Source organism: Streptomyces tendae (assembly GCF_008632955.1).
Taxonomy (GTDB): Bacteria; Actinomycetota; Actinomycetes; order Streptomycetales; family Streptomycetaceae; genus Streptomyces.
Genome location: NZ_CP043960.1, coordinates 1 through 57671 on the forward strand (window position 1 = coordinate 1; position 57671 = coordinate 57671).

The window sequence follows — 57671 nt, forward strand, 5'->3', positions numbered from 1 at the left end:
CCGCCAGATCGTACGGTTCCCGGTTGTAGTCGCCAGCGGCGATCCAGGGCTGTGACTGATCGTGATTGGGCCCGTGTGTTCCATTGCGTATCTGATTTTGTTCAGCAATTCGGGTGCGTCTTGGCCCTGATTGTCGCACGCGCGTGTATGGTGAAGTAACCGACGCCGCCGACGGTGATACCAAGTGCAGGCCGGGAATAACTTATACCGAGCACCGGATCATAGTCCGCCGGCTCGATGACGTGAAGGTCCTGCGGAGCGACCCGAGTTCTGCTGGCGATGGCGAGATTGACTCGACCGTCATTGGTTGTTCCGCTGTTCGTATGCAGCCAGTAAAATATATCCTGTCGTCCGAGATCCACTGCTCCTACTGGTGCTGGTGCTGGCACCAGTTCCGGTGCCCAGGAGTCGGTACTCACGGATCGGGGGTACGTGCCGTCCGGGTGTCGGAAGACGTTCTGAGGGTGGTCCTCTATGAATTCGAGGCGGGAACCTGTCGGTGGAGTGCCGGCTTCTTGAATGAGTACGATGCGGGCGCCTACAGGTGGCGTATCCTCATAGTAACGCAAATCATCATACTTATTGTGTTGCCCTCCGTTCGACAATGCGCCCTGCATTCAGTTGACGATCGCGTGCGCCCTTCCGGCGCGGGGGTCGAGTTCGCGCCGGTGTTGCTCAGGAACAAGACGGCGCTTGCCCAGGGCGAGGGGCACCACGCCGTGTCCCTGGTAATCCAGGGTCTCCCGGCCGGTCCAGTCCGGAATCGACTGCCCGTCATGGCTCAGTGGCTCAAATTTGTCCGGGCACCGGTTGTGGAGCCGAATTGGAAGGCGTACCGGACTGCGCGCCGTACGGCGTGTACGGCTCGAAAGGCCCACCGGGGTGGTCTGCTTGATGAGGGTGTTGTTGTAGAAGACGTTCTGCGGGCCGGAGGAACCGGACCACTTGACCGCCTTGGACCGGCCCCACCACAGGGGGTACCAAGTACCCTCGTCGATCTCGCCGCCTTCACCGCCGCAGTTCGTCTGGCAGTTGGCCGAGCGGTGTTCGTAAGGGACCTTGACCGTGTTCTGTTCGAACAGGTTGTTGTGTTCCCAGCCTCCGTGCAGGTTCAGGTCGGAGTCGAGGTTGTTGCGGAAGGCGACGTTGCCGCTGGCCGACACTGGAAGGTGAAGTGGCGCAGGTTGCGGCTGAGGTTGTGAGCCCACAGAGAGTTCCACACACGGCTGCCGCGCAGGTAGCCGTTGCCCCCCTTGCCCTTGTTCCAGGCCCCGTCGAAGCTGTTGCGTTCGATCTGGAGGTGGAGGGCGTTCTCCGTGACGATGGGGTGCGAGCCGGTCATGGTGGCCTTGAGCCCGCGCGCCCAGCTGTTGGCGGCCCACTTGTAGACGATGCCGTGCATCGCGTACTCGGGGGCCATGTTGCCGTAGTTGTGCACGGCCTGTTCGGGGGTCAGCTGATATGTGCCGCCGCCCAGCTTGGGCAGGCCGTTCATGTCCTGGGTGAAGGCGAAGTTCTCGAACCCGACGCCTTCGACGATCTGCAAGGGGGTTACTTTGCTGGCATAGGGCTTTTCACCCAGCGACTCCGAGCCGTCCGAGGTGGAGTCGACCGGCAGGTCCCATTCCAGCGGGCGGTCCAGTGTGATGGTCTTCGCGTCGGCGTTGACGCCGGTGACGCGGAACATCTGCTGGCGCATGTGGAGGTCGTCCATCACGCCTTTGTCGGCGACGCCCTGCTGCTCGTAGAACTTGACGCTGTTGGCCGCACCCACCCAGATGTAGCCGCCCGAGGTGAACTTCGACATGGTGGCCGTCGATACCAGCTGCACCACGGTGTCGCCCCGGCGGGCCGCGTATCCCGCGTCGTAAGGCTTGGCGGCCACCTTGATGCCGGAGGCCCAGTGCTGGTTGACGGAGCCTTCGAAGATGTCCTTGCGGTTGGGCGCGGCGGCCGCCCAGTCGTCCTTGTACCGGTCGGCGACGTCCCGGGTCTGTACCCGGAACATGCCGCGCCCCGGCCACATCCAGCCACCGGTGCCGACGTCGCTGCCGCTGCCGGCCGTCATGCTGTCCTGGTCCCAGCGCCCGTTGACCACCGTGTCGTAGCGGGTGTTGAGATCCGGCCGGAACACCAGTTTCGTGCCACCGTCGGCGGAGCCCTGCCCGCGCACGATCAGGAAACTGGCGTCGGCGTAGATCTGCCGGGACAGGTCGATGCGCCCGGAGGGCAAGGAGATGAGCGAGAGCCGGTCGAAACTGGCCGACGGCGAGCACTGGCTCTTGATGTCGTTGATCGCGTTCTGCAGTCCGGTGGTGTCGTCGGTCCCGTCATCCGCGGTCACCCCGTACTTGGAGGAGAGTCCTTCCGGAGTGATGCGACAGGAGGCGTCGTCGGTCACCTCACCGCCGCCGGGCAGCGGCGCGCCGCCCCGGTATCCCACGCGCGACCAGTCCGGGAGGCCGGGGGCCGAGGCAGTACGATTTGCGCTACTGAGATCCGGTCCCTCAGCGCCTGGCCCCTCCGTCGGCTCGTCCTCAGCCGCCGCGACGGGCGCCGCCAAGAGAGACGTCGGCGCCGCTGCTGCGGCCTCCGGCAATGACAGTGCGAGCAGCATGCCAGACAGAAGAATGGCTGCTGGTCGAAACCGTTTCACGTGACTTCTTTCTTGTCGTCGTGTCGCTCGGCTCCTGAGAGCGACACGAAAATGAGGACTGCCCCGGCTCCTTGGCGGATACCGGGGCATGTGCCGGCCCGGGGGCGGTTGCGCGGCCTCTTCAGGCGCGTGAGGCCGCACTCGCGAGTGCCTTCGCCCAGGAGCCCGGATTCAGAGGATCAGGTGGATCCCAGCAACGTCCTAGCAGTTGTAGAACCTGAGGGAAGAGACCCTGTCATTCAGGTATGCCTGAGGGGTTCCGTAGGAGTAGTCGTGCTTGAGGCCCCAGTTCCAGGACGGAGCGGAGTCGATGAGCGAGGGGTGCAGGTCCCCATTGGGATCGTCGTAGAACTCGATCCCGCACTGGGAGTTGTTCAACCAGGACGACGTCTGGTTATCGGCCGCTTGACCGTTCAGGAAGTGCTTGCCTATCAGGTAGACCATCTGCGAAGGGCTGCCAGTCGGAGGAGGGGTGAGGATGACCTTCGAGCCCGCTCCACCTCCATCCTGATAGAGACAAAGCGCCCATCCCGGGCAGTCAGCGTAAGGGGCGTTCGCCGCCGTAGCGGACGGCGCCGAGAGGAGCAGCGACGTCCCAGCGACCGCGGTGGCGGCCGCGGCAGTCAGAAGCCTAAGTGCTTTGTGATTCATGGGACTCTGCTTTCTGAGTGACTTCAGCATCGAGCAGGCAGGTCGACGACACACGATTTCGGCCGTTCAACTCAGCTCGCGCACAACACGTTCGCCCCTCGGCCCACCTGATTGGAGCCGAGGCTGCGACTGCTCACATTGACGGCTGGGTAACGGAGTTCATCACCCCGTCTCGAGTCCTCTTTGACTTCGAGCGCGAGTGACCAGCTGAACGCCAGGCAACGGTATGTCAGTTGTGGCCAGCTGAACTGAGTCAACCAGAATGTCCTTGATCAGTCAAATGATCGAGCCCGACGACCGGGAAGCACGTGCCACGGCCAATGGTGCGGCATCTGACTGCACTTGGGCGCCGTTCTCGCGGACAGCCGCTGCCGCACCCCGTACCAGGGCAGCTGCTTCGACCGGGACGTCTACCGCCATCGCGACGTCGTCGGACGCCGCTCCAACCGCCTCAAGCAGTGGCGCGGTCCGGCCACTCGCTACGGCAAGACCTGCGAGTACTCCCCTTGAGGACACCGCACGCCGCGGCGGCCGTTGCGACGACCGTAGTCCCGCAGCCAACTGTGTGAAGTCACCTGACACACCAACACTTTCGGTTATACACTTGCACAGTCAATTAAGTACTCGGCGTGCCGACGACCGCTCTGTCACGCCGTGTTTTCAGCAGGGAGAAACCGGGATGAAGCTGAAGAGGATCGCCAAGTCGGCCGTCATCGCCATGGCGATGGCAACCGTGGTCCTGGGCCTCAACGCGGGCACCGCTTCGGCAGCCACGTACGTATCTGTTTGGGGCGCGGAGGGCCGGTACGACAACAACCCCGGCAACGGAGCCGCCAGCTGGATCTGGGTCTACACCGGGGACAACTCCGAAGCACGCTTGACCTACATCCTCAACGACGGCAGCAGGCACGAGCTCACAGCCACCGGCACCTACAGTTCCGCCACTGCCAGCCTGAACCAGGACGTGCGAACCATCCAGGTTTGCACCAACTTCCCCACCCCGGTCTGCTCCGCCTGGAGCTAGTACTGGTCCGGGAGCCTTCGCCGGAAAACGTGCACTGCCTGACAGGTAGCGTGGGGCGCCGGTGTCCGCCGCGCGCTACCTGGCGGTAGCGGCGATCGATCTGATCGAGCGACCGGACCCGCTGGACGCCGCCCCCTCACAGCCCCAGCCACGTGCTGATCCGCCCGGCAGATGGTGGAGTCCACCGAGACCGTCCACTCCGCGTCGTCATACGCGTCGGAGGTGGCCAGGAGCTGCCAGGTGCGTGCCCAGGTGCCGTCGACGGCCCACTTGATGTGGCCATTGTGGGCCGTCTGGAAGGACCCGAGCTCATCCGGCAGGTCACGCCAGGGCGAACAGGTTCGGTACTTCACGCAATGGCCTCAGGGGTGCGGCGGTGGTCGGCCCGCCGCCGGCCGCGGACCGGATCGGCTGGCACCAGCGGCTCGATCCGGGGCCGCATCGCCTCGGTGGTCACTCGCCGAATCGGCACGTCCGATCAACTGACCAGCCCGCAAGAGAGACGCTTCAAGACCCGTGCACCTCAGCCCGCAGGCGGCGCCGCCCCCTCCGGCCGGCTGTCGGCAAGCCGGTTGAGCCACTCGATCAGCAAGGGTTGCTCCGCCGCGCTGAGTGCGGAGGCGCCGTCGCGATGGAGTGCGGCGCGCAACGCCATCGCCGCGGCGGCGGTGTCGTGCCGCCCGTCGCCGTCCCCGGCGTGTGGGGCGGCGGGCGTGGTGATGGCCGCGATCACGACGTCGCGTGCGGCATCCGCGGTCTCCAGGTCCCTGGTCTCCGGTGGAGCGCTGATCATCGTCAGAATCGTGCCCATACCGGCGGCGTGCATGACAGCCGTCGCGCGCTCGACACTCATGCGCAACCGCCCCGCAGCGGCGACTCTGGTCATCATCTTCTGCAGTTCGGCCACGGCTCGCCGGCCCGCCCGGGGCAGACGGCCAGGGCGGGCCTGACCGTAGACCAGCGTGTAGTACGCAGGTTGCACGAGCCCGAAGCGAATGTGCAGATCCCACGCCACCCGCAAGTCCTGCACGGGATCCCCGGTCGCGGAGAGCTGCCCCTTGAACTTCAGATACGTCTCGAAGCCGTACTCGCCGACGGCCTCGAGCAGACCGTCCTTGTCGCCGAAGAGCCGGAAGATCGTGGGAGGGGGCACATCAGCGCGGGCAGCGACGGCGCGTGTGGACAACGCGTCCAGACCCTCGCTTTCCAGCAGTCCGGCAGCGGCCAGCACGATCCGGGCCCGCAGCGGCTCGGAGGTCGGCCCGGTTCCGTCGTCAGCAACCATGACTCAACGGTATCAACTTTTAGATATCACTGATTCGAACCAGTGATATGCTCGATTGCGGACCAATGATCCAAGCAAGGAGACGACAAGGACATGGCCTCTCACGCAACGGGTTACGACGTGATCGTGGTCGGTGGCGGTACGGCCGGTTCCGTGCTCGCGGCACGACTGTCGGAGGACGAGGGTGTCCGGGTCCTGCTCCTGGAGGCGGGTGCCGCCGCGTCCGGCCTGCCGGACGCAGTAGCCACTCCCCCCGCTTGGCCCTCACTCGTCGCGTCGACCGCGAACTGGGGGGACAGGACGGTGGTCCAGGACGCATCCGGCGCGCCTGTGCCCCTGCCTCGCGGCCGCGGACTGGGCGGATCCTCGGCGATCAACGCCATGGTGTTCGCCCGTGGCCATCGCTCCAGCTACGACAGCTGGAGCGACCACGGCGCGAAGAACTGGACGTACGACGACCTGCTGCCCTACTTCCAGCGCAGCGAGACCGCGGTGAGCCGCGCTCCGGGCCGCGGGACCGAGGGGCCGTTGATCGTCGGGCCCGCCGTCGAACCCAACGACGTCCTGCTGGCCTGCCTGGCGGGCGCGGTGGAGGCCGGTCACCGCAGGGCCTTCGACATCAGCGGCGGCCTGGAGGAGGGGTTTGCCCCGGTCGACCTGAACATCGTGGACGGTCGTCGGCAAAGCGCTGCCGATGCCTATCTGCTTCCCGCCCTGGGGCGGCCGAACCTGCACGTCGTCACGGACGCCGTCGCCCACCGTCTGCGGTTCGACGGTGACCGGTGCACCGGCGTCGAGTACGAGGCCGACGGCCGGACCCACACCGCCAGGGCCTCCGGGGAAGTGGTGCTCGCCGCCGGGACCATCGGTTCGGCACACCTGCTGCTGCGGTCCGGCATCGGTCCCGAGAAGGATCTGCGGGCGGCGCAGGTGGAGGTCTTCCATCCGCTGCCCGGTGTCGGCAGGAACCTGCACGACCACCCGCGGGCCAACCTCGTCTACAGCGCGCAGCGGCAGGTGCCGACGCCGCGCAACAACCATGGCGAGATCCTCGGCCTGTTGCGCAGCCGGCCCGAGCTGGACGGGCCGGACGTGCAGATCATCTTCATCGACATCCCCCTGCCCAATCCGGTTGCCCCGGTGGCCAACGGCTTCACCATCGGTGTCTCCCCCATGCGGCCGGTCAGCCGCGGCAGCCTGCGCATCACCTCCGCCAACCCGTACGCGCCCCCCGTCCTCGACCCCAACTACTTCGGCGAGGAGGAGGACGTACGGGCGGTGCTGTCCGGCATCGCGACCGCTCGCAGGATCGCCTGGTCGTCGGCGCTCGCCGAATGGGGCATCGAGGAGGTCGGCCCCGGGCTCGACGCCGTGCACGACCAGTCGATCGGCGACTACGCCAAGAAGCACTTCGGTTCCTATTGCCATCCGGTCGGCACGTGCGCCATGGGTGAGGACGAGGTGTCCGTGGTCGACTCCGAGTTGCGCGTGCGCGGACTCGACGGACTGCGCGTGGCCGACGCCTCCGTCATCCCGTCGATCCCGTCCAACAACACCAACGCCACGGTCTACGCGATCGCCGAGCGAGCGGCCGACCTGCTCCGCCGTCGGTGAGGTGTCGCATCACCCGCTGGTGCGGGCCATGCGACGGCACGTCGCCCGGTGGTCTCCTGCTTGAACCGTGGCCACCGCCCGTTCCGCGGGGATTGGACTCCCGCCGCCGAGTGCTCATTGGCTGGGTCGGTGGCGGGACAGCGGCCTCCCCACACGCTTCCCCGCTGCGGGGAGGCCGCCCTCTCAGCCCCGCTCGGCGCCACCGGACCGGCGGCCGGGGGTGGGCGGCGTCATCCCGCCCCTCGACGGGACGCCTACGGCGCTCACTTCACCGGGCCCCGGGAGCACCACGTGTGTTTCCGGGGCCCGGCCACAACCTCCCTCAGGAGGCCCCCGGGGGCGTCTGCGTCGGCAGTCCTGACGGTGGGGGCACTGTGCTGAGAGCCTCACACTCCCGGACGCACCCAATCGTCACCCTTTCAATCGGTGATAGTCATTGCGCCACCTCGCGTCACCTGTCAGGATGGTGACGCGCCCAGTCGATCGGTACCACGAACTCCCGGGACGCCTCCCGCGGGCAAGCCGAGGCACGACGGCCGGAACGCATCACAAGGGCCGCCGCGCGCGGCGGACTAGGAGGAATGCCGTGAAGTCCAGCAACCCGATCTTCGCCCGGAGCAGATTCACCCGCTCCCCGGACGGTGCGTACACCGACGCCGACCGGCTGCAGCCGACCGGCGTCGGCTCCACCGTCGACCACACGGTCAACCCCTACGCGGCCGACGGACGCATACGCCTGGTCAAGGACGAGACGGCCGACCGGGCCACGATGACCGTGGACGACGTCGTCGTCCGCACCGCCTCCACCCTCGGCACGGTGGCGCTGACCGCCGTACTGTCCTGGCTCCTTCTGCCCGTCGACGAAGCCGGCATCGGCCGCTCCTACGGCATCGCCGTCGCCGCCGCCCTGGTCGCCTTCGTCCTCTCACTCGTCCAGGCGTTCAAGCGCAGCCCTTCGCCGGCGCTCATCCTCGGGTACGCCGCCTTCGAGGGCGTCTTCCTCGGCGTCATCTCGAGTGCGACGTCCACCTACATCGCACCGGGCGTGGTCGTCCAGGCCGTTCTGGGTACCTTCGCCGTTTCGGCCGGCGTGCTGATCGCCTACCGGATGCGCTGGATCCGTGTCACCCGACGGTTCTACGGGTTCGTTCTGGCCTCGGCAGCAGGCTTCCTGCTGCTGACGGTGGCGAACCTTCTCTTCTCAGCGTTCGGTGCCGGTGACGGGCTGGGCTTCAGCAGCGGTGGTCTCGGCGTGGTCTTCGGTGTCGTCGGCATCCTCCTCGGAGCGTGCTTCCTGGCCTTGGACCTCAAGCAGGTGGAGGACGCCATCGCCTACGGCGCCCCGCGCGACGAGTCGTGGCTCGCGGCCTTCGGTCTCACCATGACGCTGGTGTGGATCTACCTGGAGGCGCTGCGGGTGCTGTCGATCCTCCAGTCGGACAACTGAGGCACGTGCCTTGGCGACGGGAGCCCGCACGTGCGGGCTCCCACAGGTGCGTACGACCAGTTCTCCCGAGGCCGGCACTTCTCGGCGGCCACGCGTGCCAGGATGGCACTCCCCCGGCACTCGCCTGCCGGCCCCGACCGGGGAGCGCTACGAGGGCGGTGGGGCAACGCTGCCAGGAGCCCTCCCGGCTGTCGAAACGGCGACGTCGGCGAGCCGGCGAACACGCACTGCGACGACGGCCGGGCACGGGAACGGGCACGAACCGTGCGACCGAGGCGGACACCTCGCGTACTGCGAGCCCTTCGCCGCGGGGAAGCCGTGTTCGCAGGACGTACCGCACCGTTCTCATCACGGCCGAGTGACGGGCGGATCGCCTGCCGGAGACGAGCGTGTGACGGGTGAAGCAGGGCTCGCGAGTGATGACCGAGCCGCACAGACGGCTGACGGCGACCGGGGAGGCGGACGAGCCGCGGCCCGTGGCTCGCCCCGGCCGCGGTCTTCGAGGGGTACGAACGCGCGGGCCGCTCCGCTCGGCGGCCTGGCGTGGACATCCTCCACCTCGCCGTCCTTCGGCACCCTGCGGAATACGGTGGATCTGCTCCCGCAGACTGCGGACGACAGCCGCCTGGACGGCAACGTCGGTGATCACCCTCAGGGCGATGCCCGGCAAACCGGCACACGCCCTGTCGGCGGCAGCCCGGCACTACGGCCGCTGATCCGGTGGCTCCGGGCCGGCGGGGAACCGGCCCGGAGCCACCGGATCAGCTCATCGATTCCTGCTTGCGAGCCCGGTAGGCGGCGGCCTTGACCCTGTTGCCACAGGTCTTCATGGCACACCATTCCCGCCGGTGGCCGCGGGAACGATCGAGGTAGACCTGGGTGCACTCGGGGCGGGAGCACTCGCGCAGCAGCGCTCCGTCGTCACCGCCGAGGATTTCGATCGTCTGGCGGGCGAGTGCGGCGAGGCCCTGTGCGACCGAACCCGTACGCGTCACGCCGTCGGGTCCGAGCCGCAGTGTCACGGGCAGTCCGGAGGCGTGGAGGTTCACCTCCGTAACCGCTTCGGGAGGCAGCGGCTCCCCCGAGAGGCGGGCGGACACCAGGGAGTAGATCGATTCTCGCAACTCCACGGCGATGGCGAGGTCGGCCTCGCCGGCGCCCGGCGGCAGATCGAGCATTCCGGATTCCACGAACCAGTCGTCGAGCAGCTCGGGGGAAGCCAGCTTCTCCCCCGGCGCGGCGTTGCGTCGTGCGCGCAGCGTGCCGACGAAGTCGAGGGGCAACGTCCCGCAGGGAAAGGCATGATTCACGTAACCATTTTGACCAGTGACTGGCGAATACGCAACCCCACCTCGCGGCCCCACCAGGGCGGCCCACGGGAGGCTTCCGCTCGTCACCGGCCCGGTGTCCTCGGTGACGCATTCCGGCCGGCCGCGCTGTGGCCCACCTGGGGGCCCGGGGAGGTTCCCGGAGCAATCGCGACCTCGCCAACCGGCCCCGGGACTGTCACCCCAGGTCGGAGTGCGTGGGTCCGTACCCCGTTGTCACCACTGTGCCCGACCAGATCCATACGTCCGTGGTGTCGGGCCATGGGTGGCCACATGCCGGGCCGGCCTGGGCGGTGAGCGCCGCGTAGGAAGCCGCCGCCTGTGCGCAGCGCGCGAGGCCGTGTTCGTCGGAGAGTGCCATCGGAGTCGGTCACGCCCCTCGCTCCTGTCCTGGGTGCGGGTCCCGCGCCAGGGGAAGCGCGAGACCCGCGGTCAGGGCGACCCCGGAGTAACCCTTTCAACAGGTTACCCCTGCATGTTGCCTTGAATTCGGGCACCTGTCAAGGCGGTTACCTGGAATGTGGTCGCCGGGATGTGCGGTCCGGCAATGCGTGTCCGCCTACTTCCTCTCGCCCGGGTCGTCCGGCGGGACGCAGCGACGATGTGGCCCTCGCACTCGGCCGGAGCATTGTGTCGGCCGGCCGACGGTTCAGCGCACGACGCGTTCGCGGGCCGATCGCATTGGCAGAGTGGGCTCGGGCACATGTCCCGCAGGCGATCCGCGCGACCGTCATGGCGATCGAGGACCCGGAGCTGACGGACTCCTCATGTCCGGCCCGTGACGTCGTCGAACAGATGACGCATCTGAGGGAAACGGTGCACCGGGGGCCGGTGGCTGGCGGCGGGCCGCGTTGCGCGGACGAGGACCGGGAGTCGACACGCCCGCCGGGGCGACGGCCGACGCGGCACCCCCATCTGTTCGTGGGGCCGGCCGTCGTCGACCGGTGGGTCAGCGGGCGTCGTCCGACGCGTCGGCCCCGCTGCCGGTGTTCGCACGTGCTGTCGACTCCGTAAGGGTGTACATCACCGAGCGCTGCTGCTTGTGGCGCCGGACGCGCCCCTTGGCGACGAGCGCTTCGAGAGTGTTGCGCACGACCTGCGGCGTGGGGTTGCGGTCCGGGTGCTTCCGCAGCAACTCGTCGCGCAGTTCCTTCGCCAGGCGCGGCTCGTGATGGCCCTCGAGAAGACCCATCAGCAGGTCGCCGAGCAGGGGCTGCCGTGACTTCCCCTTCGCGGTACCCCCCGCCGGGCCCCTGCCGGTCCGCGCCGCGCGTCGGGCTGCCCTGCCACTGGACACGGAGCGAGGGCCCGGCTTCCGTGTGAGCACGGGGTCGTCCTGGGTTTGCTCGGGCAGGGGTGAGCGGTCCGACGAGGCCTCGTACCGTTCGGCCAGAGCCAGGATGTCCACCAGGAGCGCTTCCTCCTGCTCCAACATCCTTATTTTTTCGGCCAGTTCCTGTTGACGGCGCCGGTTCTCCTCCAGATCCGACGCGGCCTGTACTACGTACCGCGACCGGAGGGTGGCGGCTGATTGGCTGGTCACAACCGGTCACTCCCTCGTGATGGATGTCGCTGCGCATGTTACCCATGCCAACGCGCACGTGCAGTGACGACGAAGCCCTGCAACGGGGCCCGCGGAACACGTAGCCGCACATGTCGTCCTGCACGACGTGCCGGTTCTCCAGGGGGACATCTCCAAGAAGTGTTTCGTCCAACCGCACCGACGCGTCATATGCCGATCATGATCGGCGTCGTCATGATCGGTCACACCGGCAAGGCACACGGGGACGTTTCGTCGATCCGACCGGTGTGAGCGGCCCGTCAAGTCACCCGTGACCGAAATGACCACCGGACCCTCGTGCCGCAGGAGGCGCCGGGCTCTTCAGCGGCGGGAGACGGTCGGCCCGGTGTCGAGCTGGGCGTTGCCGCGATCATCGCCATGCCTGCCGCCGTCGCGGGCAGGCCCGGCTCCCGCCGTGCACGCGGACGCGCGTTCTTCGCGGAGAACCGCCGGGCCGACGCATGACCGAGGGGGCACCGGCCGTCCGGTCACGAGCGGGGTGCCGTCCCGGGCCGGCCCGCAACACCCCACCCGTGCAGGCAAACCACCCCCGCCACCAGACCTTGCGCATCGGGCGTCAGCCGGCGGTCCTGGCCGGCACGTCCCCCTGCCGGTCGACGACCCCGCGCCGCATGACGGCGTCGGTGCCGAACAGCACGTCGTCCCCGGCGCCCCCGGCCCCCCGGGTGAAGTACGCCTGCGAGCCGAAGTAGGCGAGAGTGTCCTTGTCGAAGATCAGCACGGACCGGGTGGCGGAGCCGGAGTCCCTGTGCGTGATGCCGATGCCGTGACGCCCGGCCGCGTCAACGGCGTCGGGAATCCGGGTGATGCCGGGGATGCGGGCGACGGCCTTGTACAGGGCAGAAGCGGTCTCGGGCGGCATGATCACGCTGCCCAGCAGGTCGCCGATCGTCCTGAAGACGGCCTCGTCCTCCGATTCGCCCTTCTCCACCGTGGTCTGCTCGTACAGCGCTTCCAGCAGACCGTCCGGGTCGGTGGGCAGTGAGGCCAGCCACGTGTAGGTCGGATACCACAGGCCGGGACTCACAGGTGTCGCGGACGTGATGGGAATCAGCTGACCAGGCATCACGGCGTCTTTCCCGCTCGACCGGAGCCAACCGGTCGTCGCCGCGCGTCCGGCCTCCTGAGCCGTCCAGATCTCTTCCTTGTGCGTTGCACCGAGCACCACACGACCGCCGAAGGCGCCCTTGTTCTCGCGTGCCAGGCGCTGGACGTACACGAACTGGTCCTCCTTCACCCGCGTCACGTCCGTCTTCATCGCCGCGGCGGCGATCCGGTCGAGAGTGACGGTCGCGGCGTTGGCCCGGGCCGGGGCCGAAGCGGTGTGCCCGGCCTCCGGTACGGAGCTGTGGTCGCCCGCGGAGTGCGCGACGGCCAGAGCACCGGCCAAGGCCAGTGACATGGCGGGCAACGCCAGAGCCAGGCGTGGCATCCTGCGGCGGGAAGGGGCGAACGACCCCGCGCCGGAAGCGCTGTTGTCGCGGTCGATCCGCTGCATCAGAAGGTCCTTGTGGTGAAGACGGCGACTCGGCGAGAGGTCCCAGTCGGCCGAAGCCACCAGCAGTTCCTCCGCCTCACTCAGGGCAGGTCCGGCGGGCAGGTTGTCGGCATTCATCGGGTCTCCTCCTGCAGATACAGGGCCGCGATCGCGGCCTCACCTTCCTTCTCTCCGCGACGCTCACACGGTTCCACCCTTCTTCCGGACGCCGGACCGGCGCTGTACCGGGCGAGTCGCGCCCGGGCACGGGAGAGCCGGGACCGCACGGTGCCCACCGGAATGCCCAGCGCCTCGGCGGCCTGCTGGTAGTCGAGCCCGGCACCCACGCACAGGGCGATCACCTCACGGTCCGGACGACTCAGCTGACGCAGGGCGTCGTGGACCGACGCCAGACGGCGAGCGTCGTCGATCCGGCCGGCCGTCTCGTCCGCGAAGTCCGCCACCGACCGGGGCTGCGGGGTGCGCGCGAGGAAGGCGAGCCGCCGGCGCAGACCGCGATTGGCGTTGTGTGCCTTGTGCGTCGCGATGCCGAGCAGCCACGGTGTGAGGGAACCGCCTTCCGGTTCCAGCGACTCCCGGGTACGCCAAGCACCGAGGAAGGTCTCGGACATCACTTCCTCGGCTTCCGACCAGTTGCCGGTCAGCCGCAGGGCATGGCTGTAGACGGCGCGGGCGTTCTGGTCGTACAGGTCCGCGAACGCCGCACGGTCCCCCGCCCGTACTCGCGCCCGCAACGACTCACTGGGTTCTGTAGGCCTCACATCCGGTTCTCTCCGCGGGCCCGGCCGCGTTCCCGTGTCGTGCGCCACACCGCCGGTCGTCCGTCACACTTCCGGCCGGCGGCGCCGTCCTGCGCGTCGGCATCGCGGGAGTCTCGCCGCACTCTCCTGCTCGCAGCCGGCCGAAGTGCCCGGTCGGCCGGAGCGGACGGCTTACCGGGCACGGGCCGCAAGGCGAAGCCAGAAGCGCGCCGCGGTCATCCTTGCGAGGCGAGGCGGGTGAGCGTCCGGGCGGCGGGTTCCTCCCGCGCCTCGCGGTGGCCGGTGCCCGCCCACAGATGGATCAGATCGGTGTCGCCCGCGGCGGTGGCGGCTCTGCGCAGCGGAGCGGTGAGGTGGTGCAGCGCGGGATAGCCGAGCGGTGCCAGGGGTTCGTAGGTGTCGGTGAAGTGGTTGCGCAGCCCGCGGGCGGGGCGGCCGGTGAAAGCCCGGGTCAGGGTGGTGTCCGTGAACGCGGGGTCGACCAGGGCGGCCTTGTGCGGTGCGGACGCACCGCTCTCATGCGTGCGGAGCAGGACGGTGCCCACCATCACGGCCTGGGCGCCGGCGCGCAGGGCGGCAGAAGTGTCGGCGGGGGTGGCGATGCCGCCGGCGGCGATCAGAGGCAGCGGGGTGGTGCGCCGGACATCGCTGAGCAGGTCGGGCAGCGGGATCGGGGTGAGGGGCCGCTCGGGGGTCAAGGTGGCGGAGTGCCCGCCGGCGTCCGGGCTCTGGACGATCAGCAGGTCAGCGCCGGTCTCGGCCGCGGAGAGGGCCTCGGCGGGGCTGGTGACGGTATGAGCGACGAGGGTGCCCGCGTCCTGAAGTGCCCGGACGGTGTCGGGGTGGGGCAGGCCGAAAGTGAACGAGACGAGCGGGACGGGCCGGCGCAGGAGGAGGTCGAGCTTGTCCGCCCAGGCGTCGTCGTCCTCGGTCACGGAGTCGGCGGCCAGGGTGAGGTGGTAGCGGTCGGCCTCCGCTTGGAGGGCACGGGCGTATGAGCGGTACGCCGGCGGAGCAACGGGGACGGGATTGGGGGCGAAGAGATTGACGCCGAATACAGCGGTGTCGGACCGGACTGCGGCGATCTGCTCGGCAAGGCCGGCCGCCGTCTTGTAACCGCCGGCGAGGAAGCCGAGTCCTCCGGCGCGGGCCGCGGCGGTGACGAGCGCGGGGGTGCCGGCGCCGCCCGCCATGGGGGCTGCCCAGACGGGCAGATCGGCCCTTAGGCCGGTCACGTCGCGAAGCATGGCGGACTCCTACGGGAGGACGGTCGAGGTCTCGGCGGTCCGAGTGGGCACAGCGGGAAGGGGCGACGACGAACACGGAGGGCGGCTGCCCAACACGGACGGAGCTCTACGCCGAGGAGGCGCCCTGAGGCCCGCCGGCCCTGTTCCCGCCACCCCGTGCGCGGGGCCCACGGTCGACGCTAGACCACCTGCACGACGGTGGGAAATGCCGGTTAAGCTGCATTCATGTGTCCCCGGCATAGCGCGAGGCAGCGATGACGGCCTCCGGTCACGCGAGTGCGTCCGGCATCGAGCTGCGGCACCTGCGGGCGTTCGCCGCCGTGGCGCGTCACCGCTCGTTCACCCGGGCCGCCGAGGATCTGCTGATCGGGCAGCCCGCACTCAGCCGTACCGTGGCCCAGCTGGAGGCGGGCCTCGGGATCCGCCTGCTCGACCGCTCCTCGAGGCGCGTCGAACTCACCGATACGGGTGCCGAGTTCCTCCTCCACGCCGAACGCACCCTTGCCGCGTTCGACGGGGCGGTGGCCGCGGCGCGGCGTGAGCGCGTCCTGCGGCTCGGGTTCAGCTGGCTGCTGCCGGACCCCTGGGCGCAGCGCGCCATCGGCACCTTCGAGCGCGACACCGACGCGCGGGTCGAACTCATGCGCTGTGACGACCCGCTCGACGCCCTCCACCGCCAAACCGTGGACGTAGCCCTTGCGCGCGGAGGCAGACCGGTCGGCACCGCCATGCGCACGCTCCACCTGTACGACGAGCAGCGCGTCGCCGTCCAGGCCCGCGCCACGGCCCCGGGCGACGGACGGGAAGATGCCCGCAACCGTCCCCCGCGAGCCACGGCCGGGGCTCTGGCCTGGGAGGACGCCGCCGAGTGGACCCTGGTCGTCAACACCGTCAGCGGCACGACCGGCCCCTGGTGCTGGCCGAACGGGGGCGGGCCGCGACGGTATGTGGAGACCGCAAACTTCGACGAGTGGCTCGAATCGGTGGCCGCGGGGCGCGGCATCGGCATCGTCCCCGAAGTCGCCGAACGCCGCATCCACCACCCGGCGTTGCGCTACCTGCCGGTGACCGGCGCGCCGCCCAGCCCGGTCCGTCTCGTCTACCGGCAGGACACGGCAGCGGTGCCGGCGCTCGTGCGCCGCTTCCTCGAAGCGGCCTTGGACGCGGCCTCGACCTGCGCCCATGCAGGTGAGGCATAAGCTCGACCGGAGCGGCATTTCCGCCCTGCGGCACATGCTGCCTACGGTCGACCGCGGAGGGAGTGGCGCGACCGGACCATCCGGGTGCGCCCCGGCAGCATCGGCCCCGCCCCTCCTCTCAGCTCACGCCAAGGAGCCCCGGCACCATGGGATCGTCCGCTTCCCCCCTTCTTCCTCGTCACGACGGGTCGGCCATGGTGGTGGGCGGCCCCACCACCGTCATCGACCTCGGTGGACTGCGCATCGTGTCCGACCCGACCTTCGACGCCCCGGGTTCGTACGGCTACCTGACCAAGACCGAGGGGCCCGCGGTCGCCGAGGACCGGCTCGCGGACGTGGACCTGGTCCTGGTCAGCCACGACAACCACGCGGACAACCTCGACGACCGCGGCCGCGCCTTCGCCCTCGCCGCCCCCCTGCTGCTCACCACGACCGGCGGCGCCGAGCGTCTCGGCCACCCTGCGAAGGGCCTGGCCACCTGGCACACCCACACGCTCCAGCGCCCGGACGGCGGCGAGCTGACCGTTACCGCCGTGCCCGCCGTGCACGGCCCGGAAGACGGTGAGCGGGACGTGGACGGCAACGTCAACTGCCAGGTCATCGGCTTCGTGCTGAGCGGGGACGACGTACCTACCGTCTACATCAGCGGCGACAACGCCTCGCTGGGCACCGTCGCCGAGATCGCCCGGCGCATCGCCGGCATCGACGTGGCCGTTCTGCACGCCGGTGCCGCCCGCGTCCGGGGCAAGTTCCGCGAACGGCCCGTCAGCCTGGACAGCGTCCGGGCCGCCGCTGCCGCCGCCGTTCTCGGCGCTCCTGTCACCATCGCCGCCCACTACACGGGCTGGGCCCACTTCACCGAAGGCCGCGAATCCATCGAGCGGGCCTTCGACGACGCCGGCCTCGCATTCACCCTGGCGATCGCCGACCTCGGCACTTGGCTCCCCCTCAGGCCCTGAACCCACGCACCAAGGACCCCGTCATGCCTCTCGTACGCATCGATCTCGTCCGCGGCCGCAGCACCGAGGCCGTCAAGGCCATCGCCGAGGCCGTCCAGCGGTCCCTCGTCGATGTCCTGAAAGTGCCCGAGCGCGACCGCTTCCAGATCGTCACCCAGCACGAGCCGGACGAGATCGTCGCCCTCGATGCGGGACTCGGGTTCCAGCGCACCTCCGGCACGGTGATCGTCCACATCTTCACCCAGCGCGGTCGCGGCACCGAGGACAAACAGCGGCTGTACCAGGCGCTCGCCTCCCGGCTCGCCGAAGCCGGCGTCGACGGGACGGATCTGTTCATCAGCTACTTCGAGAACGGCCCGGACGACTGGTCGTTCGCCGACGGCCGCGCCCAGTACGTCCAGGGCGACCTTCCCGTGCCCGGAAGCTGACTGCTCCCGCTCCGTGGCGCGCCTTCCGGCCCGCGCGCCTATGCTGCTGCTGGAGGCGAGTTTCTGTGTCCACCAGCCGTCCGCGCAGTGCACGGCCGAGCAGGCCCGCGGGGATCCTGGACGAGGATCTCGGGACAGCCCTGCACGGCGCCGCTCGCGAGGCCCTCGGCCGCCTGGACGGCGTCGTGGCCGCGGGTGTCCACCTGCTCGACGATGAGGGCACAGGGCTCGAACTGGCGCTGGTGGGGGGCGCCCCGCCGTCCTTGTTCATGCTGCCGGGCAGGATCCGCCTCGACTCGGCCGACCCCTGCGCCCGGGTCATCTCCGTCGACGACGCATCGGCCCCTCCCCGGACGGCCCCCGCCGGTAGCGGGCAGGAGTTCGCGCTCCCCCACCCCTATGTCGCTCTTTCCGTGCCCGTCGCCGCCGCCGGATCGCGCTTCGGCACCCTGACCGTGCTCCGGCCGGAGACCTCCGACGGTCACGACCGGTCGGAACGGCAGGTCCTGCACCGTACGGCGGACCGACTCGCCGCCACTCTCGCCGGACTCGCGGAGCGGGGCACGGCCGTCCTGGCCGGCCCCGTACCCGCACTCGTACCGATGTGGCCGGACTCCGCTGCGGACCGGCCGGCCTCCGGCTGGGGGGTCTCCGGCGCGCCCGGCTCCGCGGGCACCAGCATGATGTATCCGGTGCGGCGCCTGACCGAGATGCTCAATCGGGCGACGACGGTGGACGACATCGTCGAGGCCGCCCAGGAGTGCATCATGACTCCCTTCGACGCCCGGGCGCTCGTCATGGTGAGGGCGGACCAGGACCACGTGTGGGTGCTGGGGCACAGTGGCGTCTCGTCCGGCATGGTCCGCCATCTCCACGGCGCCAGAACCGATGCCGCGTCACCGGTGACCGACGCGCTGCGCGGGATTCCACAGTTCCTTGCCGCAGCCGGTCCCCAGGCAGCCGACTCCGGCCGTGCCGACGGCAAGCCCCGTACCGAGGTCTATCTGCCGCTGCCGGGAAGTTCACCGTTCGGCGATCTCCAAGCCGGTGAACAGCAGGGCGTCATCGGCGTGAGCTGTCTGTCGTTCGGGGGTCTTCGCACGTTCTCGACCGAGGAGAAGGCCGTGCTCGGCATGATGGCGCAATCGCTGGGGGCGGCCACCGAGCGGGTGGAGCTCGGTTCACGGCAGCGCGAGGTCGCCGAGTGCCTGCAGCGCACGCTTCTGCCCGCCACGCTTCCGGATCTGCCGCGGGTGACCACCGCGGCGCGCTACTGGCCCGCCACCACGACGTTCAGGGTGGGTGGGGACTGGTACGACGTCTTCCCCCTCCCCGGCGACCGCCTGGCGCTCGTCGTCGGAGACGTCGAGGGCCATTCCATGGAGAGCGCCGCACTGATGGGGCGGGTGCGCACCGCCGTGGCGGCCTATGCCAGTGAGGACCATCCGCCCGCCACGGTGATCGACCGTGTCGGGCGGCTTCTGGTTACGTCGGGCTCGGATCTGACTGTGACCTGCTGCCTCGTCGTCCTGGACACCGGCGACGGCACCGTCGAGGTGGCCTTGGCGGGCCACCCGGATCCGCTGGTCCGGGACGCCGACGGGACGGTACGCGCCCTTCGGGCTCCGGCCAACGTGCCGCTCGGTGTCCCCATGACCGACGCCTGCCAGGGCCGGGAGCACAGGCTGGACGCCGGCAGCACTCTGATGCTCTACACCAATGGTCTCGTGGACTGGCGAACGACCACGCCGGAAGGACGGGCGCGAGAACTGTTCGGTTCGGGCAGCGTCGCGACGAGTTCCGACCTGGAGCAGTGGGCCGACCACGTCTCCGCCGACGTCTCTGGGCCCCTTCAACGGCGTGACGACGCCGTCTTGCTCATGGCCCGGTACGAGGGGGTCGGCAACGCCGGGGCGCACACCGCACCGCGGACCGGGGGCATGCTCATCCAGCGTGGCGATCTGCTGGGTGCGAGGACGGCCCGTGCCTTCGTGGACGACCGCCTGCACACCTGGGGGCTGCCGGAACTGTCGGACTCGCTCCAGCTCATCGCCTCGGAAGTGGTCACCAATGCTCTGATCCACGCGGGCAGTGACGTCGACGTCCGGCTTCGGGCCTTCGACGACCACGTCCGGCTGGAGGTACGCGATTCCCGGAGCAATCCGCCGGTGCCGTCACCTCTGGCACTGTCCGAGGAGGACAACGCGGACGCCGAGCACGGACGTGGTCTGCTGATCGTCGACGCGCTGGGCGGGGCGTGGAACAGCTTCCCGAACGGCCGCGGCAAGAACGTCGTCGTCGACATGCCCTTGCACGACCTGACCTGAGCCGCACCTTGCCCCGATCAGCGGTCCCCGTCCGTGCCGGCCGGGCCCGCCCCCGGGTCGGTGATCACGCTGCGGCCACATCCTTTGCGGGTGCCTGCGCTCCCAGAAGGGCAAGGCAGTTGAGCCACAGGACGTCGAGCTGGGCGGTGTTGTTGTAGAGCTTGGCGAACAGCACCTGGCCCTCCAGCTGAGCGACGACGGCGCGTGCGGCGTCACGGGTGTCGGCGACCCTCGCATCACCGCGCTCCACGGCGGTTTCGATCACCTCTTGGACCATGTCCACCTGGGCTTCGAAGATCTCCTGCAGACGCCCGCGGATGACCTCCGTCTGGTTGCTCAGTTCCAGCGTGAGGTTGCCGAACATGCACCCGGACACGGTGCCGCACGTCTCCTGGCCGGTGCGCTGGGCGGTCGCGGTCTCCTCGAACAGCTGCCGGAGGCGGAGCAGGGGTTCCTCGTCGCCGTGCAGGACGCGATTCCAGTTCTCACGCTGGGTGGCCCACTGCTCATCGATCACGGCCAGGGCCAGGGCTTCCTTGGACTCGAAGAAGTAGTAGAAGCTGCCCTTCGGCACGCCGGCCGTCTTGCAGATCTCGGCCACACCGAGCGCCGAATAGCCCCGCAGTTCGATGAGGGACCGCGCAGCCTCGAGGATCTTGTCTTTTGCATCACTCGTACGCCCCATGCGACCAGTATACGACCATTCGACTAGCAGGGGAAGCGGCCGGTTCTCCGAACGGGCACAGCCCAGGCCGGGACCGGACACTTCGAGTGGTGAGCGACAGTCCGGCGCGACATCCCCAGCGGGGCAGCTACGCCTCCCACCTCTCGTTCACCGGCCCCGGACGGCACCTCGGAGTCCGTCACATCCCCTGTGACGGTGCGTACCGCGCGGCGAGGTGAACGTCGTCGAGCGGCGACTCGTTTCCCTCGTCGTCGATGAAGGCGACCCGGAGGGGACGTCCGGTCGATCGGCTCGCCCGGTGCACCAGAGGGCCTTCGGGATGGGGCCGGTGCAGGTCGCCCCACTGCTGAAGAGCGCCGATGACGACGATGAGGTCCCGGCCGGCCGGGGTCAGGCGATAGGCCATGCGCGTGCGGGCTCCGCCCTCGCGGTAGGGGTGTTTCTCCAGCACGCCCGCGTCCACCAGCACAGCGAGCCGCTGGGTCAGTACGTCGCTGGCCACATGGAGACGCTCACGAAAATCCGAGAAGCGCGTGACGCCCTGTACCGCCTCCCGGAGGATCAGCAGACTCCACCGATCTCCGACGACCTCCAGGGCCCGGCCGATCGAGCAGCGTTGTCCGCTCTCCACGGTCGACGCTATGCGTTTCGTCATGCCTCGAGGATACCGCTGGGTTGGAAATCCAGACCATGCCGGACCGACCACGCACCGGCAGGGCGGCAGCAGACCACCTGGGACGGCTCGGCGCACGGCCTCACCCGCGCCTCGGGGCGTCCTACGCGGTCGTCACCACCAGTGCGCGCTCGCTCCATGCCCGAAGAGCTGTTGTCGCGTGCGATCCGGCACCAAGGGCCCTCGGGGCAGAAACCGTCTCCGAGGCGGTCACACGAGGGACGAGCCGCCGCGCAATTGCGGGTACAGCGCCTCAGGTCCCTGGGACAACGCGGCCTGCACGCGCCGGCTGACGTCATCGCCGAGAACCTCGGGCCACCCCGCCTCGACTCCCTCCAGCGTCGCGCGGGCCACCGCGGCAGGGTCCGCCTTCGGCCCCGTGACGGCCGCGGCCATGTCTGTCGCGAGGTAGCTCACGTGCAGGGCGGTGACCTGTGTCCCCTGTTCTGCCAGGGCCACCCGCAAGGCGTTGGTCATCGACCACTCCGCGGACTTGGCCGCGGCGTACCCGGCACTGGCCGTGATGGACACCCAGGAAAGCACCGAGAGGACGTTGACGATCGCCCCGCCGCCGTTGCGGCCGAGAATCGGGGCGAAAGCCCTGCTCATCGCGAGGGTTCCGAGCACATGTGTCTCGAACTCCGTACGGAACGAGTCCAGTTCCGTGGTGAGGATGTGCGCCCGGGTCGTGGATCCGGCGTTGTTGACGAGGAGGGTCACGTCCGGCGTCTGTTCGGCCGCGGCCAGGACCGAGGCATGGTCGGTGATGTCCACGGCCACAGGCACCGTCTCGGGCACCGTCACCTTCGCCGGAGCGCGGGCTCCGGCGTAGACCTTGGCCGCACCCGCTTCGAGGAGCGCTCGCACGAATTGCTCACCGAGCCCGCGGTTGGCACCGGTCACGAACGCGACTGATCCATCCACCTTCATGCGTGGACCCTTCCGGACGGGGTGCGAGGGCTGACGACCTGGGTCGCGATGCGATGGTCCACAGCGGTCTCACCCAAGCTATAGCGCCGTGGATTCCGCCACCACCCGACGCCGGCCCGCCGTCCGCACGGGCGACGTCGGCGGCGGTCCCGCCCCAGTGACGGCCTTCTCGCATCCGAGGAGTGCACGAGCACGGCCCCGCTCGGCATGCCTCGCGCCTCGTCGTCCGACCGGAACGACAGCTCGTGCCCGTGACCCGCGCGAAAGGCCCCCGTCCTCGGTGTCGAGTCAGTCGGCGCCGTCACCCACTGGGCGCGGCTGCCTCGCCCCTCGGCCGCGAACGCGGTCCACCGGCCGGAGCGCCGACCCCGGTACGAGACGGACATGAGCAATGTGGAGTTCACTGCGGCACCGGACGTCGTGCCGGTCCCTCGGGTAGCGGTCGGAGATGTAGGACGAAATCTGCTGTTCGGTCCCGGCCTCTGCCGACCAGGCGTGACATCCCGTGAGTTGATCACGCTGTCCAAGTGTCCGCTTGATCATCGGCGTTGCGCGGCGAGTCGAGCACACGTCGTGGTCTGCGGGCACGGGCTGCCTGCGTCCGGCCTGTCCGGGAGCAGGTCCCGCTCTTTTGTGGTCATGGTCCGGAATGCGGCCTTCCTCACTCATACAGGAAGGAGTCCCCCCGAGAACTCGTTTTGCCAGGTTTTGCACCCGCCCATGTCCCGGCCGCTCGTCGGCTGCCTCCGGTTCACGGAAGAGAAGCACGTTCACTTGATACCTACGAAAGTCCGGTCCACCACACCCCGGCACGCCCGCACCGTCGCCCACGGCCGGGTCCGGGGTGTCTACCTGCCTCGTCTCGCGGATGCGGTCGCATCCTCCATGGCCACGTACGGAATCCCCCTACTGGTCCTGGGTGCGACGAATTCGTCCTCGTGGACCGGGATCTCCTTCATGCTGGCTTGGGCACCCCGGCTCTGCACGTTCGCTCTGGCGGGCACGGCTGTCGACCGCTACGGGCCCGCACGGGTCTTCCGGCTGGCCGCCGCGACCCGGGCCGCGCTCACCGGGTGTGCCGCCGCCGCCCTGGCCATGACCACCGGCGGCACGGCCCTGGGTTTCGTGATGTTCCTGGCGGTGTGCACGGGGTGCCTGACACAGTTCAGCTTCATCGCGGCCGAGAGTGTCGGCGTCATCACCAGCAAGGGCGCGGGCGACGCGGCACACCGCGTCCAGTCGGTCCTTCTCGGCATCGACCAGGCGGCCGCCCTGGCCGGCCCCGCGACGGGCGGCCTCCTCCTGCAATGGCACGGTCCCAGCGGCATGCTCGTCGTCCTCGGCGGTCTGTCCCTGCTGTCGGCCGCTGCCGCCCCGCGGTCACAACAGGCACCTTTACGGGCGCACAAGGGGAGCGCACCCGCGGCGAGTGGATGGCGCACGGGCTGGTCCACCCTGCGCTCCCTGCCGTCCCTCGCCTGGCTGGTAGCCGGCCTGGCACTGTCCAATCTGGCCCTCGGCCTCCTGGAGACGGCGACGCCGGTGCTGGTGGTGAAGCAACTCGGCCGTTCCAGTGCCTCGGTCGGCCTGGTGTGGTCCTGCGCGGCCGCCGCTTCGCTGTGCGCGGTCGCCCTGTGCCGCCCGGTGATCGACCGATGGGGGCTGACGACGGTGGGCCGCTGGGCCGCGCTCGTGACGGGCGTGCCCTGCTTCCTCATCCCGCTCGCCGACTCCTACGTGGCCTACCTCGCACTGATCGCCGTCTTCATGGCCGGCGACAGCGTGCTGAGCGTCGTGCTGCGCACCATCCGCTCCCTGCTCATCCCCGCCGAGGTGTTCGGCAGCACCCTGTCCGTCACCGTGCTGCTCCTGCTCCTGCCCTATCCGCTCGCCGGCATCCTCCTCGCCGTCACCGACCCGGCCGACCTCCCCGCACTGATCACCATCTGCGCGATCCTGCAAAGCCTCGGTCTGGCCTGTGCGTTGACCTACGGCACCCGCTCCCGGTCCCGCCGCGGCAAGCACCGCAGATGAGACCCTGCCGAGTCGCCCGCGCCGCGCACGCGCGCACCGACCCCCGGCCGGGAACCGGGCGTTCGGGCGACCGTCCCAGCGGTTGCCGCGGGCGCGCGGGCCACCTGGACGACGCGGTGCCGTGCGTCGCGGCGGCGCCCTGGCCGATTCGCCCGCGCGCCGGCAGCGGGTTGGGGAGCGCAGGCGCAAGCCGGCTCGTGCAGCTTCCGAGCGGCCCGGGGTGCTGGCGCGACGCAGATCCTGGCGGTGCGACCATCAGCGGATCGCGAACTGGTCCTCGGCGGGGGCGGCGGGTGAAGGTGTCCAGGATCACGCCACCGCCGGTTCCGCACAGGGAAGGTCCTCCAGGCCGGACGACTTATACGACCAGTTAAGACGACCGGTCGTATATTCGGTCGACGCCTCATCCTCACAGGGAGAATGTCATGAGCGACCTCACGAGCACTGCCATAGAGGCCCACGGTGGCCTCGAGCGCTACAACGGTTTCAATTCGGTCACCGCGCACTTCCGATCCGGCGGTGCCTTGTGGGGCCTCAAGCAGCAGGAGGGCGTGTTCCGGCACGCCGCAGTGCGAGTGGACCTGCACCGCCAGCACGCCAGTCACTCCCCCTTCACCGCACCCCATCTGCGCACCTCCGTGACCGCAGAGCGGGTGGCCGTAGAGACCGACGACGGTCAGGTGAAGGTGGAGCGGCTCGACCCGCGCGCGGCATTCGCCGGCCACACCCTCGAAACCCCCTGGGACGACCTTCACGTGGCCTACTTCGCCGGTTACGCGATGTGGACCTACCTCACGGCACCCTTCATCTTCGCCGCCTCCGACGTCCGCACCGAGGAGCTGCCCCCGTCGACGGAGAACGGACAGACCCTGCGACGTCTGAAGGTGACCTTCCCCGACCGCATCGCCACCCACAGCCGAGAGCAGATCTTCCACTTCGACCAGCACGGACTCCTGCGCAGGCACGACTACACCGCCGACGTCCTCAACGCCGGCCCCGTCGCGCACTACTCCTCCGACTACGAGGAGTTCGACGGCATCATGGTGCCGACCCGCAGGCGCGTCCACCCGCTGGCCGCCGACGGAACCGTCAACCGTGAGCTGGAACTGGTCACCATCGACATCGAGAGCGCCCTGTTCGTCTGAGCACCCACGGCACGAGCCGCCTGCGGCGCCCGTGAACGGCCCGGGTCCTTCACGGGCGCCGCAGACATCACACGTGCCTCAGGCAGGCCGGTGGAGCAGGGCCGGGCGTCGGGGTCCCCCTGCCGTTTCCTCGGTCGCCGTCCGGCCGTCGGCTCCGCCACTGAAGGCTCCAGAACCGGGAGACAGGATGGTGTTCGGCCCAGCGGCCGGTGAGCCCGTGCGACGTCAGGCACTGCGCGTAACTGCCTTGAGAAACGCGGATGGAGCGCCTTGCGCTGACTGAGGAAGGCCGTACTCCGGCGGGCCTCGCACAGGGCGCGCGCTCGACGGGAGAACACGTATCTCCATCTGCCGAGCGCGCCTGCGCGAGCTCACATGGCAAACATCGAGGCTCGCTTCAGTTCATTCGCGAGGTGCAGCGGTCCTTCAACCCGGTCTGCATCCAAGCCGAATCATCCCGCATCCCGACCGTGGGCATCCGTGTTGACTTTTTCTAGACCGGTCGTCTACTTTGCTATAGGCGACCGGTCGTTTTAACCGATCACTCCGATCGCCTTCCCCCACCACAAGCCAACGGAGATCGCCGATCATGACCACCCCCGTGAAGCTCGCCATCGTCTACTACTCCTCCACCGGAACGATCGCGACGATCGCCAAGGAGTTGCACGACGCGGGCGTGAAGGCAGGCGCCGAGGTGCGTCTCGTCAGGGCGGGCGAGCTGGCCCCTCAGGCCGCCATCGACTCCAACCCCGCGTGGGCCGCCAACCAGACCGCCACCGCGAACATCCCCGAGGCCAGTCCTGCGGACATCGAGTGGGCAGACGCGGTCATCTTCGGTACACCCACCCGTTTCGGCAACGTCTCCTCGCAGCTGAAGCAGTTCATCGACACGCTGGGAGGCCTGTGGGCCGAGGGAAAGCTCGCCGACAAGGTCTACAGCGGTTTCGTCTCCACCGCCACAGCTCACGCCGGCCATGAGTCGACTCTGCTCGCCCTGTACAACTCCGTCCACCACTTCGGCGGCATCGTCGTCAGCCCAGGCTTCACCGACCCGGCCAAGTTCGTCGACGGCAACCCCTACGGCACCTCCCACGCGGACGGCCAGGGCACCAATCCCGTGGACGACACCACCCGCACCGCCGCCCGCATCCAGGCCGAACGCGTCGTCGCGATGGCCGCGAAGCTCAAGGCGGCGGCCGAGGCCAAGTACCGCGCCGATGCCGAGCCCGACACCGAGGCCGAGCCCCTGGCCGAGGTGGAGAGCCCGCGACGCTGGTGGCAGCGCCGCCGCAAGTAGCGCGCGTGCGCCGCTCGGACAGGTCGCGGCGAACGCGCCCCGGAATGACGCGTGTCACCGCGCGGCCTCATCGCGGCGCCCTCGCCGCGACCGACACCGGTGGGGGTCTGACGGCCGATGCGCGTGTGGCGTTCCGACGGGACGGACCACCCACCCGCACCCGACCCCTCGCCGCCGCCCGAGTCCGTTCACCGCATTGCTGGGGCGGCCCGGCGCGACCGTCTCCCCCACCGCTGTGATGCGTTCGGGCGGCGTGTGACGCTTGACCATCAGTAACGGCCCGTCGGTCTCCTCGGCGGGCCGTTACGCGTACCCCGGAATCTTGCTGCCCCTCGGTAGCACGCGACACCTGCCGGACAATCGAGTGCTACATTTGCTTCGCACAGCAACTACCTCCGGCAAGTCCCGTGTGCGACGTGCCCCCGTGCCACACCCAGACCCCACTCGAAAGGGAAAACACGTGTCCTCCACCCTGACCGACATCCAGCCCGACCAGTTCGGAAGCACGAGCGCCCTCGAGACCGCGGGCACCGGGCGGCACCGTGGCCGCCGGGCCGCCGGGGACATGTGGGCCACCGGAAGCGAGAGCATCGGCCACGGCCGCCACCGCAGGACGACGGACGTCATGTCGGCGTGGCCGGCCGCCACACCCGGCATCCCCTCCGTCGGTGAGCCGGCCGGGCAGCTCGTGCGGAACTGAGAACGCGGGCCTCGGGAAGGCCGCGCCCGCCGAGCGGAAGGTCGTCGAGCGGACACGGCCCGGCGTACGGCCAAGCCGCACGGTCGTGCCGCCACCGGGCGCCGTCGCCCCGCCCTGCCCCGTACCGAACCGCCGCCCTCCCCCGCCATCGGGTCGGAGGGACGAACGCAAAGACCGACACGACAGAAGGACGGACACGATGCAGATCGGAATCTTCGGCGTGGGGGACGTGGCCCGCGACCCGGTGTCGGGACGTACCCCCACGGAACACGAGCGGATCAAAGCCGTCGTGGACTACGCGAAGCTGGCCGAGGACGTGGGCCTGGACGTCTTCGCCATGGGCGAGCACCACAACCCGCCCTTCGTACCGTCCTCGCCCACCACACTGCTCGGCCACATCGCGGCCCGCACCCAGCGGATCCTGCTGTCCACCTCGACGACGCTGATCACCACCAACGATCCGGTTAAGATCGCCGAGGACTACGCGATGCTGCAGCACCTCGCGGACGGCCGGGTCGACCTGATGATGGGCCGGGGCAACACCGGACCGGTGTATCCCTGGTTCGGCAAGGACATCCGCGACGGCATCGCACTGGCAGTGGAGAACTACGCCCTGCTGCGCCGGTTGTGGCGCGAGGACGTCGTCGACTGGGAGGGGAAGTTCCGTACCCCGCTGCAAGGTTTCACCGCCACCCCGCGACCGCTGGACGGCGTTCCCCCGTTCGTGTGGCACGCGTCCATCCGCAGCCCGGAAATCGCCGAGCAAGCGGCCTACTACGGCGACGGCTTCTTCCACAACAACCTGTTCTGGCCCAAGGAGCACGTCCGGCGCCTGGTGGAGCTCTACCGCAGGCGCTTCGAGCATTACGGGCACGGCAGGGCCGACCAGGGCATCGTCGGCCTGGCCGCGCACATATTCATCCGGCCGAACTCGCAGGACGCTGTCCGGGAGTTCCGCCCCTATTTCGACAACTCCCTGTACGGCGGCGGTCCGTCCCTGGAGGAGACGATGCAGCAGACCGCGGTGATCGCGGGCAGCCCCCAGGAAGTGATCGAGCGGGTGCTCGGCTACCGCGAGCACGCGGCCGGTGACTACCAGCGCCAGTTGTTCGTCGTGGACGGCATCGGCGTTCCGCACAGGACCGTGCTCGAACAGATCGAGCTGCTGGGCGAGATCGCTCCGGTGCTCCGCAAGGAGCTGGCACGGGACCGGCCGGCCCACGTCCCCGACGCACCCACCCACGCCTCGCTCAGCGCCGCCGCCCAGGAGCGGACGGCTTCCGGGGAAGGCCGACGATGACGCGCACACTCGCCGTCGTCTCGGCGGGCCTGCGGCTGCCGTCGTCGACACGCATGCTGGCCGACCGGCTCGCCGGCTCCACGCGGCGACTCCTTGAAGAGCAGGGAGAACAGGTCGAGGTCGAGGTCCTGGAGGTCCGCGACTTCGCGCGCGACCTGGTCACCCACCTGACGACGGGCTACCCGCCGGACGGACTCCGGCACGCCTTCGACACGATCTCGGCGGCCGACGGACTGATCACTGTCACGCCGACCTTCACCGCGTCGTACAGCGGGCTGTTCAAGATGTTCTTCGACTGCCTCGACGACACCGCACTGGTGGGCAAACCCGTGCTCATCGCCGCGACAGGCGGGACCGGACGGCATTCCCTCGTTCTCGAACACGCCCTTCGGCCGATGTTCGCCTACCTGCGTGCCGTCACACTGCCCACCGCCGTGTTCGCCGCCACGGAGGAATGGGGTGACGGCGACGCCGGTGAGCCGCTGGTACGGCGCGCCGAGCGGGCCGCGGGTGAACTTGCCGACGAGGTGCGGCGCCGTCGGCCGGCCGGCGTGCCCGACCCCTACGGCGACCCGGTGCCGTTCGAGCGGCTGCTGGAGGGCCGGTGACCGACCCTCGTCGTTGAGGACACCGTATTCCCGGCGGACACCGAGCCCTCTGCGAGATCTCTCACGCTTCGGCACGGGCCATCAATAGACAGACCTGTCTACTATAGGGAGTCCGTTCACGCCGACTGGAAGTGACCGCATGACTTCCGCACTCCCCACCCCTCGGGCCGTCTCGCCGGGCACCTACGCCAAGCGGCCCCCCGCGCACGCGGCTCCCCGGCGCGGACGGCTCGGTCCCGCCGCCTCCATCGGGGTGCTGGCCTCGATCCTCGTCTCGCTGCTGGCCGCGTCGAGCGCGCCGACCCCTCTCTACGCGCTCTATCAGCAGCACTGGGGCTTCTCCCCCATCACCGTCACCGTCGTCTTCGGCGTGTACGCGGTGGCGGTGCTCCTCTCGCTCCTGATCTTCGGGAAGATCTCCGATCACGTAGGACGGCGGCCGGTCCTGCTCGTCGCCCTGCTCGGCCAGGCCCTGGCGATGGTGCTGTTCGTCGAGGCCGGCGGGGTCGGCGCGCTGCTCGCCGCGCGCGTCCTCCAGGGGGTCAGCACCGGTGCCGCGGTCGGTGCGCTCGGCGCCGGCATGCTCGACATCAACGCGCGCCGGGGTGGATTCCTCAACTCCCTCGCGCCGACGCTGGGCACCGCGGGCGGCGCGATGGTCTCGGGGCTCCTCGTCCAGTACCTGCCGGCCCCGACCCGCCTGGTCTACCTCGTGCTGCTGGGTGTGTTCGTCCTCCAGGCACTGGCCGTGCTCGCCATGCGCGAGACGGTCTCCCGCCAGCGCGGAGCACTGGCCAGCATGGCCCCCGAGTTCAAGCTGCCGAGGACGGCGCGTTCGGCGGTGGCGATCGCCGCACCTGTGATGTTCGCGGTATGGGCACTGACCGGCCTGTACGCCGCACTGGGACCGGCCATCATCCGGACCCTGGTGCACTCCTCCTCCGTGGTCTGGGGCGGACTGCCCCTCTTCGTGCTGGCCTCCGCCGCCGGACTGGCCGTGGTGCTGCTCCGCGGGACGGCGACCCGCAAGGTCATGTACATCGGCATCGGCTCACTGGTCGCCGGTGTGCTCATCACACTGGCCTCTGTCGCCTCGGGGAGCGGCGGGACCCTCGCTGTGATCGCGTTCTTCGCTGGTGCCGCGATCTCGGGCTTCGGCTTCGGCGGCGGCTTCCAGGGCGGCATCAGGCTGGTCGTCCCGCTGGTCGAGCCGCACGAGCGCGCGGGCGTGCTGTCCCTGCTGTACGTCATCTGCTACCTGGGCCTGGGCGTTCCGGCCGTGATCGGCGGGTTCCTGGTGGTGCACGGCGGCGGTCTCGTGCCGACCGCCCGTGAATACGGCGGGGCCGTCGTCCTGCTGGCCCTCGCTGCACTGGCCGGGCTGGTGCGCAGCGGTCGGAGTGTCGGGCGTGTGGCGGTGGTCCCGCCTGCCGACCTGCCCGCCCCGAGGGCGTCCGCGACGGGGGAACCGGCACGGCGGTGACACCCCGCAGGGCTCTACACTGGACAGATCTGTCTGATCGAGGTGGCGAGATGGCGAGCGGCAACAGCCGGACCAGGACACCGGCGCGGGAGCGGCTGCTCCAGGCGGCCGACGAGCTCTTCTACGGCGAGGGCGTGCAGGTCGTCGGCATCGACCGGGTGATCGAGCGCGCGGGGGTGGCCAAGGCGTCTCTGTACAACACATTCGGCAGCAAGGAAGGCCTGGTCTGCGCCTACCTGGACGCGCGGCACGAGCGGAGCCGTGATCGGATCACCCGCACCCTGACCCGCTTCCGCTCACCGCGTGAGCGACTTCTCGGTGTCTTCGACGCACAGGGCGAGGCCTTCACCGACCCGACGTACAACGGCTGCGCCTTCGTGCGGGCCACCGCGGAGGCGCCCGAGGACAGCTCGGTGCGTCACGCAGCGGAGAGGTACCGCACCTGGATCCTCGAACTGTTCACCGAGCTGGCCGACGCCGCCGGCTTTGCCGAACCGGAGGAACTGGCCCGTCGGCTGCGTCTGCTGTACGACGGCGCGGAGCAAGCGGCCCGGATGGACCGCGACCCGTCCGCCGCCACCAGCGCCCGCCACGCAGCGGCGGCCGTCCTCGATGCGGCACCTCTGCGGGACAGCCGGCTGTAGCTCCTCCCGCGGCGGCGGACCGCTCCCGTCCCACCGAGGATCAGGTGCAAACCCGAAATGAAGGCATAAATTCTTCCTCATGACTGATACTCCCCCGTTCACAGTGGTACAGCGGTCCGCGTCGTACTGGCGTGTGACCTTCGATTCCCCTCCCCTCAACCTGGTGACCTTCGAGACGTTCGCGGCGCTCGGCGACCTCGTGGACCGGATGAACGCCGCCGACGACCTGAAGGTCGTCGTCTTCGACAGCGCGGATCCGGACTTCTTCCTCGCGCATTTCGATCTGGTGCCGCCGAAGCAGCCCTACACGGGACCCACATGGCTGGACGTCGCTTCGCGGATGGCCCGGTCCCGTGTGATCACCATCGCTGCTGTCCGGGGCCGGGCCCGAGGGGTGGGCAACGAGTTCCTCCTGGCCTGTGACATGCGTTTCGCCAGCAAGGAGAAGGCCGTCCTGGGGCAGCCGGAAGTCGGCGCGGGCATCACTCCGGGGGGCGGAGCCACGGAGCGTCTGCCACTGCTGGTGGGGCGAGGGCGTGCCCTGGAGATCATCGCCGGGGCCGACGACTTCGATGCCGAGACAGCCGAGCGGTACGGCTGGATCAACCGGGCGCTGCCGGACGCCGAACTCGACGCTCATGTGGACCGCCTAGCCACGCGGATCGCCTCTTTCGACCACTGGCCACTGGCCGAGGTAAAGGCTCTGATCAATCGCTCCACTCTGCCGTCCGAAGCCGACCTGACGACCGGCCAGGACACCTTCCGGGCCTCACTGGCTCGCCCGGAGGCGCATGCCCGGATCAGTCGGCTGCTCGAGCGGGGCATGCAACAGCGAGGTGATGTCGAGTACCGCCTGGGAGAACACATCGCCGAAAGGTGACGGCACGGCCGTCGACGGGGGCGGCGTCAAGGTCCATGGGAGCGACCGGTCCCCTGCCCTTGCACAGACACTCCGAGCCACTACTCGGTGCGTTTCGCGGAACGATCACCCATGAGAAATATATACTTGTTACTACAAGCAATACATGGGCCAGTTGTTCATCGAGCCGCCCCTGTCGCCCGTCCGGCACGGGGGCGGACCGCGTCGCACGAAGCATTGGAGACCTCATGAGCTTTCTGCTGGGTGAAGTGGCACCCGACGACCCGTCGTGGAACAAGCGCGGTGCGCTCTACGTACCGTCAGGTCAGGGCCCGACCGTCTGGGCGGCGGACGACATCTACACCGTCAAGGCCACTGGTGCTCAGACCAACGGGAACATCGGCTTCATCGAGGCCACCGTCCCGGCAGGCGGCGGTCCCGTCCCGCACGCGCACACGCAGGAGGACGAGACGTTCTATGTGCTCGACGGCGAACTGGAGTTCACCGACGGCGACCATGAGTTCACGGCCGTCGCCGGCGACTTCATCCACGTTCCGAAGGGAATCCGCCACGGGTTCAAGAACAGGCGCATACACGCTGCCAGGCTGCTGTTCATCTACACACCGCCCGGCCTGGAGCAGCTCATGCTGGACCACAGCACCCCCGCCCGCCCCGGCGAGACTCCCCCGCCCATCGACGACGACATGACCGCCCGTGCCGAGCAGGTGATCCGGAAGTCCAAGACGATCATGCTTCCCTGACCGGTCGGTTCGACGGGAGCGGCGAGGGCACGATGACCGGTGCCGGGCTCGCCGCCCCGCCGTCGCGTGGGACAGTGCCGTCCACTTCGCTCGGTGCGATCCGGTCACCCGGTTCGTCTGCCGCGGCAGTGGCTTACCTGCCCCATGGACAACGGACCGTGCCGCGAGCGAGAGCGAGCCCGTGGCAGGCCTGCTGCCGTTCGGCGGCGTTCCGTCAACACGAGTGCGTCAGGTCGGGCGGGAGCAGAGTCTCCATGAGCGCGCCGTCCACTCCCCGGCTTAGTATCGGATGGCTGACTCCGCCGTGCGTACGTGGAGTTGACCGGGTCCTTGCGCGCTGCCCGATGCCATGGCCCGCCGGGCGCCACGACGGTGGATCCGGTGGGCCGTCGTCGGCGGCGCGCCCGCATACGCGAGGCGACGAGAATCGGAGCGATCACGGCGGCGAGCACCGCCGCACCGATCAGTCCCGCTCTGTGCAGCAGTTCGATCGCGGCCGAGCCGGTGAAGTAGCCGACGAGTACCGTGCCGGTGCCCCAGACGAGGGAGGCGGCGGCACTGTAGAGGAAGAAGCGCCGGTACGGCATGCCGGACGAGCCGGCGGCGTAGGGCAGGAACGTCCGGGCGAAACCGATGAACTTGCCCGTGAGGAGCGCCGCACCGCTGTGGTCGGCCAGGAAGGCCTTCCCTCGTCCATCTCGGTGGCGGCCCAAGACCTTGGGTGTCCAGCGGCCGGCCGGGCGTCGTCGGCACCGGCGGCCCAGCGCGAAGCCGAGGTTGTCGCCGGTGACGGCCCCTCCGACCACCACGGCCGCCAGTAGTGGGGCCTTCAGTCCGCCTTGGCCTGCGACGGCTGCCGCCAGCAGGACAGCCGCCTCCCCCGGAACCAGCAGACCGACGAAGGCGCTGGTCTCAGCGGCTGTCAGGACGAACACGATGAGGTACGTCCACCATCCGGCTGTCTCGATGACCGTGTTCAGGTGCATGACCCTCAGCCCGCCCGCCGCGTCAGCGCGGGTGCCGGAGTGTGGGCGCGTGCCGGGGCACGGACGTGGAGCGGAACCACTCGCCCTTGTGGGTCCCAGGCGTCGGCAGGCCGGTGACGCGTCCCCCGCTGCCCCGGCAGGTGGCTCGCGAGATACCAGGCCAGTAGTGGAGCACCGGCGGCAAACGAAGCGGCGAGCACAGGGTCGCCGGAGGTCAGGACGGAGACGACCACGGCACCCAGCCCTGCCGTCACGACGAGGATCCGTGCGCGGGGTGAGGGGACGGCTGCCGCCATCGCGAGCGCTGTCAGCAGGTACCAGCCGGTGAGCGCACCCGGCAGCGCCACGTAGTCGCTGAAGAGGCTGCCCTCGTGCGCGGGGAGGTCCGCGAGGGACGCCCGGCCGACGTAGGCGAGCCCGGCCACGCTGGTCAGCAGCAGCGCGAGTGAGGCACGGGTGTAGAGGACCGGCCGTTGGCTCGCCAGCCAGAGCAGGACCAGCGCCGTGAGCGGCCAGGGCATGAGCACGTGGAGGGAGGTCATCGCCTCGGCGGTGTCCGTCCAGGCGAGTGCGGGATACGACTCGCGGCGGGAGGAAACCCCGAGAATGGCCGCGTGGAGCATCGCGGCCGCAGCCGCCCCCGTGGCCAGGTGGCGCAGAACCCGGGGCAGGCGCGTCTCGCGGCGGCCGGCGACCGGATGAACGGACGCCCGGGCTGCGGCACCCGGCGTCGTGATGGCGTGGGTATCCATGGCACCCCTCACTTGATTGACGCGGCAAGCATATCATTTACTTGATACGTCAAGCAATTAAGGAACCTCGATGGCGGCCCGGTCCCACCCCCGAGGCGGCCCTCGCTTGCGGACAGCACTCCTGGGTTCCCACGAGTACGCCCTTGGGCAGGCGGATGCCCGGGCCGACCGGGCATGTGCGGTGAGCGGCGTTACCGAGGGGCCCGGCCACCCCGATGGCTCAGGAGGATTCCGGGAGCCCGAACACCGGTGAGAGCCGGGCTCGCCCCAGGGCGTGGGCGACGAGACGGAATCCCAGCCAGGCGGGGGTCGCGTCCGGGGCGACCTCCAGCGTCGGAACGTCCAGTGCGTGCACGACGAACATGTAACGATGAGGGGCCTCCCCCGGGGCCGGGGCGGCACCGAGATAGCCCCGCCGACCGGCGTCGTTGAGCAGCGTCCTGGCACCGGGGGGAAGCATGCTCCCGCCGGCGTCCCCGGCCCCGGCGGGCAACTCGGTCACGGAGGCGGGCAGGTCGTGAAGGACCCAGTGCCAGAAGCCGCTGACCGTCAAGGCGTCCGGGTCGAAGCAGGTGACGGCGAAACTCGCCGTGCCGGGAGGATGACCGTCCCAGGCCAGGTGCGGGGAACGGTCCCGACCCGGGCCGCCGAAGATGGCACTGGTCTGAGCGACACCCAGGCTCTCGCCGTCGGCGATGTCGTCGCTGCGAAGCCGGAAGGGCGGAACGGCGGGCAGCGTGCTGTAGGGATCCTGACGTGGTCTCATGTCGTTCTCCACACCGCGTCGTCGGCCGTGCTGTTCGTCTCCGCCGGCCGAGGCGCGGAGAGGTCCCGCCTCAGGAGAGGATTTCGAGCAGCCGGTCGGCGAGGATCGCGGCCGAGTGCGGATTCTGCCCCGTGATCAGGTTGCGGTCCTCGACCATGTACGGCTCCCACATCTCGCCCCGGCTGAAGTCGACGCCGACCTTGTCCTTCAGTTCGTCCTCCAGCAACCACGTGGCCCTGGACGCCAGCCCAACGGCTTCTTCCTCGTCGTTCGTGAACCCCGTGACCCGGTAGCCCTTGAACGGCGACTCCCCGTGGATCCTCGTGGACAACAGGGCCGCGGGAGCGTGACACACGATCGCGAGGGGCTTGCCCGACGCGAGCTGCGCGGTGAGGATGCGTCCGGCATCGGCGTCTTCCCACAAGTCCGACATCGGGCCGTGACCGCCAGGCAGATAGACCGCGTCGTAGTCCTCCAGACGGACGTCCGACAGCTTGAGCGGGCGACGCATGACTTCGGCGGAACGGATGATGGACTCCAGTTCGAGGGCCCCTTCTTCACCTCCGGCCATGGAGGGACGCAGGCTCATCATGTCGACGTTGGGCGTCACGCCGTTCGGCGTGGCGACCACGACCTCGTGTCCCGCTTCGGTGACCTTCTTGTAGGGCAGCGCGAATTCCTCGGCCCAGTAACCCGTCGCGTACCGCGTACCGTCCTTGAGCACCCAGTACGTCGCACCGGATACCACGAAAAGTATCTTCGCCATATGAACGGACCTCTCTGTCCCTCATGAATACGGGCGATGACTTAGCACATTCAAGACATATGCACCGTATGTCCTACTCCAATCGGGCGCACCTCGGGCGGGGCCGTCGCCGCTCCGCGACTTCCAGCGACTGACAACGCCGACCCGGGCCGTCGAAGCGGTGCCCTCGCGGACTCCACGCACACGCACCTCCATCCGACAGACAGCACCGGCCCCTGCCAAGCTCCCGCGCACAGCCAGGGCCCGACCTCCGCCCGCCTGAGCACCCACTCCGGCCCGCCTGGGCACCCCACTCACGTCACCGTCTTGACAGGTGACGCAGCGGGTTGCAAGGATCTCACCTGTTCAACCGGTGACGCATCCGATGCGCACTCCTGCGTCCACGAAAAGGGAGCGAAAAATGGACCTGAAGCTCGAAGTTGTGGTGCTGCCCGTCTCCGACGTCGACCGGGCCAAGGCCTTCTACGAAAAGGCGGGGTTCCGCCTGGACGTCGACTACGTCGCCGACGACAGCTACCGCGTGGTGCACCTGACGCCCCCCGGCTCCCAGTGCTCGATCCTCTTCGGCGTCGGAGTAACCACCGCCGCGCCCGGATCGCAGCAGGGCCTGCACCTCGTCGTCTCCGACATCGAGGCAGCCCACGCCGAACTCGTCGACCGCGGCATCGAAATGAGCGAGATCTTCCACGACGCGGGCGGAGTCTTCCACCGCGGTACCGAGGAAGGGCGCGTGGGCGGCCTGGCCCCCGGCCGCGCCAGCTACGGCTCCTTCGCCACCTTCACCGACCCGGACGGCAACGGCTGGGCACTGCAGGAAGTCACCACCCGGCTCCCCGGACGGTGAAGATCCCGTCCGGGGAGCCGGACGGCAGCAGGGACGGGCACCTCAGCCCTCCGCACGGACCCACGCGCCCCTTCGAGGACAGGAACAGAAATGAACGAGGCCCCTCGCGCCTACGACGTGGTGGTCGTCGGTGCGGGCCCGGTCGGTGAGAACGTGGCCGACCGCGCTCACGCCGCCGGACTCAGCACCGTGATCGTGGAGCGTGAACTGCTGGGCGGCGAATGCTCATTCTGGGCGTGCGAACCCAGCAAGGCGCTGCTGAGACCCGTGATGGCGCGTGCCGACGCGCGCCGCGTTCCCGGTATGAGTCGCGCCGCGCAAGCGCCACTGGACCTGGACGCGGTCTTCGCGCACCGCGACAGGATGGCCGGCCACTGGAAGGACGACGACCAGGTCACCTGGCTCGACTCCGTCGGCGTCGACCTCGTCCGCGGTCACGCCAGGCTCACCGGCCCCCGTCGGGTGGCGGTGCACACTCCGGACAGGCGCACCGTCCTGCTGACCGCACGGCACGCCGTGGTCGTGTGCACCGGCACGGGTACCGCCCTGCCCGACATACCGGGGATCGACACCGTACGGCCCTGGACCAACCGCGAGGCCACCGGCGCCGACCTGGTACCCGGGCGCCTCGCCGTGGTGGGTGGTGGCGTGGTCGGTGTCGAGCTGGCCACGGCCTGGCAGGCACTCGGCGCCCACGTCACGCTGCTGGTCCGCGGAGAAGGGCTGCTGCGGACGATGGAACCCTTCGCCGGTGAACTGGTCGCGGCGGAGCTCCGCGAGGCGGGAGTGGACATCCGGACGGGTGTTGAGGTCACCTCCGTCGAGCGTCCGGACGGCACCGCAGGTCACGTCCGGATCACCCTGGCCGACGGTGCGGAACTGGCCGCCGACGAGATCTTGTTCGCCACCGGCCGTGCTCCACGGACGGCCGACCTTGGTCTTGAGACGGTCGGTCTCACCCCGGGCACGTGGCTCACGGTGGACGACACCTACCAGGTGACCGATGTCCCGGGCGGTTGGCTCTATGCCGTCGGTGACGTCAATCGACGGGCTCTGATGACTCACCAGGGCAAGTACCAGGCCAGGATCGCCGGCGCGATCATCGGCGCCCGCGCGGCAGGAGAGGCGCTCGACGTCTCCGACTGGGGCGCGCATACAGGCACCGCCGATCACCTGGCCGTGCCGCAGGTCGTGTTCACCACTCCCGAAGTGGCCTCGGTGGGTCTCACCACGCACGAGGCGCGCCGGACCGGCCGCAGGGTCGAGGTGGTGGACTACGACCTCTCTCTCCTCGCGGGCGCGCAGCAGTACGCCGCGGGTTACCGGGGACGAGCGCGCATGCTGATCGACACCGACCGTCGCACCGTCGCAGGCGTCACCTTTGCCGGACCGGGCGTGGCGGAACTCCTGCAGTCCGCGACGATCGCCGTCTCGGGCGAGGTGCCTTTGGACCGGCTGTGGCACGCCGTGCCCGCGTTTCCCACCATCAGCGAAGTCTGGTTGCGGTTGCTGGAGACATACCGGGACGAGGGTGGCCGGCCGTTGTAGCACGGGCGTAGCTGGCCCCTCACGCACGACTTCCAGCCGAGGGCGATGCGCGGGCAGCCGGTAGCGGAGGAGGTGCGGTGTACCGCAGTCCGTGTGGGCGGCCGGTGAACCGCGGTCGCCCACAGACGGCCTGTGTACCACCGCGCCCGGCCCGCGCGTCCGGTGCTGTCTCCTCGTCGACCGGGCCGTCGGCCGGGCCGGGCCTCGCTGACACCGCGCAGGCTTGCGCGGTACGTGCGGTCGGCTTCCTCGTCTCCCGGGTTCCTCATGCCTCAGCGGAGCACCCCCCTTAGGAGGGGGAACCGCTTCCGGCCTTCTGCACCGCCCCCGGCGCCGTGTGGCGGTCACCGCCGGCCCGATCCGTCTCCTCCGGCATCGCGTGCGGGAAGCCGATGCGCAGCAGGAACGCGGCAAAGGCGGCGGCCAGCACCACGGCGGCAGACAGGAGCAGAGCCTGGTGGTAGCCGTGGCGCAGGAGAGGCGACGCGACCAGCGGGCCGAGGATCTGACCCACCGAGTATCCGGCGGTCAGCGCTGCCACGGCCCGTGGGAAGCGCAGGTGGGCTCCCGTTCCCAGGGCCAGCGTGCTCACACCGATGAAGGTGGCGCCGAACAGCACCGCCGAGATCAACGCGGCCGCCACTCCCCCGGCCAGCGCGGGCAGGGCGATGCCCACCGCCTGCACGCCGAGGGCGGCCAGCAGGAGGTCCGGCCGGGACCAGCGGCGTCCCAAACCGGCCCAGAACGCGGAGGAAGGGATGGCCGCCAGCCCCACCAGCACCCACGCCCCGCTGCCGATCGAGCCGGGAAGGGTCTGATTGATGGCCGCGACCAGAAACGTACCGGCGATGATGTAGCCGATGCCCTCGAGTGTGTAGGACGCGAACAGCGCGCTGAACCAGCGGTGGTTCCGCGGCCCGCTCGGCCGAGGCTCCGTGCCCGACGCCGTCGGCGCCCGCCGGGCGGCCGGGTCCGGGCGAAGGCCCCAGGCGGCCAGCGTCAGCAGCACCGCCAGCGCAGCGGAGGCCCACCACGCACTCCGCCAGGTGCCCACCGCGCGCAGCACCAGAACGAGCAGGCCGGACAGCGCGATGCCGGCTCCGACGCCGCCGAAGGCCCAGCCGGGGAGGTGGGCCGGGTGTTCCCGCAAGTGGCTGAGGAGCGCATTGACGGCGATGACGAAGATCATCGCACTGAAGGCGCCCGCTACCAGCCGCAGGAGGAGCCAGACTGCGGTGCTCTGTGTCAGTGCCATTCCGGCCAGGGACGCCACCAGCGCGAGGAGGGAGCTCCGCAGCACGGTGGAGGAGCCGACCAGCCGCGGCACGAGGGTGCCGGCCAGGGCACCGATCAGATAGCCGACGTAGTTGGCGGTTGCGAGATCGGCGCCGGCGCCGGCCGACAGTCCGGCCTGCGTGTGCATCAGCGGAAGGATGGGCGTGTAGACGAACCGGCCGACGCCCATGCCTGCGGCGAGCGCGGCGGCGGCCTGGAGAACGTGCCGCCACGGTGAGTCTTGAGAGCTTCCCGCCGCACGTGGGCCGTACGGCCGGGGTGCTGCGGCGGGACCACGGGCCGGGCCGCCGTCCGCCGACTTACTGTTTCGCCTGCTTCCCATGCAGACAGGCTGCGCCCGTCGCCGTGCGGGTATCCAGGACCATGTTCCTCTCTGCTGGGAGTCCCGAGCTCACAGTCGCTGTCGCGAACGATCTCAGCAGTAATAGACGGTCGGTCGTATACTTGTGGTATGGGACGTACAAGCGAAGCAAAGAACAAGATCCTCCTCGCGGCCCAGTCGCTGCTGGGGCAGCGCGGCTACTCGAGCCTCGGTGTCGCCGAGATCTGCAAGGCAGCCGGGGTACCGAAGGGCAGTTTCTACTATTTCTTCGAGTCCAAGGAGGCTTTGGCGCTGGCCGTGATCGACATGCACTGGGCCGCCGAACGGCATGACTGGGAATCGATCCTGGAGGCCGACGACGAGCCCCTGCGGCGGCTGCGCCACTTGCTGGAGGCCACGGAAGCGCGACAGCGGGAAGGCCAGGGAAGTTACGGGGCCGTACTGGGCTGCATGTTCGGAAACCTCTCGCTGGAGATGAGCAATCAGGCCGATGCCATACGGTTGCGTCTGCAGGAGATCTTCGAGACCGAAGTGAACATGGTCGACGCGGTCATCCAGGAGGCTCAGGAACGTGGCGAGGTGACGTTGAGCGACACCCGGGACACGGCCCGCTCCGTGGTCGCACAACTGGAGGGGCAGGTGCTCTTCGCCAAGCTGTACAACAACCCCTCCCAGCTCGACACCCTCTGGCCGAGCTGCCGCGCGCTCCTGGGCGTTCACGACGATCAGGCAATCGCCGCCCTGGCCTGACAGCCCCGATGTGCCCGGTCGGCTTCGCGGGTGAGGAGACCTTCGGCCGGCGGCGGTGTGCCCGGAGGGTGACCGGTGAGGGACGAAGCGGCCCGGGAGATGGGGGACATCACGGTCAGCACGCCCACGATTCCGCCGAGCAGGAGTGCAACAAGAGGGATCCCGAAGTAGTCGCTGACGAGCCGGGAGCGGAGCCGGGCAACGCGAGGTCTCCCCGGCCCATGAACCACATGAAAAGGCGTGGGACCACCGTGACCCAGGAGGCAACCGTGTCGCGGGCCCCGGACCGACAGGCGAGGGACCCGTTGCCGATGTGGTGCGCAACGGGACCCTCGTGGTCGGGAAGCAGGCGTCAGGAGCCGCCGTTCTCCCAATGCTGGGTCACGGAGGTCGCCGTGACATCGTTCGCGTAGACCAGTGCCACGCGGTGGTTGTACTGGATCGTGTACATTTTCTTGGCGCCCAGGACGACCGTTCCGCTGCTCTTGAAGTAGTCGTCGGTGACGGCCGCGGCCTGGGTGGCGACGTACGCCTGGCCCGCCGGGACGGAATACATGCTGAGCGGGGCCTGCTTGGACGGGCTCAGGCCGGCCGGATATTCGGACACGTCCGGGTAACTCTGCCCGTAGACCGCCACGGGGGCGGTGGAGATGGGCCGGATGATCTTCACGCCGTAGCTGCGCTTGGCGTTCATGCCGTCAGGGTTGTGGAACCACACCTTCGCGCCGCTGTACCAGATGGCGGTCCAGTCCCCCTGTACCTCGGCGACGACGAACTGCTGTCCCGACTGGGCAGTGCCGCCCCAGTCGTTGATGCGGTTCGTGCCGGCGCCCGTGCCATGGATGGCCTGGTCGCCGAAGAGCGGCGCCGTCTCGCTCGGACCCGTCCGCAGATAGACGAAGTTGGACGCCTGCTGCTTGTCCGTGCAAGCGGTCGTCTCACCGGTCGGGTCGTCCGAGGGACAGACATGCACGGTCTGCACGTTGTCGGCGAACGTCGGAGCGATCGTCACCACCGAACCCACGGCGGGGACCCCGTGCAAGCCGCTGATCGGGCGGTCGAGCAACTGCATGAAGTGGCCCCAGTCCCAGCCGTTGCCCGGGTCCCAGTGCATACCGGACACATAGGCGTCGGCAGGTCCGGCAACGTTGTCATGACCCACGATGTGTTGACGGTCCAGCGGTATGCTGAACCGTTCCGCGAGGTACCTCACCAGCTCCGCCGTGGCCTCGTACTGCGCCTCGGTGTACCACTTGGCGCCCTGTACCGCGTAACCCTCGTGCTCGATGCCGATGGAGTGCAGGTTCGTGGAGTAGTTGCCGGCGTGGAAGGCGATGTCCTTCGTCGGCACCATCTGGGTCACCGCGCCGTCGGACGATCGCATCACGTAGTGCGTCGCCGCGGAGTTGGTGGGCTGGGCCAGCCCTCTGACACCGGCGTCGTACGTGGTCTCCAGGTCGTGGATGACGATGGTGTCGATCCGGATGCCATTGGCGGGCCGGTTGGCGACCTGAACACCCGCAGGCGAGCCAGGCACGAAGGTGCACTGCACCGTCGGCGGGCATTCCGTGGTGGCCACGTCCGATGCCTTGAGGTGCAGCCTGTCCACCTGCGAGGTGGCCGGACGGACGGCGGGTGTACCTTCCAGACGGATACGCTGACCGTCCTGGGTCACACCGGCGGCGCCCTTGCCGATCGTCTTGAAGACGCGGTCGGCGAAGGCCACCGCGGCCTGCTTCTGCGGCGACTGGCTGTAGCGGGCCACGGCGCCGTACCACTGGGACACGTCGGATGACGTACCGCCGGCCACCTGCTTCTGATACGAGGCGAGAAGGGCGGCACCGCCACGGATGTTCGCCACCGGGTCCTTGCGGAGGCTGTCCTCGGACATGCCGGTCAGCCTCGCGGCGGCCTGCAGCGTGTGCAAAGCAGGGTTCGCGGTCAGGGAGCCGAGGTCGGCACGGCCGGCTGCGCCGGCGTCGCCGCCGGCCATCATCTCCGGCGTGACGTCCGTGAGATGCATGGGGCCGAAGCCACCGTCGGCGCTGGGCATCGCGCCGTGCGCGTCCCAGCCGGATTCCTGGTACGCCACGCCGAGCAGGACATTGACGGGAATGTCGTACTCCGCCGCGGCGGCGGCGAAGTCCTGCTGTCGCGCCTCGGAGACGGCGCCCGCTCCGGTGTCGGCAAGGGCGGTGAACTGCACTGTGGCCAGACCGCCCGCGGCCAGCGCCCCCACCGCGATGACGAGGGGAAGTCGAAGTCGCCTTCTTCTCTTGTGCAAAATGCTGATCCTTATACGGGGTTGGACGGTCGTCGGCCGCGCCGCGACCAGGTCGTCGAGGGAATCGTGAGGCAACCCGGCACGCGGCGGGGAGTGACCGCCCTCCGGCCGCCCGGGAATACTCGGGCCACCCGATCGTGGGCGGCCGGCGCCGACCCGCGGGGACCCAACGCCGTACGCCAGGACGGCTCTCATGCCCGGGGGTTGCCCGATGCAGGAGGTCGCCCACTGTCTGGGGTGGGGGCGGGCTCCATAAGCACGACTCCACCTTTTGTTGCCCAGTCAAGTATTGCACAGAAACTGAGCGAGTCGTTGAGCTCGTGGGAGGCCCTGACGCATTCGCTCTCGCACAGCCTTCGCTGCGCCCACACTCTGCTCCGGCGTCAGGTATGACCGCAGGAGACACCGGTCTCGACGGCGTCATCGGCGCCTCCTTCTGGCCCTTCGTCCGCCGCAACAGGGCACTCGCGACCGTCTCCTGAAGCAGCCGGCCTTCCGCGGTCGGGCCGGTTGGCCCCGGCAGAAGACGCCGTCTGAGACAGGAGGGCACCCCCACTCCCCCCGGCGTCGGCGTCGGCGTCGGCGCAAGAGAGCCTCAATCACCGCTCCCCACCGCACCGGACGGGCAACAGCGGAAGCCGTGGGGCGGCGGACGTCAGGGCACGTGCTCACCGGCACAGGGGGAATCGCTCGGCCGTTTGCGCTACTCAGCCCCGGTGGTGGGAACTTCTGCGAGGGATCGCACCATTTCGGCCAGCCGTTTCCGGTCCCGGTTGGCAGCCTTCATGCTCAGGAAGCGCAGGAGGGTGAAGAAGGCGTCATCACTTTCGATGTTGCGGTCCAGAAGCATCGCAAGCGCTCCTGGCTCGTCGTAGGGAACCCGCCGTGCGCGCGGTTCATCACCGCGCGTACCAAGCGCGTCCGGCCGCGTGGTGACCGGAGTCACGGTGTCTGCCCGCGGCTCAGGCACAGCCCTGGAGGACGGCCCGGCCTCCGACACGTCATCCGTCTCCTCCGGCGCCTCCGGTTCCGGTTGACTCCCGACAGCCGTGCCGGTCGCTGTTGGCACATCGTCATTCACTGTCGCGGAGCGGGGCTCCTCGACCGGCCGTGGGGTGCCGCGGTCCTTCTTCTTGGCAGCCTCTTTTCTGGCGCGTTCGTCCTTCAGTGCCTGGAGGACCCTTTGCTGGTCCTCCGGGGGCTTGTTCCCCACCGCTCGCAGCAGATCAATGGGCTCCTCGTTGATCCGTGCCTGAAGCTCCGGAGTGAGGTTCAGCAGGGCGAGCCGCTGAGACACCCAGCCCTGCGAACGGTGCAGCCGCTTGGCCAGGGCAGTCTGGCTGCCGTGGATGGCCAGAAGCCGCTGCAGTGCTCGGGCTTCGTCGAGCTCTTCGAGGTCCTGTCGATGAATGTTGGCGACGAGGGCCGACTCGAGCAGTTCCTCGGAGGTGCTGCCCTCGTCGTCACTGACCATGACTTTGATCGTGGCCAGCCCTGCTTCGCGAGCCGCCGCGAGTCGGCTGCTGCCGTCGATCACGACGTAGGTGGTGTCGGGCTCGAGGTCTGCCTCGCGGTCCGGATTGGCCTTGAGGTAGGCGTCACGGTTCATCACGGTGATCGCCTGCTTCTGACCATGCGTCTTCAAACTTCCGGCGAGGTCAGTGAGGTCGCCCAGCGTGGAACGGGGGTTGTCGGGATTGGTGCTGATGCGGTTGAGGGGAAGCACCGAAGGTGGAGCGACGCCATCAGTGGGTACCCCCGTAGCGGCAGCGACCGCTTGACGGCGAGCGCTGACGGGCCGCGCTCCCCCACCGAAACGGCCGGCTCCCAGCTGGTCGGCCTTGCTCATGCGATCTCCCTGGCCAGTGCGCGCATGCCGATCGCCTGCTGGGACCTCGGAGCGTAGGACAGCAGCGGCTGCTTCATGCGAACCGCTTCCTTCTGCTCCTTGAGATCCCCGATGAGTCCGACTACGCGCGGATCCTTTATGTCGACCCACCCTTGAAGGGAGGAAGTGGCGATGTAGCCACGTCGTGAGTCGTACAGATTGACGACGATGCCGAGGTAGTCGACATCGATCTGCAGGTCACCGCGCAGGTCTTCGATCTGCGTGGTGAGCAGCTCGTAGGCGTCCGCCGAACTGTCCTCCGCCTGCACGACGATGAGAGCGCCCGACTGCCCGGGCTTCTCACCCTCACGGCGGCGTCCGTAGTAGGAGGCCGCGTCCATGCTCAGACCCAGGCTGGGCGGACAGTCGACGAGGATGACGTCGTAATCGGCTTCGAGCGGTGCCAGAGCACGTTCGAGCGCGGCCTCCCGGGCCCGCACCGCAGAGAGTCGTACATCAAGGAGAAAGGCATCGTTGCACGCGGGCAACAGGTGGAGACGGCCACCGAAAGCGGCGTCGTCGATGGAGACGACGAGGTCCCGCAGATCACCCTTGGGATCACCCGCCATGTGGTTGGTGAGGCTGTCACCATTCATCGGCAGGGGGCTCGCACCGAGTTGATTGGTCAGGTGGCATTGCGGATCGAAGTCGACGAGGAGCACTCGAAGACCCAGACCAGGCAGGTTCTCGATGTCGAGGGGGTCCCCGGTGACCTGGTCGTCCTGCCCCGCCTCACTGGCTCTCAGTGCCTTGGTCAGCGCCTTGGCAATCTGCACGCTGTGCAGCGTATTGGGGTCCTCCGCGAGCGCTTCACCGAGGCCGGCGGTGATGGCGGTCTTCCCGACTCCTCCCTTCTGGTTGCACACGATGATGCGTCGAGTGATCTCGGGGCGTTCGACGTCGGGCGCCGGATGCGTGTCGAGCCACAACTGGACGGACTGGGCCAGACCCTGGATCAGGGAGATCCGACGGTCGGCGACAACCTGCCGGAAGTCGTCCCACTGGCCCGGCGGAAGAAAGGTGGAGAAGGAGTCGGCACCGGACGTGTCGACAGAAGTCGTTGTCGAGGCGAGACCGCACCAGTCCCTGATGCCCTGTTCGACGGCTGCCTGAATCTCGATGCCCCGTTGTGCGGCTCTGATCTTGAGGTTCTGCCGGAGCCATCCCGGCAGTTTGGAGACGACCTTCTCGCGGTCGCTGGAAGTGGCTGGCGAACTCATGGGAGACACCTTACTAACGTCTTCGCTCCATCGCTGCAGCGACACGTTAGCAATCAGGAAGACGTGACGGACCAACCATCGCATAATCAGGCATACCTGGCCGGCCCTCAGCCAACGGCGCCTCCTATTACGACGTAATGGAGGACCCGTTCGGCTCACCTCTCTCCTGCGTCACCCCCTTCTCCTCTGCCGCCGTCGCCCCTCTCCCCCGCTCTCGACACCGCGGGGCGCGCCGTGGAGCCGCTTGCAGCACTCGAGGAGGACTCGTCTGGGCATGGACGGCAGCTATTACGCCGTAATAGGTCGGCCGCAGCGTCATACCTCAGCTCCCGACACCGGCTGCGAGCCGCGCCGGTCTCTCTGACGGGCCTACGCCGTTGAGCGCAAAATCGTTCCTGACGAAAAATCTGATGGCAGGTCAGAAACAGGTCGTCCGCAACGAGGCACGTCGCATTGCGTTGTCGTGCCTCTCAGCAGCGCACCTGTTCCCCCGGCGTCGCCTTGAACGCTGTTCCCCTCGTGCGCAGTCGAGCAGCCGAGGCAAACGTTCCGGAACCATCGGCTTACTGCCGACGTGAGCGGTTGGTTGAAGCAACGCTGGACTAGGGGCTGTCCGATGGGTCAGTCGGATGCGGTGATACTCCGGCATGAGTAGAGACGCCGAGGTCATCGTGCTTGCCCGTTGGTCGGACGAGGTGATCGAGCCGTTGCCCCAGGACGACCCGGAACGCACGTGGCGAGGTCGCTTCGTGCCGATGGCGGGGCACTGGGGCTACGAGTTCGGGTGGGCCCTGGAGTGCGAGAAAATGCGTGCCCGCAAGGGGTTCGTGGTCCCCACCGCATACAAGAGGGATCGCACGATCGTGGAAGCAACACACGCGACCGTCCAATCAACCGCAGCTGTGACATCCAAGTGCTGGTGAACTGCGCCAAGAGTCGGCGCCAGATCCGGTCGGCAGACTAGCGGCGAGAAGCGTTCGAACCGTCTCCCACGCCCACAGCTCAAACATCTCCCGCCAGGCTGTCCGACCGACACAGCCTCCGCAGATCCCGCTAACCACCTCTCGTGAGTCCCCTACTCGGCGTCCGGCAGTGTCAGGGTCGGACGTTCGGGGTCCCGGCCGATGGAACGATCAGTTCACCTGCAGCCCGGCCTGACCCCGTCGATGTGCTGCCTCGTGCCCCTGCTGAGGGGACGGTCCAGTCCCTGCATATGACCGGCGAGGTGTCCCCCTGGGGGAATGTCGCCAGGCGACTCCACTATTACGACGTAATAGGCAGGCTGCCAGTGCGGAGCCGCTCGCAGGTGATCTGCCGCTGATGGAGGCTGGGGGAGGTGGGACGGCGCCGGGGGGAGTCATCGGCGTTCATTGCTGAGGTGTTTGCTTTTGGAGCCACGGCAGGATCAGCGGCGGCGGGATGAGTGTCATCCGCGAGGTCTGGCTGATGCTGGACGGCCGACCCAAGTCCATCCGGCCGATGGCCGAGCGTCTGCCGGACGGGGGCACGCAGGCCCTGCAGCAGTTCGTGAGCCAGTCTCCGTGGGGCCCGCTGCCGGTCAGACAGCGGATGGCCGAGAGGTTGTCCGGAGTTGTCAGGCCCGAGGTGTGGGTCATCGACGAGGTGTCGTTCCCCAGTGCGGCAAGCCATTGGTGGGAGGCCCGCTAGTGCTGCGGAGCGGGTAGGGAAGCGAGCGAACTGCCAGGTCGCAGTCAGTGACTATGCCGCCAACGACACCGCTTCGTGCCCGTGGGAGTGGCAGTTGCATCTGCCGCGTGAGTGGACGAACGAACCGGACCGTGCCTGCGGCGCAGGAGCCTCATGGACATGGTGCACCGGGAGAAGTGGCGTCTCGCGCTCGGCCTCCTGGACACACTCGCCGAATGGCACTTGAAGGCGCCAGTTGTGGTCGCCGATGCCGGCTACGGCATCAGCCCCCCGTTCCGGCTCGCTCTCCAGGAGCCAGGGCCGTCCTACGTCTGGCCATGACCGGGAAGAAAATCGCCCACCTCGAAGGCTGCCCCGGCCGCTAAGCATGCTTACGGCGGACTCACACCGCCCTTCCTTGCCCGCCTGCGCGAACCGCGATGACTTCGCGGTTCGCGGTGCTGACAGTGCGGCCCGCGGGCAAGCAGTACCTGGCCCAGCCCAGGAGGTGTCGGCGGCCGCAACGGGTAGGACAGCGTCCTGCCCGTCCGGACACTCCGCGTCGGATGGCCGGAGGGCCAGAGCTCTCCGACGGACTACCAGATATCGCACCTGCCTGCCACCACCCCGGCACTGAACTGACGCGGTGGGCGAAGACGCGGTAGCGGATCCAGCACGACTACCGCGAACTCAACACCTCTAGGGCCTGGACCACTTCGAAGGCCGTACCTGGCACAGCTGGCACCACTGCGGCACTCTCGTCACCGTCACTCAGGCTTCCTCATCCTCCTGCGGCTGGACCCACGACTCAGTTTCCGGCCTGGCCTGTCTCTCTGTACCCACAGCAGATCCAGCGCCGGGCCAGACGCTGCCAGATGCCCATTACGACGTAATAGACACCTGGCAGCAAGGCACCTGAGGCAACGGGGGAGTGGACCTCAGACGTCGACCAGTACCTTCGTCGAGGTGTCTCACGGACACCTCATTACGTCGTAATGGCAGAGGTCCCTCGTGTAGGCATCTCATGCGCGGCTAGGCCGATTCGTTTGGATCAACTGATCGTTGGTCTGGGTGTGCCGTTGACTGACGTGCAGTGGGCGCGGATCGAGCCGTTGTTGCCAGATCGGACGCCGCAGCGGGGTGGCCGGTGGCGGGATCACCGTGAGGTGATCGATGCGATTGCCTGGAAGTTCCAGACCGGATCGCAGTGGGTCCACCTGCCCAAGAAGTACGGAACTGGAGGGGCGTCTACAACAGGCTGCGGATGTGGGCCATCGACGGCACCTGGGAGCGGGTGTTCACCGCACTCATCGCACAGGCCGATGCCGAGGAAGACCTTGGTTGGGCCGTCTCGGTCGACTCCACTGTCGTGCGCGCGCACCAGCACGCAGCCGGCGAGCCCGATGACAATGCCATCGGCCGTTCTCGTGGTGGACTGACCACGAAGATCCACCTCGCCTCTGACGCTCACTGTCGGCCACTGGCCTTCGTGCTCACCGCCGGACAGGCCGGTGACGCGCCCGTCTTCGCTCACGTCATGGCCCGCCTCCGCGTCCCTCGGCAACGAGGACGTCCCCGTACCAGGCCGGACGTGGTCCTGGCCGATAAGGCGTACTCTTCACGCGCGATCCGCGAGCACCAAGCGCGGAATCCGGGCGGTCATCCCCGTTCCGGCCGATCAACGCGGCCACCGGCTGCGGCGCGGCAGCCAGGGCGGTAGGCCACCCGCCTTCGACCGCGAGGCGTACAAGCAGCGCAACACCGTCGAACGCTGCATCAACCGCTTGAAGCAGTGGCGGGGCCTCGCCACCCGCTACGAGAAGACCGCAACCATCTACCTGGCCGGACTCTACGTCGCTGGCATCTTTCTTTGGTCTGCCAGGCCAACGGCTCAGGAGCAGGAGTGAAGCGCATCGTCCCAGGCGCCAAGGCTGCGGTAGTGATTCTTGTGCCCGGCGGCAAGTACGTGGCGCAGTTCGGCAAGGTGCTGGGTGTTCGTGGGGAGATCCAGCTGGCCGAGGAAGGTCAGTGCGGCAGTCGGCTCCAGGTCGCCGTAGACGTCGTGGAAGCTCGCCAGAAGGCCGCGGAAGAGGGCCGAGTGCAGGGCAGGAAGTCGCATGGCGGTGCGGTACGTCAGCTCCTTCACCGTCCAGCGCACCGAACCCGAACACTCCAGAACCCGACGGGCTCGGCGGAGCAGGGCCTCCGATCGCTCGGCCACTATCCGGTCGATGTCGTTGCCGAGAACCTCGGCGAAGGCCGTCGCGGAAGTGGCGTGGTCCTCGAACCAGTCCACCCACAGCGAGTAGGTGACGGCCTCAGAGTCCCGGTCCGCCTCCAGTCGCTGACGGTAGCCGTCCCACATCACGTCGGCTGGCAGGGGACCCTCCGCACCCTCGTTCGCGAACCGAATCTCGCACGTGACCCAGTACTCGTCGAGGAGGTCCAGCAGCCCGAAAGCCAACCTCACCTGGCCGTCTGCATCCAGGTCTTCGGCGAACACATCACCGGCCCAGGAGTGCGCTACCTCGTTGGCGGTGAGCAACGCGTCCGGCTTCTCGTCGCTCACCCACCCATGGCGCACCTGGCTGACACCCTGATCAGCCAGCCAACGCCGCGCTGCCTCCTCGGCTTGCATCTCCACTCGGGAAGTATGACAAGCCTTGCAAGATCCAAACGAAACGGCCTAGCTCACGTCTCATCTAGTGGCCGGCCATTACGACGTAATAGCCAGGGGGCACCTCGCTGGCCTGACTCTAGGCCCTCACCGGGGCACGGCTGCTACTAGGAGGCTGCCCCACTCCCTGGCCGTACTGCGACATGGCACGTATCGCCGCCCGCAGATATCGGTTGGGGCGGAGCACTTGGGTCGCAGTTCGGCATCCTCGTTCAAGGTCAGCTCACCCCTCTGGCAAGAGCCAGTGCGCCGGAAACGCAAGCTGATGGTGTCGTGCAGTAGCTCTCTCCTGAGCACGCTGCTCAGCCAGTCGGTGCATGGCAATCTGGGACTCGCCCCGGAGACGTCGAGCCTTGTTGAACACGGCGCTCAAGGTGTTCATCGCACAAGCAGGCGCGCCAGTACTACCTACTCCACACCAGCCGAACGAGCGTCAGTGACTGCCTTGCCATGTTGCACGTCCACGTGTTCCCGGAGGTACACCCCAGAGGAAGACGCCTGTCAGAGCTGCCTTCCGCTGCTCCGCAGGCACACGACGCAGTGAGAACGCAGGCCTGCCGGGGTGGAGGGGTGCCGCGCAGATCTCATCGTCGGCAGACATTGCCTCCACGCTGGAGGCCTCCGCATCCTGCTTCACAGGGGGTCGGTCGTTAGGCGGTCGCTCCATGAGGGCGATCCACCATGCCTGGCTGAGCTGACGGACGTTTCCTGGTTCCTGTATTACGACGTAATAGCTCACCACCGCAAGCCGTCACCACCTGAGGCGGGGCCGCCTCACCGGGCCACGCGTCACTACCCCGGTTCTGGTCTGATGCCGGTCGGCCGTAACCGGTACGACGATTGAGCCGTTCGGAAAGGTGCGAGCGTCAAGCCGTGGGTCAGGGACGACGAGTTGTGGACGATGCTCGAGCCGGTCCTGCGTCCTGGCCCGAGCACTCGGCCAGACCCAGACCAGTGCGCGACGGGCCATGCCTGCAGGGCATCGCGTTTGTGCTCTACACCGGGATCCCGTGGCCGCCGCAGCTGCCATTGGGCAGCCTGGCTAGCGGCTCCGGCCAGACCCGCTAGCGGCGCCTGGAGCGATGGCGGGTAGCCGGGGTCTTCGACAAACTGCACCGGATGCTGCTGTCGGAAAGGTCATCACCACCGCGGCCAACGTCAACGACGTCACCCCGACCCTCGCCCTGGTCGAGAGTCCCGCCAATCGCCGACCACGTCGGCCACCCCCGCAAGCGCCCCGACGCTCTCCTGAGCGACAAGGGCTACGACAGCAACCCCAACCGAAAGGAACTGCGGGGGAGCAGACGTTCGCCCTGTTGCACCAGTTCAAGCGCCTCGCCGTCGAATGGGAACATCGCGACCTCCACGACGCCTTCGCCTCGCTCACCTGCGCCCCTATCTGCTGGAGGAGACTCTGGAAGAGATACCTTGATCGTCCTGCGGCGAAGGCCACGGCGGAGAGGCGGGACCGGTGTCCGAACAAGTGGTGAGGCCACGCGAGGTCCTGACCCAGGACGAGGTCCGACTGCTGCAACGGGCTCTCGGTGAATGGGGTGGGCCCGCTCGGGGCGGCGATGAACTCGCCTTCGCGGGCAATCCAGCGAAAGCCGGCCAGGACCGTGAGCGCCTACGTCGGAAAGCGCCCGAACGCGTGGTCAAGATCGTGTTACGAGTTCTCAGGGCCGGCGGCAGCCCGCGTGGTAACGCACAACGGAGTGCGGGAGCTCCCTTGGTTTGGGTTCATGATCTGCGCCGACTGCACGGCGGTACGCCTCACTGGCGTAGGTGGTGCAGGGAATGAGGGGCTCGCTCGCTCGGACAGAGGTCTCCCGCCAGGAAGCGGCAACGCACTCCGGAAATGATCGACCGGCCAGGGCTTGGCGACCCGGCTGTCACTCGCTGCCTGTGAGGCCAAACGCTCCAGAGAACTGTCAGCAGGCACGACCTAAGGAATGTGCTGGACAGGTCGCAAGAGAACAGCGTTCGCAAAATCGTCCCTGGACAAGACTCTGATGGCTTGTCAGATGCCTGCTCGTCCGTCGGCACCAGCAAGTCCTCAGCAGCCTCCAAGGCTTGTTTGGTCCCGTGATGTGCCTCCATACCCGGTGCACCGCAGTGGGGGAGGATTGTTACATCCCCTGACCTCCGACCAGACCCCACTCAACACCCGGGAGCCAGGAGAAGTCTCCCTGGTTACCGCCTTCTACGGTTCCGCAATGGGGCTCGGCCTCCGGGTCCGGCAGGACTTCTCCCTCCTGTTGCTGATGGTCGGGGGAGTGGTGTCACCAGGCTAGGAGGCGTCGACAGGCCGTTGATGAGGGGAGAGAAAGCACCACACCCAGGCTTGGCCCAGGGCGGAGGCCGTACTGTCCCGTCCTGCGGTCCTCAGCACTCTGCTCGCCCAGGGGCGGCGCCGCAGGTGACCCCGGCCTGGGTCGGCGCGGTCGACTGCACCATTGTCCACGTCCACCAGCACATCGCTGAAGCCCGTCAAGAGAGGCCCGGTCCGCGGGCCGGTCGAGCAGGCCGGCCGGGCGCTCCGGCTGCGGTTCGACCACGACGCTTCACCTCGCCGCGGACAGCCACCGCCTGGCCGCTCGCTTCCGTGCTCACGCCTGGCGAGCAGGCGACGCACCGGAAAGCACCTTTCTCAGCCTGGAAGTGTCTCCAACGCCAGCTCTTCGATCTCCTGTCCCCACCCTGTTCTCCCCGCCCAGGACACGGGACCCCGGCTGGTCGGGGGAGTGGTATCCATCTGTGTTGGGCTCGACCGGCTCCCCACCACAGGGGTCAGCCCGGAACCTGCCAGCGGGGGAGGGGAGGCTGGTCGCTCGTCCGCGTCCGCAGACCTGTCCAGGGAAGGCACCCGCAGGAACTGTAGGGTCGCTGCGTTGCCTTCGGGCAGGGCATGACCAGCACGTCGTCCCGCAGAACCGAGCAAGCCTGATGGCCTTCGTCGAGACGGTTCCCGACCTTCGGTCGCTTTGGTCGCTTCGGTCGCTGCGATGCACTCGGTTCTGAGACTGGAGAACAGCGACTCAGCGACTCTTCAGTCGCTGCCCTCGGTCTCAGTAAACGTGCAGGTCAGAGGCATGATCAAGACGAGACAGCGACTGAAGCGACTGAAGTTTCGGGTATATGAAGACATTCGCGTGTGCGCGTGTGCGTCATATATAGCAAGCTTCAGTCGCTTCAGTCGCTGTTAGTTCAGCTGTATGCTGCTTGACCTGGGCTTTTTCTCTGGACGCAGGAGCAGCGACCGAAGCACTCTCAGTCGCTGCCGCGCCGGTACGGTCGCTGCTGGCTGCCGTTCGGACGGTTCGTCGACACGGTGCCGCAGCTCTTCCGCATGGGCTCCATGACCGCACCGGCCGCATTCGCTAGGCTAAGTTCATCGTTGAGTCGCTTCGGTCGCTGATTGGGGAACAAATGCCCGCTGAGCTGCGGTTTTCTCGCAGCGACTCAGGCGAGCTCGCTCCGCGGCACTCAGTCGCTGACCTTGCCCTTGCCACGGCCCGCTGGTGTGCGCGCCGTGGCTGGCCCGTCCACCCCCTGGCTCCGGGCCGCAAGACCCCGGCCGCCAACTGCAGCGACTGTCGCGCACATCCCCATGCGCCGTCCGCCTGCCCCTGCATCCCTGCAGGCAGGTGGTGTCACGGCTTCCACGCCGCAACCCTGGACCAGGACCGTATTCAGCGCTGGTGGCGGACCAATCCACAGTTCGGCATCGGGGTCTCGTGCGGTCGAGCCGGCCTGGTGGTCATCGACATCGACGCACACCTCGTCCAGCCCCCCACACGCGACCGGATCCTTCCTGGCATCCCCATTGCCGAGCACATCGATCTCACCGGGCTGTCCAACGGATTCCACACGCTCGCCGTTCTGGCCGCCCTGCGGGGGCAGCCAAGCCCGGCGGAGGACACATCCACGCTGAGGGTGCGCACCCCGTCAGGGGGCCTGCACGTCTGGTACCGGGCCGGGGACCACCGGCGCTGGCAGTCGTCCGTCGGTTCCAGTTCCGGACGAGCGTTGGCCTGGCAGGTGGACGTCCGAGCCCATGGAAGCTACATCATCGCTCCCGGCACCTCGACGCAGCAGGGGGCGTACAGGCCCGTCGGGGACGTCCGCGAACCGGCACCCCTTCCGCTCTGGCTGAGCCAGGAGCTCGAAAGGACGGGTCACCTGCCCGCTGCCAGCATTCCCGCTCCCCGTCCCGTCCCCCCTCGGGCCAGGCAGGCCGTGCTGGCTGCGGGGGGACGGCAAGAGCCTCAGCTCCTCGCCTCCGTCCTGGCTCCCGTGGAGAGTTGTGGGCAGGTGGCCGAGGGAGCCGGGTTCTCGGACGCCCTCAACCGGGCTGCGTACACTCTGGGAGGGCTCATCGCGGCGGGCCGACTGCCGCAGGAAGAGGCCGAACGCGTCCTGAAGGAAACCGCGATCACAGCTCGCCCCGGACAGGAGCACCGCATCGAACAGATCGTTCGCAGCGGTCTCACCGCAGGTCTCAAACGCCCGCTCTACGACAACGGGAGGCGCCCATGACGGCGCCGCGGCCCGAGGCCCTCTTCGAATTCGACCCTGAAGCCGTAGCCGCTCAGATCCGCGCCCAGGGCACCGCCGCCGTGCCCCGGCCTACGCAGGCCGAGAACGGCAGGACCCTTGTCGGCGAGGCGACGGCCGACGGTTTGCTTCCCGACACCCTGTCCGACCGAGGCAATGCCAAGCTGTTCGTCAAGCTGTATGCCAACGACTACCGGCACGTGCCCGGTATCGGCTGGTACCGCTGGGACACCACGCGTTGGCAGATCGACGAGGACGACACCGTCCTCTGGGCTGCCGGCGATCTGGCGGAGAGCATCGCCACACACGACCCCCGGGGGACTTTCACGACGAGTGCCCTGCAAAATCACCGTCGCCGTGCGCTGTCCACCGCAGGCATCAACGCCATGCTCTCGCAGGCCAAATCCGCTCCCGGGATGGTTCTCAACGCGGCCCGCCTCGACGCGGACCACTACGCGCTGTGCACCCCGGTCGGCATCGTCGACCTGCGCACCGGGATGCTGAAGACGCCCGATCCGAACAAGGACTTCCACTCCCGGTCCACCACGGTGGGGCCCCTGCACACCGTCACGCCCCGTTGGGAGAGGTTCCTCACGGACACCTTCGGCGACGATGCCGAAGGCCGGGAGATGATCGACTACCTGCAGCTACTTCTCGGCTATTCGCTCACAGGTGATGTGGGTGGCCAGGTCTTGCCGTTCCTTTTCGGGTCCGGCAAGAACGGTAAGTCGGTCCTCCTGGACGTTCTGATGAAACTCCTCGGTGACTACGCTGACGCTGCCCCTCCAGGCTTTCTCATGGCGCGTCCGTACGAAGGCCACCCCACCGACCTGGCTGAGCTGCACGGCCGGCGCGTCATCGTGTGTTCGGAGGTCAAGCCCGGTGACAAGTTCGACGAGGCCCGGGTCAAGTTGTTGACCGGCGGGGACCGCATCAAGGCCCGTCGCATGCGCCAGGACTTCTTCAGCTTCGAACCGACCCACAAACTGTGGCTGTTGGGCAATCACCGTCCCGAAGTCGGCACCGGCGGCTTCGCGTTCTGGCGCCGTATGCGTCTGATTCCCTTCGAGCGAGTCGTGCCCGACCACCGGAAGATCGACAATCTCGCCGATATCCTCGTCACGGAGGAGGGGCCGGGGATCCTGGGCTGGCTCATCGACGGCGCGCGCCGCTACCTCGCGGGTGACCGTGACCTCACCGGCCCCGAGCGCGTCCGCATCGCCACCACAGCCTACGCGGAGACCGAGGACCACACCGGCCGGTTCTACGAAGAATGCTGTGTACTCGGCCCTGAGTTGCGAGCGGAGCAGACGGCGCTCTACGCGGCCTACAAGACGTGGTGCCAGAATGAAGGAGCGCCGGTCATGACCTCGAGGGCCTTCGCTGCTCGTACGCGGGAACTCGTAGGGCTGGCTTCGCCGAAGGAGATGATCCTGTCCAATCAGCGCAAGCATTACCCGGGCATCGGACTGCTCGACGACCAGGAAAGGGCTGCAGGCGCATGAGCTCCCTGATCACTGAGGACGAGATCAGCCACGAAACACAGCTCGTCTGGCTGGAAGACGTAAACGACCTCGACTACGTCCGTCAGAGCCTGGACAGGCTCCCCACCCGCAAGGGCAAGCCCGCCTATCACCGTGACGGCCGCATGGTGGGCTACGCCCTCCTGAACACCACCGCCAAGGCGTCCCGCGCCTCCGGAACCTTCCGCCGCCGGGTCTTCTGGCTCCTGCCGCATGATCGGGACAGCCAACCCGACGGGCTGTACGCGAAGAGCGCTCCCGCCGAGGCGGTCGACCCCCGGACGTTGGAGCCGCGTGTGAAGGGCTACAAGACCGAGCGCTCCGAAGGAGGTCCGCCGTCCAGCGCCATGCAGCAGCTGGGCATAACGCTGCCCTTGTGACGAGGCCGGCCACCCTCGTCATGTCACGGCCCCGACGTCCCGACGATGAGCATGAGAATGCCGAACGGGACCACGTACTGGGAAAGACGTGGTCCCGTCGTCTGTGGGTGGGATTGTGCGGGCCGTTGCTCAGGCGGCTGTGAGGTCCAGCACGACGCGGAAGCGGGCCTTGCCCGAGAGCATGCGCTCGTATCCCTCTGCGGCCTGAGTGAAGGGGATGACCTCGACGCTGGGCCTGATGTCGTGCGCCAGGCTGAAGGCGAGGTTGTCCTCGTTCTCGATGGAGGACCCGGTCAGACTGCCCATGACAGCGCGGGTGCCGAAGATGAGGTCCGGGGTG

The 57671-nt window shown here is 68.5% G+C and carries 48 protein-coding genes and 3 pseudogenes (1 of these 51 running past the window's edge); 27 read left to right on the forward strand and 24 right to left on the reverse strand.

Annotated elements, in window-relative coordinates; all coding sequences use genetic code 11:
* Positions 1 to 101: 101 nt before the first annotated feature.
* The 4 genes from F3L20_RS31670 to F3L20_RS31685 form a co-directional block, all read right to left on the reverse strand.
* The gene (locus F3L20_RS31670; protein ID WP_150157568.1) at positions 102 to 419 is read right to left on the reverse strand and encodes a hypothetical protein; all 318 of its coding nucleotides are present in this window, start codon (positions 417 to 419) and stop codon (positions 102 to 104) included.
* Positions 420 to 617: 198 nt separating this feature from the next.
* A complete protein-coding gene (locus F3L20_RS31675) occupies positions 618 to 1163 on the reverse strand; it encodes a hypothetical protein (RefSeq protein WP_150157569.1) in 546 nt (181 codons plus the stop codon).
* Positions 1112 to 2617 carry a hypothetical protein gene (locus F3L20_RS31680; RefSeq protein ID WP_150157570.1) on the reverse strand — a complete coding sequence of 502 codons (1506 nt, stop codon included), beginning with the start codon at positions 2615 to 2617 and terminating at the stop codon, positions 1112 to 1114. Before F3L20_RS31680 ends, F3L20_RS31675 begins: the two co-directional genes overlap by 52 nt.
* Positions 2618 to 2857: 240 nt before the next feature.
* On the reverse strand, positions 2858 to 3307 hold the full coding sequence (locus F3L20_RS31685) for a peptidase inhibitor family I36 protein (protein WP_167534730.1): 450 nt from the start codon (positions 3305 to 3307) through the stop codon (positions 2858 to 2860).
* A gap of 342 nt (positions 3308 to 3649) precedes the next feature.
* Between F3L20_RS31685 and F3L20_RS34195 the strand changes: the two genes are divergently transcribed.
* Positions 3650 to 3817: a hypothetical protein gene (locus F3L20_RS34195; protein WP_167534731.1), complete on the forward strand. Its 168-nt coding sequence runs from the start codon at positions 3650 to 3652 to the stop codon at positions 3815 to 3817.
* Between the two features lie 169 nt (positions 3818 to 3986).
* Positions 3987 to 4331 (forward strand): hypothetical protein, encoded by a 345-nt coding sequence (locus F3L20_RS31690; protein WP_150157571.1) that lies wholly within the window; start codon positions 3987 to 3989, stop codon positions 4329 to 4331.
* A 140-nt stretch (positions 4332 to 4471) separates the two neighbouring features.
* Here F3L20_RS31690 and F3L20_RS35005 read toward each other — a convergent pair.
* Positions 4472 to 4773 (reverse strand): annotated as a pseudogene (locus tag F3L20_RS35005) (transposase); the annotation flags it as partial.
* An 81-nt stretch (positions 4774 to 4854) separates the two neighbouring features.
* Positions 4855 to 5616 (reverse strand): TetR/AcrR family transcriptional regulator, encoded by a 762-nt coding sequence (locus F3L20_RS31700; RefSeq protein ID WP_150157573.1) that lies wholly within the window; start codon positions 5614 to 5616, stop codon positions 4855 to 4857.
* 93 nt (positions 5617 to 5709) lie between these two features.
* Here F3L20_RS31700 and F3L20_RS31705 point away from each other — a divergent pair, with 93 nt between their 5' ends.
* Entirely contained in the window at positions 5710 to 7230 is a 1521-nt protein-coding gene (locus F3L20_RS31705) for a GMC family oxidoreductase (RefSeq protein ID WP_150157574.1), read from the forward strand.
* Positions 7231 to 7816: 586 nt separating this feature from the next.
* Positions 7817 to 8677 carry a Bax inhibitor-1/YccA family protein gene (locus F3L20_RS31710; protein ID WP_150157575.1) on the forward strand — a complete coding sequence of 287 codons (861 nt, stop codon included), beginning with the start codon at positions 7817 to 7819 and terminating at the stop codon, positions 8675 to 8677.
* 761 nt (positions 8678 to 9438) lie between these two features.
* Here the strand turns inward: F3L20_RS31710 and F3L20_RS31715 are convergent.
* The 5 genes from F3L20_RS31715 to F3L20_RS31735 form a co-directional block, all read right to left on the reverse strand.
* Entirely contained in the window at positions 9439 to 9987 is a 549-nt protein-coding gene (locus F3L20_RS31715) for a CGNR zinc finger domain-containing protein (RefSeq protein ID WP_145828928.1), read from the reverse strand.
* Positions 9988 to 10954: 967 nt separating this feature from the next.
* The gene (locus F3L20_RS31720; protein WP_150157576.1) at positions 10955 to 11548 is read right to left on the reverse strand and encodes a hypothetical protein; all 594 of its coding nucleotides are present in this window, start codon (positions 11546 to 11548) and stop codon (positions 10955 to 10957) included.
* A gap of 595 nt (positions 11549 to 12143) precedes the next feature.
* Positions 12144 to 13202 carry a CU044_5270 family protein gene (locus F3L20_RS31725; RefSeq protein ID WP_240811008.1) on the reverse strand — a complete coding sequence of 353 codons (1059 nt, stop codon included), beginning with the start codon at positions 13200 to 13202 and terminating at the stop codon, positions 12144 to 12146.
* Entirely contained in the window at positions 13199 to 13819 is a 621-nt protein-coding gene (locus F3L20_RS31730) for an RNA polymerase sigma factor (protein ID WP_150157577.1), read from the reverse strand. The genes F3L20_RS31725 and F3L20_RS31730 overlap by 4 nt, the downstream gene beginning before the upstream one ends.
* Positions 13820 to 14061: 242 nt before the next feature.
* Positions 14062 to 15093 (reverse strand): NAD(P)H-dependent flavin oxidoreductase, encoded by a 1032-nt coding sequence (locus F3L20_RS31735; protein WP_150157578.1) that lies wholly within the window; start codon positions 15091 to 15093, stop codon positions 14062 to 14064.
* 254 nt (positions 15094 to 15347) lie between these two features.
* Here F3L20_RS31735 and F3L20_RS31740 point away from each other — a divergent pair, with 254 nt between their 5' ends.
* The 4 genes from F3L20_RS31740 (at position 15348) to F3L20_RS31755 (ending at position 20006) form a co-directional block, all read left to right on the forward strand.
* Complete coding sequence (locus F3L20_RS31740) at positions 15348 to 16292, forward strand: LysR family transcriptional regulator (RefSeq protein WP_150157579.1); 945 nt, start codon at positions 15348 to 15350, stop codon at positions 16290 to 16292.
* Between the two features lie 146 nt (positions 16293 to 16438).
* A complete protein-coding gene (locus F3L20_RS31745; RefSeq protein ID WP_240811009.1) occupies positions 16439 to 17251 on the forward strand; it encodes an MBL fold metallo-hydrolase in 813 nt (270 codons plus the stop codon).
* Positions 17252 to 17274: 23 nt separating this feature from the next.
* A complete protein-coding gene (locus F3L20_RS31750; protein WP_150157580.1) occupies positions 17275 to 17679 on the forward strand; it encodes a tautomerase family protein in 405 nt (134 codons plus the stop codon).
* Positions 17680 to 17744: 65 nt separating this feature from the next.
* Positions 17745 to 20006 (forward strand): SpoIIE family protein phosphatase, encoded by a 2262-nt coding sequence (locus F3L20_RS31755; protein ID WP_150157581.1) that lies wholly within the window; start codon positions 17745 to 17747, stop codon positions 20004 to 20006.
* 64 nt (positions 20007 to 20070) lie between these two features.
* Here F3L20_RS31755 and F3L20_RS31760 read toward each other — a convergent pair whose 3' ends face one another.
* The 3 genes from F3L20_RS31760 to F3L20_RS31770 all read right to left on the reverse strand — a co-directional run bounded on the left by F3L20_RS31760 (position 20071) and on the right by F3L20_RS31770 (position 22294).
* Positions 20071 to 20691: a TetR/AcrR family transcriptional regulator gene (locus F3L20_RS31760; protein ID WP_150157582.1), complete on the reverse strand. Its 621-nt coding sequence runs from the start codon at positions 20689 to 20691 to the stop codon at positions 20071 to 20073.
* Positions 20692 to 20869: 178 nt separating this feature from the next.
* Positions 20870 to 21346: a winged helix-turn-helix transcriptional regulator gene (locus F3L20_RS31765; RefSeq protein WP_150157583.1), complete on the reverse strand. Its 477-nt coding sequence runs from the start codon at positions 21344 to 21346 to the stop codon at positions 20870 to 20872.
* Positions 21347 to 21574: 228 nt separating this feature from the next.
* Positions 21575 to 22294, reverse strand: a complete 720-nt coding sequence (locus F3L20_RS31770) for an SDR family oxidoreductase (protein WP_150157584.1) — start codon at positions 22292 to 22294, stop codon at positions 21575 to 21577.
* An 885-nt stretch (positions 22295 to 23179) separates the two neighbouring features.
* Between F3L20_RS31770 and F3L20_RS31775 the strand changes: the two genes are divergently transcribed.
* The 10 genes from F3L20_RS31775 (at position 23180) to F3L20_RS31820 (ending at position 33125) form a co-directional block, all read left to right on the forward strand.
* Positions 23180 to 24328: an MFS transporter gene (locus tag F3L20_RS31775; protein ID WP_240811010.1), complete on the forward strand. Its 1149-nt coding sequence runs from the start codon at positions 23180 to 23182 to the stop codon at positions 24326 to 24328.
* Between the two features lie 425 nt (positions 24329 to 24753).
* Positions 24754 to 25473 (forward strand): hypothetical protein, encoded by a 720-nt coding sequence (locus F3L20_RS31780; protein ID WP_150157586.1) that lies wholly within the window; start codon positions 24754 to 24756, stop codon positions 25471 to 25473.
* Positions 25474 to 26062: 589 nt separating this feature from the next.
* Positions 26063 to 26770 carry an NAD(P)H:quinone oxidoreductase gene (gene wrbA / locus F3L20_RS31785; RefSeq protein ID WP_150157587.1) on the forward strand — a complete coding sequence of 236 codons (708 nt, stop codon included), beginning with the start codon at positions 26063 to 26065 and terminating at the stop codon, positions 26768 to 26770.
* A gap of 460 nt (positions 26771 to 27230) precedes the next feature.
* Complete coding sequence (locus tag F3L20_RS31790) at positions 27231 to 27470, forward strand: hypothetical protein (RefSeq protein ID WP_150157588.1); 240 nt, start codon at positions 27231 to 27233, stop codon at positions 27468 to 27470.
* Between the two features lie 199 nt (positions 27471 to 27669).
* Positions 27670 to 28770: a CE1758 family FMN-dependent luciferase-like monooxygenase gene (locus F3L20_RS31795; RefSeq protein WP_150157589.1), complete on the forward strand. Its 1101-nt coding sequence runs from the start codon at positions 27670 to 27672 to the stop codon at positions 28768 to 28770.
* Entirely contained in the window at positions 28767 to 29378 is a 612-nt protein-coding gene (locus F3L20_RS31800) for an FMN reductase (protein WP_150157590.1), read from the forward strand. Before F3L20_RS31795 ends, F3L20_RS31800 begins: the two co-directional genes overlap by 4 nt.
* A gap of 139 nt (positions 29379 to 29517) precedes the next feature.
* On the forward strand, positions 29518 to 30861 hold the full coding sequence (locus tag F3L20_RS31805) for an MFS transporter (protein ID WP_150157591.1): 1344 nt from the start codon (positions 29518 to 29520) through the stop codon (positions 30859 to 30861).
* Between the two features lie 50 nt (positions 30862 to 30911).
* Complete coding sequence (locus tag F3L20_RS31810) at positions 30912 to 31505, forward strand: TetR/AcrR family transcriptional regulator (RefSeq protein ID WP_150157592.1); 594 nt, start codon at positions 30912 to 30914, stop codon at positions 31503 to 31505.
* Positions 31506 to 31668: 163 nt separating this feature from the next.
* Positions 31669 to 32385, forward strand: a complete 717-nt coding sequence (locus F3L20_RS31815; protein WP_431193209.1) for an enoyl-CoA hydratase/isomerase family protein — start codon at positions 31669 to 31671, stop codon at positions 32383 to 32385.
* Between the two features lie 227 nt (positions 32386 to 32612).
* Positions 32613 to 33125: a cupin domain-containing protein gene (locus F3L20_RS31820; protein ID WP_145828909.1), complete on the forward strand. Its 513-nt coding sequence runs from the start codon at positions 32613 to 32615 to the stop codon at positions 33123 to 33125.
* Positions 33126 to 33229: 104 nt separating this feature from the next.
* Here F3L20_RS31820 and F3L20_RS31825 read toward each other — a convergent pair whose 3' ends face one another.
* From F3L20_RS31825 to F3L20_RS31840, 4 genes are all read right to left on the reverse strand, one after another.
* Complete coding sequence (locus F3L20_RS31825; RefSeq protein WP_150157594.1) at positions 33230 to 34111, reverse strand: DedA family protein; 882 nt, start codon at positions 34109 to 34111, stop codon at positions 33230 to 33232.
* Positions 34112 to 34116: 5 nt separating this feature from the next.
* Positions 34117 to 34863 carry a hypothetical protein gene (locus F3L20_RS31830; protein ID WP_150157595.1) on the reverse strand — a complete coding sequence of 249 codons (747 nt, stop codon included), beginning with the start codon at positions 34861 to 34863 and terminating at the stop codon, positions 34117 to 34119.
* Positions 34864 to 35083: 220 nt separating this feature from the next.
* The gene (locus F3L20_RS31835; protein ID WP_145828906.1) at positions 35084 to 35629 is read right to left on the reverse strand and encodes a YbhB/YbcL family Raf kinase inhibitor-like protein; all 546 of its coding nucleotides are present in this window, start codon (positions 35627 to 35629) and stop codon (positions 35084 to 35086) included.
* A gap of 70 nt (positions 35630 to 35699) precedes the next feature.
* On the reverse strand, positions 35700 to 36395 hold the full coding sequence (locus tag F3L20_RS31840) for a type 1 glutamine amidotransferase domain-containing protein (protein WP_145828905.1): 696 nt from the start codon (positions 36393 to 36395) through the stop codon (positions 35700 to 35702).
* A 400-nt stretch (positions 36396 to 36795) separates the two neighbouring features.
* Here F3L20_RS31840 and F3L20_RS31845 point away from each other — a divergent pair, with 400 nt between their 5' ends.
* Together F3L20_RS31845 and F3L20_RS31850 are read left to right on the forward strand one after the other, a co-directional pair.
* Positions 36796 to 37239 (forward strand): VOC family protein, encoded by a 444-nt coding sequence (locus F3L20_RS31845; protein ID WP_186568420.1) that lies wholly within the window; start codon positions 36796 to 36798, stop codon positions 37237 to 37239.
* Positions 37240 to 37329: 90 nt separating this feature from the next.
* A complete protein-coding gene (locus F3L20_RS31850) occupies positions 37330 to 38787 on the forward strand; it encodes a dihydrolipoyl dehydrogenase family protein (protein ID WP_150157596.1) in 1458 nt (485 codons plus the stop codon).
* Positions 38788 to 39076: 289 nt separating this feature from the next.
* On the opposite strand, the gene F3L20_RS31855 is transcribed toward F3L20_RS31850, so the two are convergent.
* Positions 39077 to 40252, reverse strand: coding sequence for a YbfB/YjiJ family MFS transporter (locus tag F3L20_RS31855; RefSeq protein WP_150157597.1), 1176 nt, complete (start codon positions 40250 to 40252; stop codon positions 39077 to 39079).
* A gap of 282 nt (positions 40253 to 40534) precedes the next feature.
* Here F3L20_RS31855 and F3L20_RS31860 point away from each other — a divergent pair, with 282 nt between their 5' ends.
* Positions 40535 to 41155, forward strand: coding sequence for a TetR/AcrR family transcriptional regulator (locus F3L20_RS31860; protein ID WP_150157598.1), 621 nt, complete (start codon positions 40535 to 40537; stop codon positions 41153 to 41155).
* Between the two features lie 352 nt (positions 41156 to 41507).
* Here F3L20_RS31860 and F3L20_RS31865 read toward each other — a convergent pair whose 3' ends face one another.
* The 3 genes from F3L20_RS31865 to F3L20_RS31875 all read right to left on the reverse strand — a co-directional run bounded on the left by F3L20_RS31865 (position 41508) and on the right by F3L20_RS31875 (position 46547).
* Positions 41508 to 43439, reverse strand: a complete 1932-nt coding sequence (locus tag F3L20_RS31865; RefSeq protein ID WP_150157823.1) for an N-acetylmuramoyl-L-alanine amidase — start codon at positions 43437 to 43439, stop codon at positions 41508 to 41510.
* Between the two features lie 703 nt (positions 43440 to 44142).
* The gene (locus tag F3L20_RS31870; RefSeq protein WP_150157599.1) at positions 44143 to 45288 is read right to left on the reverse strand and encodes a ParB/RepB/Spo0J family partition protein; all 1146 of its coding nucleotides are present in this window, start codon (positions 45286 to 45288) and stop codon (positions 44143 to 44145) included.
* Positions 45285 to 46547: a ParA family protein gene (locus tag F3L20_RS31875; RefSeq protein WP_150157600.1), complete on the reverse strand. Its 1263-nt coding sequence runs from the start codon at positions 46545 to 46547 to the stop codon at positions 45285 to 45287. Before F3L20_RS31875 ends, F3L20_RS31870 begins: the two co-directional genes overlap by 4 nt.
* 1419 nt (positions 46548 to 47966) lie before the next feature.
* Between F3L20_RS31875 and F3L20_RS35350 the strand changes: the two genes are divergently transcribed.
* The 3 genes and pseudogenes from F3L20_RS35350 to F3L20_RS31890 all read left to right on the forward strand — a co-directional run bounded on the left by F3L20_RS35350 (position 47967) and on the right by F3L20_RS31890 (position 50101).
* On the forward strand, positions 47967 to 48215 hold the full coding sequence (locus tag F3L20_RS35350) for a transposase (protein WP_276615878.1): 249 nt from the start codon (positions 47967 to 47969) through the stop codon (positions 48213 to 48215).
* Positions 48184 to 48536, forward strand: a pseudogene (locus tag F3L20_RS35775) (transposase). Before F3L20_RS35350 ends, F3L20_RS35775 begins: the two are co-directional and overlap by 32 nt.
* A gap of 716 nt (positions 48537 to 49252) precedes the next feature.
* Positions 49253 to 50101, forward strand: a pseudogene (locus F3L20_RS31890) (IS5 family transposase).
* Here the strand turns inward: F3L20_RS31890 and F3L20_RS31895 are convergent.
* A complete protein-coding gene (locus F3L20_RS31895) occupies positions 50086 to 50832 on the reverse strand; it encodes a hypothetical protein (RefSeq protein ID WP_167534757.1) in 747 nt (248 codons plus the stop codon). The pseudogene F3L20_RS31890 and the gene F3L20_RS31895 sit on opposite strands and share 16 nt — an antisense overlap.
* Before the next feature lie 3468 nt (positions 50833 to 54300).
* Here F3L20_RS31895 and F3L20_RS31900 point away from each other — a divergent pair.
* The 3 genes from F3L20_RS31900 to F3L20_RS31910 are packed head-to-tail and all read left to right on the forward strand — an operon-like array spanning position 54301 to position 57331.
* On the forward strand, positions 54301 to 55410 hold the full coding sequence (locus F3L20_RS31900; RefSeq protein ID WP_150157603.1) for a bifunctional DNA primase/polymerase: 1110 nt from the start codon (positions 54301 to 54303) through the stop codon (positions 55408 to 55410).
* Positions 55407 to 56933 carry a DNA primase family protein gene (locus F3L20_RS31905; protein ID WP_145828894.1) on the forward strand — a complete coding sequence of 509 codons (1527 nt, stop codon included), beginning with the start codon at positions 55407 to 55409 and terminating at the stop codon, positions 56931 to 56933. Before F3L20_RS31900 ends, F3L20_RS31905 begins: the two co-directional genes overlap by 4 nt.
* Positions 56930 to 57331, forward strand: a complete 402-nt coding sequence (locus F3L20_RS31910) for a DUF6009 family protein (RefSeq protein ID WP_145828893.1) — start codon at positions 56930 to 56932, stop codon at positions 57329 to 57331. The genes F3L20_RS31905 and F3L20_RS31910 overlap by 4 nt, the downstream gene beginning before the upstream one ends.
* 129 nt (positions 57332 to 57460) lie before the next feature.
* Here F3L20_RS31910 and F3L20_RS31915 read toward each other — a convergent pair whose 3' ends face one another.
* Positions 57461 to 57671: the 3' end of an alcohol dehydrogenase catalytic domain-containing protein gene (locus F3L20_RS31915; RefSeq protein ID WP_150157824.1), read on the reverse strand. The gene runs 809 nt beyond the window's last position; only the last 211 of its 1020 coding nucleotides appear in the window; its start codon lies off the right edge, out of view; the stop codon is at positions 57461 to 57463.

Bases quoted from the DNA above. Each gene is read 5' to 3' on its own strand.
- F3L20_RS35350 (WP_276615878.1), top strand. From the start codon at position 47,967: ATGAGTGTCATCCGCGAGGTCTGGCTGATGCTGGACGGCCGACCCAAG.
- F3L20_RS31910 (WP_145828893.1), top strand. From the start codon at position 56,930: ATGAGCTCCCTGATCACTGAGGACGAGATCAGCCACGAAACACAGCTC.
- F3L20_RS31745 (WP_240811009.1), top strand. From the start codon at position 16,439: ATGGGATCGTCCGCTTCCCCCCTTCTTCCTCGTCACGACGGGTCGGCC.
- F3L20_RS31725 (WP_240811008.1), bottom strand. From the start codon at position 13,202: ATGAATGCCGACAACCTGCCCGCCGGACCTGCCCTGAGTGAGGCGGAG.
- F3L20_RS31845 (WP_186568420.1), top strand. From the start codon at position 36,796: ATGGACCTGAAGCTCGAAGTTGTGGTGCTGCCCGTCTCCGACGTCGAC.
- F3L20_RS31805 (WP_150157591.1), top strand. From the start codon at position 29,518: ATGACTTCCGCACTCCCCACCCCTCGGGCCGTCTCGCCGGGCACCTAC.
- F3L20_RS31830 (WP_150157595.1), bottom strand. From the start codon at position 34,863: ATGGATACCCACGCCATCACGACGCCGGGTGCCGCAGCCCGGGCGTCC.
- F3L20_RS31840 (WP_145828905.1), bottom strand. From the start codon at position 36,395: ATGGCGAAGATACTTTTCGTGGTATCCGGTGCGACGTACTGGGTGCTC.
- F3L20_RS31775 (WP_240811010.1), top strand. From the start codon at position 23,180: ATGGCCACGTACGGAATCCCCCTACTGGTCCTGGGTGCGACGAATTCG.
- F3L20_RS31900 (WP_150157603.1), top strand. From the start codon at position 54,301: ATGCCCGCTGAGCTGCGGTTTTCTCGCAGCGACTCAGGCGAGCTCGCT.
- F3L20_RS31875 (WP_150157600.1), bottom strand. From the start codon at position 46,547: ATGAGTTCGCCAGCCACTTCCAGCGACCGCGAGAAGGTCGTCTCCAAA.
- F3L20_RS31795 (WP_150157589.1), top strand. From the start codon at position 27,670: ATGCAGATCGGAATCTTCGGCGTGGGGGACGTGGCCCGCGACCCGGTG.
- F3L20_RS31780 (WP_150157586.1), top strand. From the start codon at position 24,754: ATGAGCGACCTCACGAGCACTGCCATAGAGGCCCACGGTGGCCTCGAG.
- F3L20_RS31835 (WP_145828906.1), bottom strand. From the start codon at position 35,629: ATGAGACCACGTCAGGATCCCTACAGCACGCTGCCCGCCGTTCCGCCC.
- F3L20_RS31735 (WP_150157578.1), bottom strand. From the start codon at position 15,093: ATGCTTCGCGACGTGACCGGCCTAAGGGCCGATCTGCCCGTCTGGGCA.
- F3L20_RS31905 (WP_145828894.1), top strand. From the start codon at position 55,407: ATGACGGCGCCGCGGCCCGAGGCCCTCTTCGAATTCGACCCTGAAGCC.
- F3L20_RS31750 (WP_150157580.1), top strand. From the start codon at position 17,275: ATGCCTCTCGTACGCATCGATCTCGTCCGCGGCCGCAGCACCGAGGCC.
- F3L20_RS31870 (WP_150157599.1), bottom strand. From the start codon at position 45,288: ATGAGCAAGGCCGACCAGCTGGGAGCCGGCCGTTTCGGTGGGGGAGCG.
- F3L20_RS31895 (WP_167534757.1), bottom strand. From the start codon at position 50,832: ATGCAAGCCGAGGAGGCAGCGCGGCGTTGGCTGGCTGATCAGGGTGTC.
- F3L20_RS31680 (WP_150157570.1), bottom strand. From the start codon at position 2,617: ATGCTGCTCGCACTGTCATTGCCGGAGGCCGCAGCAGCGGCGCCGACG.
- wrbA (WP_150157587.1), top strand. From the start codon at position 26,063: ATGACCACCCCCGTGAAGCTCGCCATCGTCTACTACTCCTCCACCGGA.
- F3L20_RS31860 (WP_150157598.1), top strand. From the start codon at position 40,535: ATGGGACGTACAAGCGAAGCAAAGAACAAGATCCTCCTCGCGGCCCAG.
- F3L20_RS31855 (WP_150157597.1), bottom strand. From the start codon at position 40,252: ATGGGCGTCGGCCGGTTCGTCTACACGCCCATCCTTCCGCTGATGCAC.
- F3L20_RS31850 (WP_150157596.1), top strand. From the start codon at position 37,330: ATGAACGAGGCCCCTCGCGCCTACGACGTGGTGGTCGTCGGTGCGGGC.
- F3L20_RS31765 (WP_150157583.1), bottom strand. From the start codon at position 21,346: ATGACGAAACGCATAGCGTCGACCGTGGAGAGCGGACAACGCTGCTCG.
- F3L20_RS31800 (WP_150157590.1), top strand. From the start codon at position 28,767: ATGACGCGCACACTCGCCGTCGTCTCGGCGGGCCTGCGGCTGCCGTCG.
- F3L20_RS31810 (WP_150157592.1), top strand. From the start codon at position 30,912: ATGGCGAGCGGCAACAGCCGGACCAGGACACCGGCGCGGGAGCGGCTG.
- F3L20_RS31825 (WP_150157594.1), bottom strand. From the start codon at position 34,111: ATGCACCTGAACACGGTCATCGAGACAGCCGGATGGTGGACGTACCTC.
- F3L20_RS31700 (WP_150157573.1), bottom strand. From the start codon at position 5,616: ATGGTTGCTGACGACGGAACCGGGCCGACCTCCGAGCCGCTGCGGGCC.
- F3L20_RS31820 (WP_145828909.1), top strand. From the start codon at position 32,613: ATGAGCTTTCTGCTGGGTGAAGTGGCACCCGACGACCCGTCGTGGAAC.
- F3L20_RS31770 (WP_150157584.1), bottom strand. From the start codon at position 22,294: ATGAAGGTGGATGGATCAGTCGCGTTCGTGACCGGTGCCAACCGCGGG.
- F3L20_RS31705 (WP_150157574.1), top strand. From the start codon at position 5,710: ATGGCCTCTCACGCAACGGGTTACGACGTGATCGTGGTCGGTGGCGGT.
- F3L20_RS31690 (WP_150157571.1), top strand. From the start codon at position 3,987: ATGAAGCTGAAGAGGATCGCCAAGTCGGCCGTCATCGCCATGGCGATG.
- F3L20_RS31685 (WP_167534730.1), bottom strand. From the start codon at position 3,307: ATGAATCACAAAGCACTTAGGCTTCTGACTGCCGCGGCCGCCACCGCG.
- F3L20_RS31760 (WP_150157582.1), bottom strand. From the start codon at position 20,691: ATGGGGCGTACGAGTGATGCAAAAGACAAGATCCTCGAGGCTGCGCGG.
- F3L20_RS31740 (WP_150157579.1), top strand. From the start codon at position 15,348: ATGACGGCCTCCGGTCACGCGAGTGCGTCCGGCATCGAGCTGCGGCAC.